The following is a 55,303-nucleotide window of genomic DNA, read 5'->3' as shown; positions in this document are numbered from 1 at the left end:
CGAGCGCCTGGACCTTCACCGAGGTGGAGCGCATCACGCCGTCGTAGATGCCGGGCACCGAGAGGCAGCCCTCTTCATTGAGCACCTTCTCGTCGCTGGCCCAGGTGATTTCCGGGTTGATGAGCACGATCGGCTCGTTGCGCTCTTCGGAGACGTCGATCACGACCACGCGCTCATGCACGTCGATCTGGGTCGCGGCCAGGCCGATGCCGCTCGCGTCGTACATGGTTTCCAGCATGTCGGCGACCAGCGTCTTGATGCGCGCGTCCACGCCCTGCACCGGTTTGGCCACCGTGTGCAGGCGCTTGTCGGGGTAACTCAGAATGATTCGTTTGGCCATGAAATCGGGGGGAAGTTGTGGCTATTTTCGCCAATTCCGCGACGCGTCGCGGCGCATTGGCGCGAAAACGTTGCCCTTGCAAGGGCTTCGGGCGCAGAATTCGTAGCAAATTGTGAGATTCGTATGCGCCACGATACTTCGTGCGCTCACCCATCCAGACATGACACAGCCCAGCTCCACCGAACACCAGCGCCCGACCCTCTTTGCCTTCTGGACGGCCGCCCTGGCGGTGGCCGGCAGTTGCGGCGCCACGGCGGCCTGGGCGCAGACGACCTACCCGGTCACGCCCCAGCAGCGCGCCACCGCCCAGCAGACCGCCCAGGCCGGCGTGCCGCTGAGCGAACTGTCGCCGAAGGCGCCCGACGAATACACGGTCAAGCCCGGTGACACGCTCTGGGCCATCTCGCGCCTGTACCTGCTGCGCCCCTGGCGCTGGCCGGAGCTGTGGGGCATGAACATCAACGAGATTCAGGACCCGCACCGCATCTACCCGGGCCAGGTGCTGTACCTGGACAAGAGCGGCGGCCGCGCGCGCCTGACCACCCGCCGCAGCGTGGGCGGCGTCGACGGCGGCACCATCAAGCTGTCGCCGCGCACCCGCTTCGACTCGCTCGCGGGCATGGCCCTGCCCACGCTCAACCCGAGCCTGATCGAGCCCTTCCTCAGCGAACCCATCGTGGTCGACGCCAACACGCTCGACGCCGCACCGCGCATCGTGGCCGGCAACGACAGCCGCGTGCTGCTGTCGCGCGGCGACCGCGCCTATGCGCGCGGCAATGCCGAATCGCCGCTGGTCGAGAAGCCAGGCCCGGTGCAGCACTACCGCATCTTCCGCAGCGCCACGCCGCTGAAAGACCCCGGCACCGGCGAAATCCTCGGCTACGAGGCGCAGTACCTGGGCAAGGCGCAGCTGCAGCGCGGCGAATCGACCACCATCGAGACGACCGGCGACAAGGACGTCATCACCGTCGTGCCGGCCAGCATCGACATCATTGCGTCGCGCGAGGAAATGCGCGCCGGCGACCGCCTGCTGCCCGAGCCGCCGCGCCAGCTGCTGAGCTACGCACCGCGCGCGCCCTCCACCCAGGTGGACGGCCGCATCGTGTCGGTCTACGGCAACGCCGTGCAGTACGCGGCGCAGAACCAGGTCGTGGCCATCAACAAGGGCACGCGCGACGGCATCGACAACGGCCACGTGCTGGCCATCCTGAAGAACGGCGAGACCATCCTCGACCGCACCGGCGCGCGCAAGGAAACCATCAAGCTGCCGAACGAACGCATCGGCCTGCTGATGGTGTTCCGCACCTTCGAGAAAGTCTCGTACGCATTGGTGCTCGAAATCAACGACACTCCCCGCGCCGGCGACTTCCTCGTCAATCCCTGACACGCGCCTGAGGCTTTTTTCTCGCACACTCGTTTGGAACGCGCAGAACTCGCAGGCTGGCTGCGACTTTCACTGACACCAGGCGTCGGCGACGGCGCCGCACGCCGTCTGCTCGCGGCCTTTGGGCTGCCTGACGCGATCTTCGCGCAGCCCGAGGCGACGCTGGGCGAAGTCGTCAGCACCGCCCAGGCCGCCGCGTTGAAGCAGCCGCCCTCCGGCCTGCAGGCGCAGGTCGACCAGACCTGGCAATGGCTGCACCCCGCGGACGACAACACCGGCGGCGCCATCACGCGCCGCGTCGTGACGCTCGGCGATGCCGGCTACCCGGCTTCTCTGCTCGAAATGGTCGACCCGCCGCTGATGCTCTACGTGCTCGGCGCCGCTGCCTTCGACCTCACGCAACTCGGCCGCAGCCTTGCCGTGGTCGGCAGCCGCAACCCGACGCCGCAGGGCGCCAGCCATGCGCGCGCCTTCGCACGGGCGCTGGGCGAAGCGGGCCTGCCCGTGGTCTCGGGTCTGGCGCTCGGCATCGACGGCGCGGCGCACCTGGGCGCGCTCGACGCGGCCGGCGACGCCCCCGTGCTCGCCACCGTGGCCGTGGTCGGCACCGGCCTGGACCGCGTGTACCCCGCACGGCACCGCGACCTGGCGCACCGCATCACGCTGCAAGGGCTGATCGTGAGCGAGCTGCCGCTGGGCACGCCGCCGCTCACGCAGAACTTTCCCAAGCGCAACCGCCTGATTGCGGGCCTGGCGCGCGGCACGCTGGTGGTCGAGGCGGCGCTGGCGTCGGGCTCGCTCATCACCGCGCGGCTCACGTCGGAACAGGGCAAGGAAGTGTTCGCGATCCCGGGCTCGATCCACTCGCCGCAATCGCGCGGCTGCCACGCGCTGATCCGCCAAGGCGCGAAGCTGGTCGAGTCGGTGAACGACATCCTCGAAGAGCTGCCGCCGCTCGCGCCGGCCGCTCGCACGCCGGCCAGCGACACGCCTTCGCCGGCCCCGGAACATCCGCTGCTCGATGCCCTCGGCTTCGACCCGGTGAGCCTCGATGCGTTGAGCGCGCGCACCGGCTGGAGCGCGGCCCAGCTGCAGGCGAAGATGCTTGAGCTTGAGCTCGACGGGCATGTCTCGCGTTTGCCCGGCGGCCTGTTTCAAAGAGCCGCCGTCGGCTGACACGCGAAGTGCACGAAAGCCTGGGGACACACGACAGATTCCTGGGCTATATTGGCCCTATGTTCGAAGTGCTCGTGTTTGTGTATGAAAACTACTGGCGCGGCGATGCCTGCCCCGAACCCGAACAGCTGGGCCGCAAGCTCAGTGCGCACGGTTTCGAGGCGGAAGAAATTCGCGACGCCCTGCAGTGGCTCGACGGACTGAGCCTGGCCACGCAAGGCCTGCAGTTTGAACACCAGGCCCGTGAAGGCGACGACGACAACGCCATCACCACCGCCCGCGTCACGCTGGGCGGCGCGCCCGATGCGGCGCTGCCCCAGTCGAGCCAGTCGATGCGCGTGTACTCGCCGTCGGAGCAGGAACACCTTGGCGCCGAATGCCTCGGCTTCATCCGTTTTCTCGAACTGTCGAACGTGCTGCCCTGTGGCCTGCGCGAGATCGTCGTCGAGCGCGCGATGGCCGCACCGGGCGACCCGGTGGCGCTGGACGAACTCAAGATCATCGTGCTGATGGTGCACTGGAGCACCGGCATCGAGCCCGATGCCCTCGTGCTCGACGAACTCTGCGAAAGCCGCGAAGGCCGTACGGCACACTGAGCTCGCCTCCGAGCTGCGCGCACTTCCCCACAGACGAGAACCGCCGCGCGGCTGACTAGTTCAGCAGCCGCTCAGGATTCGCATCGAGCTTCGCCAGCGCCTCGCGCGTCGCGCGCGCGGTGAGCGTCTCTTCCTCGGCCGGCACCAGCAGGCCGGCCTGCAGGTACATTGCCAGCCGTCCGGCCTGGATGAGGAAGCTGCGGCCGTCGGCCGAGGCGAACAGGTGCAGCCGCTTGCGGTCGCTGCGCCAGACGAACTGGACCTGGGTGACGCGGTCGTTGTGGTCCAGCATGAACCAGTTGCCGACCTGCAGCTCGTGGGTCCACGCGAGCATGTCTTCCGCGACCTTGACGCCGGCGGTGTCGGAAATGACCTCGATGGCGGTCGCGTCCACGCCGAGCAGCAGCTCGATGCTCTGCGCGTCCAGCGGCAGGCTGGAGGCGCTGCCGTCGTCGCTCACGAAGTCTTCCAGGTGCGCCAGCCGCTCGGCCATGGCCTCAATCTTGGCCTGGGGAATGGCCTCGGTCTTCGACATGAAGGCGTCGGTGAGCGTGGCGCCGATGGTCTTGATGTGGCCCTCTTGCGGCTCGCCGACGATGCCCAGCAGGTCCATGCCCTGACGCAGGCGCTGCAGCAGCTGCGGCAGGTCTTGAATGACGCGGGCGCGGTCGGCGCGGTTGGGCTTGGCGCTCGCGGCCCAGACCAGCTCGGAGGCCACGCGCTTGAGCATCACGGTGTGCTCGCCCTGCGCGCCGTAGCGCAGCGCGGCGATGGCCAGCACCTCGGCCCAGACCTTGAACAGGAACTCGCGGATCTCGTCACGCACCGGCATGTCGTTGAGCATCTTGCGCAACTCGATGGTGTACTGGATCGCCATCGTCTCCTTCTGCTCGACCTGCTGCGCCACGCTCATGACGCGCTGCGTGGCGTCGCTCTGCGTGAGGTAGCGGCTGAGGAAGGCGACGAATTCGTCGAACACGAGCTTGAACACGCGCTGGCCGGTCTCGGGGTACTGCTCGATCACCTGCACCACGCGCTTGATCTCGTTTTCGAGTGCGCTGCCGGTGATGGCGGCGGCATCGAAGCCCATCACGCAGGAGCCCATGCGGTCGATCAGCATGCGCGCGGGGTGCTGCAAGGTGCCGAAGAACTCGGGCTCGGCGATGGCCACGCGCAGCACGGGCATCTGCAGCCGCGCGAACCACACGCGCGCGGAGAACGGAATGCGCTCTTCCGCGAGGATGGCCTGGAACATCAGCGCCACGATCTCGACCGTGGCCTTGTCGGCCGTGGTGGGGGCGCGCTTCTTGAGTTCGGCGGTGCGGCGGCGCAGGTCGACAGCGGTCTGCTGGATCAACGTGGCCTGCTCGCCACCGCCGTCCATGTACTGCGTGGCCGCCATGCGGTAGGCGACCTCGGCATCGGCGATGGCGCCGGCAAAAGTTCTGGAAAACACGCGGGGCGCCGCCACGCCGCCGCCGGTGCCAGTCACCCCGCCCGGTTGCGAGGCACCGGCCTCGCCACCGATGCGCGCGGCGACAAAACGCTTGAGGCTCAGCAGCGCGGTCTGCGCGCGCTGCCGTGCGAAGGCGAGCGGCGAACTGCCCATCATCGAGCTGGAGGCCGAACCCGACGACGGCACCGACGCCTGGAAGCCGAAGCCCGGTCGCTGCGGCTGCGATGGCGGCTGGGCATGCGGCACCGCCGCACCGGCCGTGCCTTGCCCACCGTGGCCCATCGGCATGTTCGACGTCACCGGCATGCCCATGGACGAGGTGCCGCCGCCCGAATCGCCCGTGCGGCGCACGAAACTCTTGAGGTCGATCTCCTGCATCACGCCCTGCGCGATCAGGAAAGCGTTGGCGCTTTCGTAGGCCTTCACGATCACGTCGGCCAGCGCCTGCTGCACCGTGTTTTGCACGCGGCCCCAGGCCTCGCGGCTCAGGCCGGCGGCCAGCCACTGGTCCACCAGCAGCTGGGCCAGCGTCTCGGGTTTCAGCACGTCCCGGGCGTCGAGCTCGTGCGTGCCCTCGAGGTGCTGGATGCGCAGGCGCAGGTCGCTGAGTTCGAAGCTGGCCTTGTCGTGGATGGTCTGTGCCAGGCGCGAGGCGAGGATGTTGCTCTCGACCACCTCGTCGCCGATGAGTTCCAGCCGCAGCGCCGCGGGGGCCGACGAGGCGGCACCCGTCGGGCTCGCGCCCAGCGCCTTGCGCCAGCCGGTCTGCGCCAGCGACACCCACTGCGAGGCGTGGCCCTGGAACGCCACGAGGTCGTCGCGGCTTTCCTGCATGGTGCGCGCGCTGCCGACATCGGACGCCACCGCGGTCAGCCGGTCGCGGATGGCCTGGGCCAGCGGAGCGATCGCACCTTCCGTGGCCGCCACGAAACGCTCACGCGCCTCGCGTGCGAGCTGCAGGGAAGAAGCGGACCGCGCAGTGCTCATTGATGGATCGGAAAGGCCGGAGAGAACGGTTCATCGACGACAGCCCCGAGCTTGCATCGGGATGCGCCACCGCACAAGTGCGGGTGACGCGAAGCTGGCGCCGAAGTATCCCTCAGACCACGGCGCCAGCGTTCGGGTCGTCGCCGCCCGGATCGCCGTCGCGCTTGACCGGCGGGCCCTTGATCAGGTCTTCACGCTTCACGCCCAGCCACATCGCGATCGCGGCAGCCACGAAACACGACGAATAAATGCCGAAGCAGATGCCGATGGTCAGTGCCAGCGCGAAGTAGTGCAGCGTCGGGCCGCCGAAGAAGAACATCGACAGCACCACGAGCTGCGTGGAGCCGTGGGTGATGATCGTGCGGCTGATGGTCGAGGTGATCGCGTTGTCGATGACTTCGGTGGTGGTCATCTTGCGGTAACGCCGGAAGTTCTCGCGCACGCGGTCGAAGATCACGACCGACTCGTTCACCGAGTAGCCCAGCACCGCGAGCACCGCCGCCAGCACCGCCAGCGAGAACTCCCACTGGAAGAAGGCGAAGAAGCCCAGGATGATCACCACGTCGTGCAGGTTGGCCAGCACGGTGGACAGCGCGAACTTCCACTCGAAGCGGAACGCCAGGTAGATCATGATGCCGATCACCACCATGGCCAGCGCCTTGATGCCGTTGGTGGTCAGCTCCTCGCCGACCTGCGGCCCGACGACCTCGATGCCGCGCTGCGTGGCCGACGGGTCGACCGACTTCAGCGCCTGCATGACTTGCGCGCTCTGCTGGTCGGAGCTCATGCCCTTCTGGGTGGGCAGGCGGATCTGCACGTCGCGCGAGGTGCCGTAGTTCTGCACCTGCACTTCGGGATAGCCGAGCTTGGTGACGGCCTCGCGCACCTTGCCGATGTCGGCCGATTGCTCGTAGGCCACTTCCATCACCGTGCCGCCGGTGAACTCCACCGACAGATGCAGTCCGCGGTGGAACAGGAAGAACAGCGCCAGCGCAAAGGTGGCGAAGGAAATGATGTTCAGCACCAGGGCATGGCGCATGAACGGGATGGTCTTGTGGATGCGGAAGAATTCCATGGCGATGGTCCTCGGCCGTTACTTGGTGTCGACCACGGCGGTGCCGTCGGCGCTATCGGTTTTGGGCCGCCAGACGGTGCCGATCGACACAGACTTGAGCTTCTTCTTCTGGCCGTACCAGAAGTTCACGAGGCCGCGCGAGAAGAACACGGCGGAGAACATCGAGGTGACGATGCCGATGCAGTGCACCACCGCGAAGCCGCGCACCGGGCCCGAGCCGAAGGCCAGGAGCGCGATGCCCGCGATCAGCGTGGTCACGTTGGAGTCGAGAATCGTGCCCCAGGCGCGGTCGTAGCCCGCGTGGATGGCGGCCTGCGGCGAGGCGCCGTTGCGCAGCTCTTCGCGCACGCGCTCGTTGATCAGCACGTTGGAGTCGATGGCCACGCCGATGGCCAGCGCCATGGCCGCGATGCCGGGCAGCGTGAGCGTGGCCTGCAGCATCGACAGGATGGCGACCAGCAGCATCAGGTTCACGGCCAGCGCGATCGACGAGAACAGGCCGAACAGCGCGTAGTAGGCACACATGAAGACCATGATGGCCAGGAAGCCGTACATCACGCTCTTGAAGCCTTTTTCGATGTTGTCGGCGCCGAGCGTCGGGCCGATGGTGCGCTCCTGGATGATCTCCATGGGCGCAGCCAGCGAGCCGGCGCGCAGCAGCAGGGCCAGGTCGCTGGCCTCGGCCACCGTCATCGAGCCCGAGACCTGGAAGCGGTTGCCCAGCTCGCCGTTGATCGAGGGAGCCGTGAGCACTTCGCCCTTGCCCTTCTCGAAGATCAGCATGGCCATGCGCTTCTTGTAGTTCTCGCGGCTGACGTCGCGCATGATGCGACCGCCCTTGGCGTCCATGGTCAGGTCGACCTTGGGCTGGTTGCTCTGCTGGTCGAAGCCGGGCTGGGCGTCGGTGAGGTTCTCGCCGGTGACGAGCACCTGCTTCTTCACGATCACCGGACGGCCACCGCGGTCGAGGAATTTCTCGGAACCGAAGGGCACGGGCGCGCCGCTCAGTTCGGCCGCGCGGCCTTCGGAGCTTTCGTCGACCATGCGCATTTCGAGCGTGGCGGTGCGGCCCAGGATTTCCTTGGCCTTGGCCGTGTCCTGCACGCCGGGCAGCTGCACGACGATGCGGTCCAGGCCCTGCTGCTGGATCACCGGCTCGGCCACGCCGAGTTCGTTGATCCGGTTGTGCAGGGTCGTGATGTTCTGCTTGAGCGCGGCGTCCTGCAGGCGGCGGGCCGCCTCGGGCTTGATGGTGGCGGTCAGGCGCCAGTTGGTGCCGTCTTGCGTGTCGGTGGTGCTGAGGTCGGGGAACTGGTCCACGATCAGGCGCTTGGCGGTCTCGAGCGAGGCCGCGTCGCGGAAGGTCACCTCGACGGTCTGGCCGTTGCGGCTGACCTGGGTGCCGCGGATGTTCTTGTCGCGGAAGGTGGTGCGCAGGTCGCTCGCGAACGATTCGGCCTTCTTGTCGATGGCACCCTTCATGTCGACCTGCAGCAGGAAGTCGACGCCGCCGCGCAAGTCGAGGCCCAGGTACATCGGGTACGCATGCAGCGCCGTGAGCCACTTGGGCGAACGCGACAGCAGGTTCAGCGCCACCGTGTAGGGCGGGTCGCTGGCGTCGGGCACCAGGGCGCGCTGCACGACGTCGCGCGCCTTGAGCTGGTCGTCGGTGGTGGTGAAGCGGGCGCGCAGGGAGCCGGCGTCCAGCGTCACCAGGTCGGGCGTCAGGCCGGCGGTCTTCAGCGCCTCCTCGACCCGGGCCTGGGTGGCGGCATCGACCTTGACGGTCGTCTTGGCCGCGGACACCTGCACCGCGGGTGCCTCGCCGAAGAAATTGGGCAGGGCGTAGATGAGCCCCACGAGTAGCACGATCACGATGATCGTGTACTTCCAGACCGGGTAACGGTTCATGAGAAGGCGCTTTTCACAAGCGTTTCAGAAATGGAACACGGCGTGACTTGGGGCCCTGCGCCGTGAAGCGCAAGGTTCAGCTCACGCTTTTATTGCTTGACGGCGCCCTTGGGCAGCACCTGGACCACCGCGCTGCGCTGGATCTTGATCTCGATGCCGTTGGCGATCTCGAGACCGAGGTACTGGTCGCTGATGGACGTGATCTTGCCGAGCACGCCGCCGGCCGTGGCGACTTCGTCACCCTTGGCCAGGGCTTCGATCATGGCGCGGGCTTCTTTCTGGCGCTTCATTTGCGGGCGGATCATGACGAAATACAGCACCACGAACATCAGCACCAGCGGCAGCATGCTGCCCAGCGAAGACAACATGTCGCCACCACCGGCGGCTGCGGGCGCGGTTTGAGCGAAAGCAGAGGAAATGAACAAGAGAGTCTCCAGCAGAGGGAAGAGAGAAGAAAAAGACTTCAGATGCGCAGGCCGGGCCCGCGGTTCCGCGCCCACGAGGGATGCGGGCCGCAAGTCAGAGGCTCGGCGGGGGAGGCCGCGCGCAGTCGGGCATTGTATTCGGCGCGGATGGCCGTTTCGCGCCCTTATCCGGCGCACCCCCGAGGGCTTTCAGCTATCTTTTCAATAGCAAAGAGCGCCGCAAGGGCGCTCTTTGTCAGGGGAAACGGGCCTGGCGGATCAGGCCGCTGCGCGCTGCGCCTGGGGGTTGCGCCACTTGCCCATCAGCTCGGTCCAGCGGGTGCGGGCCGCCGCGAGGTTGCGCTCCTTCACGTGGCCGTAGCCGCGGATCTGCTCCGGCAGCGCCGCGATCTCCAGCGCCAGCGCGTGGTTGTCGGCACGCAGGCCCTTAAGCACTTCCTCGATGCTGGCGCGGTACTCGCCGATGAGGGCGCGCTCGGTCTTGCGCTCTTCGGTGCGGCCGAAGACATCGAGCGCCGTGCCGCGCAGGCCCTTGAGCTTCGCCAGCAAGCGGAAGCCCGTGAGCATCCAGGGGCCGAACTTCTGCTTTTGCAGCTGGCCCTTGGCGTTCTTCTTGGCCATGAGCGGCGGCGCCAGGTGGTAGTTGAGCTTGTAGTCGCCTTCGAACATGCCCTCGACGCGATCGAGGAAGGTGCGGTCGGTGTGCAGGCGGGCGACTTCGTACTCGTCCTTGTAGGCCATGAGCTTGAACAGGTAGCGCGCCACCGTTTCGGCCAGGCCCGTGCTCTTGCCGACGGCCGACTCGACCTGCTGCACGCGGCCGACGAAGGCCTTGTATTCCTCGGCATACGCGGCGTTCTGGTAGCCCGTCAGGAACTCGGCGCGGCGCGCCACCAGGGCCTCGACCGTCTCGCGCTTCTTGAACTCGATGACCTGACCCGGGCGCACGCGCTTTTGCAGCTCGTCCGGACGCACGGCGGCCTGGCGGCCCCACTCGAAGGCGGTCTTGTTGTTCTCGATGGCCACGGCGTTCAGCTCGATGGCGCGCATCAGCGACTCGTGCGCCAGCGGCACCCAGCCCTTTTGCCAGGCGTAGCCCAGGATCATCGGGTTGACGTAGATGGTGTCGCCCATCAGCGCGGTGGCGGCGGCATCGGCGTCGAAGGCGCCCAGGCCGTCGATGCCCACGGCGCGTGCAATTTCAGCGGCGCAGGCGTCTTCGGGGTTCTGCCAGTTGGCGTTGCGCACGAAGGCGGCGGTGGGCGCGCTGTGGCTGTTGAGCGCCACGTGCGTGCGCCCTTCGCGCATGCGCGCCATGGTCTCGGCGTTGATCGTCACCAGCGGGTCGCAGGCCAGGATCAGGTCGGCCGCCGCGGTGCCCACGCGGGTGGTGCGGATGTCGTCCTGCGTGTCGCCGATGAGCACGTGGCTCCAGGTGGCGCCGCCCTTTTGCGCCAGGCCCGCCGCGTCCTGCGTAACGATGCCCTTGGCCTCGATGTGCGCGGCCATGCCCAGCAGCTGGCCGATGGTGATCACGCCGGTGCCGCCGACGCCGGCCACCACCACGCCCCAGACCTTGCCGCCCACGAGCGACGGAATGGCGGGCTCGGTCAGCAGGCCGAACTCGGCCGGCGTGGCCGCCTTGTTCTTGCCCTTCTTCTTGAGCTGGCCGCCTTCGACGGTCACGAAGCTCGGGCAGAAACCCTTCAGGCAGCTCATGTCCTTGTTGCAGCTGCTCTGGTTGATGGTGCGCTTGCGGCCGAATTCGGTTTCCAGCGGCTCCACGGAGAGGCAGTTGCTCTGCACGCTGCAGTCGCCGCAGCCTTCGCAGACCAGCTCGTTGATGACCACGCGCTTGGCCGGATCGACGGCCGTGCCCCGCTTGCGGCGGCGGCGCTTCTCGGTGGCGCAAGTCTGGTCGTAGATGATGGCCGTGGTGCCGGACATGGCGCGGAACTCGCGCTGGATCTCGTCCAGCAGGTCGCGGTGCTTCACCTGCACGTGGTCGCCCGGAATGCTCACGCCTTCGTACTTCTCGGGCTCGTCGGTGACGATCACGACCTTCTTGGCGCCTTCGGCGTGCAGGCTCTCGGCGATCTGCAGCACCGAGTGGCCCTCGGGGCGCTCGCCGACCTGCTGGCCGCCGGTCATGGCGACCGCGTCGTTGTAGAGGATCTTGTAGGTGATGTTCACGCCCGCCGCGATGCTCTGGCGAATCGCCAGCAGGCCGCTGTGGAAGTACGTGCCGTCGCCCAGGTTCGCGAAGATGTGCTGGTCGGTCGTGAAGGGCTGCTGGCCGACCCATGGCACGCCCTCGCCGCCCATCTGCGTGAAGCCGATGGTGGAGCGGTCCATCCAGGTCGCCATGAAGTGGCAGCCGATGCCGCCCATCGCGCGCGAACCTTCGGGCACGACGGTGCTGGTGTTGTGCGGGCAGCCCGAGCAGAACCAGGGCTGGCGCGTGGCGTCGGCCACGCTGGTGGACGCCTGCTGCACCACCATCGCGCGCTCCTTGGCCTCGAGGATGGCCAGTTGCGCATCGATGCGCGCGGCCATGTCGGCGCCGGCGGCGGCCAGCAGGCCGGTCTTCTTCAGGCGCGCCGCGATGGCCTTGGCGATGAGGGCCGGGTTCAGGTCGGCGTTGGCGCGCAGCAGCGTGTGCGAGGTCGGGTTGGGCATCGACCATTCGCCGCCGGAGTAGCCGTCGGCCGTGGAGCTGGCGCCTTCGTCGAACTTGCCGACCACGTTGGGGCGCACGTCGGAGCGCCAGTTGTAGAGCTCTTCCTTGAGCTGGTATTCGATGACCTGGCGCTTCTCCTCGACCACCAGAATCTCTTGCAGGCCGGTGGCGAAGTCGCGCGTGAGCTGCGCTTCGAGCGGCCACACCACGCCCACCTTGTGCAGGCGGATGCCCAGCTGGCGGCAGGCCGCGTCGTCCAGGCCCAGGTCGATGAGCGCCTGGCGCGTGTCGTTGTAGGCCTTGCCGCTGGCCATGATGCCGAAGCGGTCGTTCGGGCCTTCGATCACGTTGTGGTTCAGGCGGTTGGCGCGGATGTAGGCCAGCGCGGCGTACCACTTGTAGTGCATGAGCCGGGCTTCCTGCTCCAGCGCATGGTCGGGCCAGCGGATGTGCAGGCCGCCGGGCGGCATCTCGAAGTCGGTGGGAATGACGATGTCGACGCGCTCGGGGTCGATCATGGCCGTGGCGCTCGACTCGACGATCTCCTGGATCGTCTTCATGCCCGACCACACGCCCGAGAAGCGGCTCAGCGCGAAGGCGTGGATGCCCAGGTCGAGAATTTCCTGCACGTTGGCCGGGAAGAACACCGGCGTGCCGCAGGCCTTGAAGATGTGGTCGCTCTGGTGTGCGGCGGTCGAGCTCTTGGAGATGTGGTCGTCGCCCGCCACCGCGATCACGCCGCCCCAGGCGGTGGTGCCGGCCATGTTGGCGTGCTTGAAGACGTCGGAGCAGCGGTCCACGCCCGGGCCCTTGCCGTACCAGATGCCGAAGACGCCGTCGAACTTGTTGGTGCCCTGGGGCGAGAAGCCCAGCTGCTGCGTGCCCCACAGCGCCGTGGCCGCGAGCTCTTCGTTCACGCCGGGCTGGAAGACGATGTTCTGTTCCTTGAGGAACTTGCTGGCCTTCCACAGCGCCTGGTCGTAGCCGCCGAGCGGGGAGCCGCGGTAGCCGCTGATGAAGCCGGCGGTGTTCTTGCCGACCTGCTTGTCGCGCAGGCGCTGCAGCATCGGCAGCTTGACCAGGGCCTGCACGCCGCTCATGAAGGCGCGCCCGTAATCCAGGCTGTATTTGTCGTCGAGCGTGACGGTTTCTAGCGCGCGGCGAATGTGCTCGGGCAGCGGGGCGTTCATGTTCTCTGTCTCCGTATTGGCAGGGCTTTGTGGGCCTGGCTGAGGGGTGTGGGTCTGTGCCCGGTAGGGCGCAAGCCCATGGTGACGCAAAGTGTATGCCGGGGTCTGCGACAGGTGTTTGCGTTTTTTGCCTCTGAAAAACGACTTTCAGAAAGAATCTTGCTTAACATCCACCCCTATGGAAAGCATTGACAAGTTCGACCTCGCTATCCTGCAAGAACTGCAGACCGATGGCCGCCTCACGAACGCCGAGTTGGCGCAGCGCGTGGGCCTGTCGGCGGCGCCCTGCTGGCGCCGCGTGCGCGCGCTGGAAGACGCCGGCTTCATCAAGGGCTACCGCGCCGAGATCGACCGCCACAAGATCGGGTTGGGCGTGCTGGCCTTCGTGCGCGTGGACACCGAGCGCGTCACCCACGAGGCCACGCGCAAGCTCGAGGACGCGATCCGCAAGATGCCCGAGGTCGTGGCCTGCCACTACATCAGCGGCACCGGCACCTTCGAGCTGCAGGTGGTGGCGCAGGACCTGAACGGTTTCTCGGCCTTCGCGCGGCAGAACCTCATGAACCTGCCGAACGTGAAGGACCTGCACACCAGCTTCTCGCTGGGCGAGGTGAAGGCCAACAGCGCGCTGCCGCTGGGGCATCTGGCGAAGTAGCCGCCCCCAAAAAAAGAAAAGGGCCGCCTCCCGCGAGGGAGCCGGCCCGACGGCGATGCGCCTTGGCAGACGGATTAGAAGGTGATGTCCTTCTCGACGTCCTGCAGCTTGCGGCGGGCCAGCGCCAGGTTCGACTTTGCCTTGTCGAGCACGAAGTAGATGAACACGCCTTCCTTCTGCGCCATCGGGCGCAGCAGGTGGTACTGCTTGCCCAGCGTGATCAGGATGTCTTCGATGGTGTCGCTCAGGCCCAGCGCGCGCATCGTCTTGAGCTTGGCGCGCATCACTTCGGTGTTGCCGGCGGCGGCCACTTCGAGGTCCACGCCGGAGCCGACAGCGCCCAGCATCATGCCGCTGGCGGAGTCGACCACGGCAGCGCACAGGGCGCCGTCGGCGGTCAGGAGGGTGTCGAGGCTGGTCTGGATCGAGGCCATGTCAGTAAATCCTGTGAGTGAAATTCATGCGAATGAAAAAAGAGGGTGGAGACGTCGCATGCCAATCCGTCTTCGCCCGTGAATTCGTAGCCAGAACCTAGGGCTGCGGCGCCTCGAGCGCCCGCACGCAGGCCGCCGTGCGGTACATCGCCTGCGCGAGCACCGCGTCGGCGTCGGCGATGACGTTCACCACCAGTGAGGTCTCGCCGCTGTGCACCGGGCTGACGAGCGCAAAGCCGTTGTCGGTCGCCACCGTGATGCAGGTGCAGCGGCCCAGGCCGGCTTCCTGCGACACCACCGCACCGATGGCGGCGATCGAACTGGCCATGGCGGCGATGCGCGCGGGCTCGACGTCGCGCCGGGCGACGCTGGCGATCTCGAAGCCGTCGGGCGTGGCCACCACCACCGAGGCGACGCCGCTCACTTCGTCGAGCACGCGGCGGGCCTCCACTGCGGCGCGCAGCTTCAGGGCGTGGGGAATCTTCATGGCGCGGCCTCCTCGTCGAGCACTTCGATCTGCATCAGCAGCGTCTCGATCAGCGCGACCACGTCGTCCTTGCGGCGCGGATCGACCGCCAGCAGCGGCAGCACCAGCCCGCGCGCCGCCAGCGCCTGCGCGTAGTCGTCGAGCGTGGGGGTGGGGTGCGACGGCAGGCGGCTCACGCCCACGGCACAGGGCATGCGCTCGAGCGCGCCGGCGAAACCGTCCAGGTACTGGGCCAGGTCGGCCATCGGGTCGGGGCGGCTGTTGTCCAGCAGGATCGCCAGGCCCAGCGCGTCGCGCACCAGGATCTTCCACATGAAGTCGAAGCGGCTCTGGCCCGGCGTGCCGTACAGGCGCAACCGGTCGCCGTTGTCCAGCGTCACCTGGCCGAAGTCGAGCCCCACCGTGGTGGTGGCCTTGGCGACCGAGGTGTCGGCGTTGGCGACCTCGGTGGCGATCGGCGCGGTCTCGCTGATGGCCGCGATGGCCGTGGTCTTGCCCACGCCCATCGGGCCCGTGAAGACGAGCTTGAAGTCCCTCATGCCGATGCCCTGCTCAGGCCAGCCCGAGGCGTCGGCGGATGCGCGAGAGCAGGCCGCGCTTGTGCTGCGCGGCCTCGCCGCCGGCGCTGGCCCCCGAGGGGCGCGGCCCGCGGGCTTCCTCCGACCAGGTCAGCGCGCCTTCTTCCTCCAGCAGGCCGAGGAAGGTGCTGCACTCCTGCACGTCGATGCGGCCCAGCACGCTGAGGCTTTCGGCCGATTGCGCGCTCTTGGACAGGGCCGCCGCCAGCCGCACGTAGATCGGATGGCGCTGCAGGGTCACCTGCGAGGGCCAGCGGATCAGCGAGGCGCGCGCGCGGATCGAGCGCACCATGGCGCGCGCCGCGTCGCCCGAGGCCCCGCTCGGCGCGACCTGGTTGAGCAGCGCGACCAGCTCTTCCGCGTAGATGGGACGCGCCAGCGTGCGGCGCGCGGGCGCGGCGGCCACGGCCTCGCCGCGCGCCACCATCGGCACCACGAAGCGCGCGGCCGGCGTCTGCCGCTCGGCGGCCGGCGCATCGCCGTCCACCAGCAACAGGTCGCAGGGCTGCGACTCGCTGACCGTCCACAACGACCGGAGATTGGAGCTGAGGCGAACGATGATCCTCAGGAGCTCGACCTCGACCTGAGGGAGCCCCATGACGCCCAAAACCAATGGCATACCTTCTTCCCTGAGCAATTGCTTTTAATAGTTCCTCATTGTTATATGTGTTAACTAATTGATGCGTTGTGTATCGAGTCGATGCCCAAATTTGGACGTGCACCGAGAAGTAACGCACACGATGGGAGCGTCGGGCCGGCGTCGCGGCCCTTCGCAAGACCTCTGGGACACTGGGCCCCATGAATCCCGAAGAAGCTGGCCCACGGGCCCTGTCGCACCTGCACACCCTGCGCCTGCTGACCGACGCGGAACACGCGCAGGCGCTCGCGCACCCCGACCTGCCGAACGCGCCGCTGCGCACCCCGAGCGAAGCGCTGGGCTGGGCAACCGCCAAGGGCATCGTCGCGCCGGAGGCGCTGCCCGGCCTGCGCGCCCGCGCCGCCCCCGGCGCGCAAGACGAGGCGCACCGCATCGTGGCGAATGCGGTGGCCATGGTCAGCGGCCAGGCGCCGGCCTGGGTGCTGCTCGAGATCAGCCTCATGGCGAACCGCCTGGAAGACGGCGTGACCGAGAGCGCGCTCGATCAGCTGCAGGCGCTGCAGCTGATCGATCCTGCGCAGCACGCACAGGCCCTCAGCCTGCTGCCCGCACAGGAACCCGAATGGGCGGCGCCCGCCTCGCCGGCCGCCACGCTCGCCTGGGCCGTGCGCACCGGCGTGCTGACGCCGGCGCAGCTGCAGATGCTCGCCACGCCGATGTCCGCGGTCTCGCCGGAGGGCCGGCAGGTCGTGGCCGATGCGATCACCCGCACGGAGCGCAACAGCGGCGGGCGCACGAAGACCGTGCGCACCCGCAGCGTGACGTGGCACGCCACAGGGGCGTCCGCCTCGCCCCGCGCGGGCAAGGTGATCGCGGTCGTGGCAGTGGTGGCCGTCGCGCTCTACTTCCTGTTCGCCCGATAGGCGGCAAGGGCTCCCGATAGCGACCGCCTAAAATGCTCGCCCACCGCTTCCCGCCGGGCGGCAAGACACAAGGACCCCGAATGAACTCTCTACGCCGCGCCCTGGCCCTCGGCCTCGCTGCCGCCACGCTCGCCTTCGGTGCCCAGGCCCAGGCCCAGAACCGCGAACTCACCGTGGCCTCCAGCGCCACCTACGCGCCCTTCGCCTTCGAGAACAAGGACAAGCAGATCGTCGGCTTCGACATCGACATCATCAACGCCATCGCCAAGCAGCAGGGCCTGAAGATCAAGATCGTCAACACGCCCTTCACCGGCATCTTCGGCGCGCTGAACAACGGCGACGTCGACCTCGTGATCTCGGGCGTCACCATCAACGAGAAGCGCAAGCAGAGCTACGACTTCACGCCGCCGTACTTCGCGGCGCGCCAGCTGATCGCGCTGCCGAAGAACAGCACCGTGGCCTCGCTGAAGGACCTCACGGGCAAGAAGATCGCCGTGGTCAGCGCCTCCACCGCCGACGACATCGCCTCGCGCGAGTTCGGCAAGACCAGCCCCAACATCCGCCGCTTCGAGAGCACGCCGCTCATCATTTCCGAGCTGGCCGGCGGTGGCGTCGATGCCGCCATGGGCGACAACGGCGTGATCGCCTACCGCGTGTCGCAGCACCCCGAGCTGAAGACGCTGGACGACAAGTCCTTCCCCGAAGAGGGCTTCGGCATCGTCGTGAAGAAGGGCGACAAGGCGCTGCTGGACAAGCTCAGCGCCGGCCTGGCGGCCATCCGCGCCGACGGCAGCTACGTGACGATCTACAAGAAGTGGTTCAACAAGGACCCGAACGTGCGCTGAGCCGCACGGCATTTTCCTGAACACGGCCGCCTCCCAGCGGCCGTTTCGTTTTCCGTTGGTTGATTGAGAAAGTTGGAGGAGCTAAGGATGGAACAACCGATCCTGCTTTTCGGATGGTTCCGCTGGGACATCCTCGTGGAATACAAGGACCTGTTCTGGCAGGGCGCCTGGATGACGCTGCGCATGACCGTGGTCTGCGTGCTGCTCGGGTCGAGCTGGGGCCTGTGCCTGGCGCTCGCGCGGCTGGCGCAGGCGCGCCATGCGCCGTGGACCTGGGTCACGCGCGTGCTGCTGCGCTGGCCCGCCACGGTGTACGTGAGCTTTTTCCGGGGCACACCGCTGTTCGTGCAGATCCTGCTCATCCACTTCGCGGTGATGCCGGTGTTCATCCACCCGACCTCGGGCATCCTGATCGACGGCGAGCTGGCGCGCACGCTCAAGCAGGAGCACGGCGCCCTCATCTCGGGCGTGGTCGCGCTCACGCTGAACTCGGCGGCCTACATCTCCGAAGTGTTCCGCGCCGGCATCCAGTCGATCTCGCGCGGGCAGTTCGACGCCGGCCGCTCGCTGGGCCTGAGCCCCGCGCAGGTGATGCGCTACGTGGTGCTGCCGCAGGCGTTTCGCCGCATGCTGCCGCCGCTGGGCAACAACGCGATCGCGCTGCTCAAGGACACCTCGCTGGTGTCGGCCATCGGCCTGGCCGAGCTGGCCTACGCCGCGCGCACCGTGGCCGGCGCCTATGCGCGCTACTGGGAGCCGTACCTGGCGATCTCGGTGGTGTACTGGGTGATGACGCTCGTCCTCACGACCTTGCTGCGCCGACTGGAACACCGTCTCGCGCGCAGCGACCGGGGCTAGGCGCGCCGCCTCGCGCCACAATAGCGCGACATGCCGCCCATATCCCCCGAAGAGACACCCCTCCCGCCGGCCCGGCCGCAGCCCTCGAACCTCGCGGCGCTCGAGCCCCTGAAGCTCCCCGTGTTCCGCATGCTGTGGAGCACCTGGCTCATCGCCAACATCTGCATGTGGATGAACGATGTGGCGGCGGCGTGGATGATGACCTCGCTGACCACCTCGCCGATCTGGGTCGCGCTGGTGCAGTCGGCCTCCACCCTGCCGGTGTTCCTGCTCGGCCTGCCCAGCGGCGCGCTGGCCGACATCCTCGATCGCCGGCGCTGGCTGGTGGCCACGCAGTTCTGGCTGGCCGGCACCGCCGTGGTGCTGTGCGCCGCCATCGCGCTCGACGTGATGACCGCGCCGCTGCTGCTGGCGCTCACCTTCGCCAACGGCATCGGGCTGGCGCTGCGCTGGCCGGTGTTCTCGGCCATCGTGCCCGAGCTGGTGCCGCGCCAACAACTGCCGGCGGCGCTGGGCCTGAACGGCATCGCCATGAACGCCTCGCGCATCGTCGGCCCGCTCACGGCCGGCATGCTGATCGCGAGCGCGGGCAGCGTGTGGGTGTTCGCGCTCAACGCGGTGCTGTCGGTGGCCTCGGGCTTCGTGGTGCTGCGCTGGCGCCGCGAGCACACGCCCAACCCGCTGGGGCGCGAGAAGCTCATCAGCGCGATGCGCGTGGGCGTGCAGTTCGTACGCCAGTCGCAGCGCATGCGGGCGGTGCTCACGCGCGTGTCGCTGTTCTTCTTCCATTCGACGGCGCTGCTGGCGCTGCTGCCGCTGCTGGCACGCAACCTCCAGGGCGGCGGTGCCGGCACCTTCACGCTGCTGCTGGCCGCCATGGGCACGGGCGCGATCATCGCGGTGCTGTTCTTGCCGCGGCTGCGCCAGGCCCTCGGGCGCGACCAGCTGGTGCTGCGCGGCGCCATGCTGCAGTCGGCGGCCACCGCCGTGATGGCCGTGGCGCCCAACGCCTGGGTCGCGGTGCCGGCCATGTTCTTCGGCGGCATGGCGTGGATCACGGTGGCCAATTCGCTGTCGGTGTCGGCCCAGCTCGCGCTGCCCGACTGGGTGCGCGCGCGCGGCATGTCGACCTACCAGATGGCGATCATGGGCGCGAGCGCGATCGGCGCGGCGCTGTGGGGCCAGGTGGCCACCGTCACGTCGCTGAAGCTGAGCCTGGCCATCGCCGCCGTGAGCGGCACGCTGCTGATGCTGGCGGCCATGCGCTGGGTGACCGACGTGAGCGGCGAAGACGACGTGCGCCCCGCCCAGGCCGGCTGGGCCACCGGCCCACCCGCCGAGGCGCCGCAGGAAGACGGCCGCGTGGTGATCACGGTCGAGTACCTGATCGACCCGTCGCGCGCCGCGGCCTTCCACCTCGTGATGCAGCAGACCCGGCGCGCGCGCCTGGGCCAGGGCGCCATCGGCTGGGAGCTGCTGCACGACATCGCGCAGCCCGAGCGCTACGTGGAGCAGATCGTGGACGAGTCGTGGACCGACCACCTGCGCCGCTTCAACCGCGCCACGGCCGCCGACATGGCGCTGCGCGAACGCCGGCTGGCGTTTCACCTCGGCGAAACAGCGCCCGTCATCACACGCTTCGTGGTGCGGCGCTGAGCCCGTCCGTCAGCGGAAGAACAAGAGCCGCGTGAGGAAGGTGTGGTCGGCCTCCGCGGCCATCAGCCCGACCAGCACCAGCAGGCACAGCGGCGGCAGCAGGATGGCGTAGACCAGCGCCAGCCGTTCCCACGCCATGTGCATGAAGACCGCGACGATGAGCCCGGCCTTGAGCAGCATGAAGGTGATGATCAGGCCCCAGCGCAGGTAGCCCTGCACGTGCAGGTAGTCGACCATGTACGACATCGCGCTGAGCACGAACAGGAGCCCCCAGATCTTCAGGTACAGGCCGATGGGGTGCTGCTGGCCGGTGGTGGTGGTGGTGTTCATGGCGGTCGTCCTCACCAGAGATAGAACAGCGCGAAGATGAAGACCCACACCAGGTCCACGAAGTGCCAGTACAGGCCGACGATCTCGACCACCTGGTAGTTGCCGGCCTTGTCGTAGTCGCCGCGCATCAGCTTGAAGGCCACGGTGAACAGCAGCACCACGCCGGCCGACACGTGCAGCCCGTGGAAGCCCGTGATCATGAAGAAGGCCGCGCCGAACTGCGCCGCGCCCATCGGGTTGCCCCAGGGCCGCACGCCCTCCTCGAGGATCAGCTTGGACCACTCGAAGGCCTGCATGCCCACGAAGAGTTCGCCGAAGGTGGCGGTCACGAGCATCAGCGTGGCGGCGTTCACGCGGTCGCCGCGGTAGGCGAAGTTGACCGCCATCGCCATCGTGCCGCTGCTGCTGATGAGCACGAAGGTCATGATCGCGATCAGCAGGAGCGGCACGTCGGCGCCGCCCACGTGCAATGCGAACACCTCGCTCGGGTTCGGCCACGCCGCCGTGGTCGAGACGCGCACCGTCATGTAGCCCGTGAGGAAGCAGCTGAAGATGAAGATGTCGCTCAGCAGGAAGATCCACATCATCGCCTTGCCCCACGAGACCTGGAAGGCCTGGCGGTCGGACGACCAGTCGGCCACCAGCCCGCGCCAGCCGCTCGCGGCGACGGCGGAGCCGGTGAGGGTTGCGGTGGTGGGGTTCATGCGAAGCCTCCTCACGCCGTGCCGCAGAGGACGCGCGCCACCTCCGGCGTCACCCACCCCAGCAGCGCGAACAGCGCCAGCCACACGGCCAGCATGAAGTGCCAGTAGCGTGCGCACAGCGCGATGCGCCATCCGGCCCGGGCGGGGTCAGCCCACGCGACGCGCGCCGCCATCGCCCACCCGACCAGCCCGCCCGCCAGGTGCAGCCCGTGCATGGCGGTCAGCAGGTAGAAGAAGCTGCCCGACGGGTTGCCCGCCGGCATGACCTGCGCGTGCACCATCGCGGCCCAGGCCCACAGCTGCACGCCGAGGAAGCCCACGGCGCACAGGCCGCCGGCCAGCAGCAGGCGGCGCATGCGCGCCGGGTCCACGCGGCGCGAGGCGGCTTCCAGCGCCACGCTGCCCGCCACCAGCAGCGCCGAGCTGAGCCACAGCTGCCACGGCAGCGCGAGTGCGACCGCGTCGCCGCTGCTCATGCGCATCACGTAGGCCACCGTGAAGAGGGAGAACAGCGCGGTGACCACGCCCATGAAGACCCACAGGCCGATGCCCGCAGCGCTGGCGTGCGCGTCGCGCAGCCGAACGTCACGCGGCAGGCCGCGCAGGCGCAGGGCGGCATCCGCGTTCATGCCGGGGCTCCCCGCGCACCGCTCACCGGCACGTCGTTCTCGTCGTCGCTGGCCTGCGGCGGCGCGTTCTGCGCGATGAAGTCTTCCGCCGCGCCCGGCACGCCGTAGGCGTAGGCCCAGCGGTACGCCACAGGCAGCCGCGGCCCCCAGTTGCCGTGGCCGGGCGGCGTTTCGGGTGTCTGCCATTCGAGCGAGGCGGCGCGCCAGGGGTTGGCGCCGGCCGGCCGGCCGCGCCAGGCGCTCCAGGCCAGGTTGGCGATGAAGAGCAGCTGCGCCGCGCCGACCACCAGCGCCGCCACGGTGATGAAGGTGTTGAGGCTGAAGGCCGACGGCGGAATGAACTTGTAGCCGTCGAAGTTGTAATACCGCCGCGGCATGCCCAGCACACCGAGGTAGTGCATCGGGAAATAGATCGCGTAGGTGCCCAGGAAGGTGATCCAGAAATGCAGCCGGCCGATCCGGTCGTCCAGCATGCGGCCGGTGATCTTGGGGAACCAGTGGTAGATGCCGCCGAACACCACCAGCAGCGGCGCCACGCCCATCACCATGTGGAAGTGCGCCACCACGAAGTAGGTGCCCGACAGCGGAATGTCCACGCTCACGTTGCCCAGGAACAGGCCCGTGAGCCCGCCGATGACGAAGGTGCACATGAAGGCCAGCGCGAACAGCATCGGCACCGACAGGTGGATGTCGCCACGCCACAGCGTGAGCAGCCAGTTGTAGACCTTGATCGCCGTGGGCACCGCGATGACCAGCGTGGTGGTCGCGAAGAAGAAGCCGAAGTACGGGTTCATGCCGCTCACGAACATGTGGTGCGCCCACACCACCACGCTGAGCCCGCCGATGGCCACGATGGCCCACACCATCGTGCGATAGCCGAAGATGCGCTTGCGCGCATGCACGCTGATCAGGTCCGACACGATGCCGAAGGCCGGCAGCGCCACGATGTAGACCTCGGGATGGCCGAAGAACCAGAACAGGTGCTGGAACAGCAGCGGGCTGCCGCCCTTGTAGCCCGTGACCTGCCCCATCGACACCAGCGCCGGCATGAAGAAGCTGGTGCCCATCGTGCGGTCCAGCAGCAGCATCACGCCGCTGACGAACAGCGCCGGGAAACCCAGCAGCGCCAGCACCGTGGCCACGAAGATGCCCCACACCGTGAGCGGCATGCGCAGCAGCGTCATGCCCCGGCAGCGCGCCTGCAGCACGGTGGTCGCGTAGTTCAGGCCGCCCATGGTGGTGGCCACGATGAAGATCAGCAGCGACACCAGCATCAGCACGATGCCGCCGCCGTGGCCCGGCGTGCCGGGCAGGATCGACTGCGGCGGGTACAGCGTCCAGCCCGCGCCCGTGGGACCGCCCGCCACGAAGAAGCTCGCCATCAGCACCACCACCGACAGCAGGTAGACCCAGAAGCTCAGCATGTTGAGGTAGGGAAACACCATGTCGCGCGCGCCAACCATGAGCGGGATCAGGTAGTTGCCGAAGCCGCCGAGGAACAGCGCCGTGAGCAGGTAGATCACCATGATCATTCCGTGCATGGTCACGAACTGGTAGTAGCGCTCGGCGTTGATGAACTCGAACTGGCCCGGAAAACCGAGCTGCAGCCGCATGAGGTTGGACAGCACCAGGCCGACCACGCCCACCGCGATCGCGGTGCAGGCGTACTGCACGGCGATCACCTTGTGGTCCTGGCTCCAGACATAGCGGCGCAGGAAGCTCTGCGGCGCCGGGTGGCCGGCGTCGTCGTGTTCGTCGTCTTGAGTGAGCGCAGAAGAAGTCATCGCGCAGCCTTCTGTTCGGTGGCAGCCTGCGCCGGCGGGCTGCCCAGACTCTGGATGTAGGCCACCAGCGCGGCCAGTTCCTCGTCGCTCAGGTCGATCTTCGGCATCACCGGCGGGAAGCCCTTCACATGGCGCGCCTGCGGGTCGCGGATGAAGCTGCGCAGATAGGCCTCATCGACCCGCGCCGTGCTACCGTCGGCCATCGACTCGTTCTTGCCGTACAGGCCCTTCCAGGTCGGCCCGACGCGCGCGCTGCCGTCGACGGTGTGGCAGGCCACGCAGCCCTTGGCGTCGGCCAGCGCGCGGCCCTGGTCGACGCGGGCGCCGCCACCGCCGGCCGGTGCCTGTGCAGCCTGCGTCGCCTTGGCCGCCTGCGCCAGCTGCATCGCGCCGAAGGTCGGCAGCGTCGCGCGCCAGGCGTCGTAGGCCGCCGCGTCCTCCACCACCACGAAGCCGCGCATGTTCGGGTGCCCCACGCCGCACAGCTGCGCGCACAGCGCCTCGTAGCGGCCCGCGACGGTGGGCGTGAACCAGAAGCGGCTCACCTGCCCCGGCACGATGTTCATGCGGGCGCGGATGGGGGGCACGAAGAAGTCGTGCAGCACGTCGTGGGAGCGCATCAGCACCAGCACCGGCTGGCCGATCGGCAGGTGCACCTCGTCGCCGGGGACCAGCAGGTCGTCCTGCCCTGCGGGGTCGGTCGGGTCGAGCCCGAAGGGGTTGGCGGCGCTGACGAAGCGCGCATCGGTCGCGCCCAGCTTGCCGTCCGCGCCCGGCAGGCGAAAGCGCCACTGCCACTGCTGGCCCAGCACCTCGAGCAGGAGCGCGTCGTGCGGCGTGCGCACGTAGTTCGCGTACACCACGAGGCCGGGCGCCAGCAGCGCCATGATGCCGACGGTGGTGGCGCCGATCAGCCAGCGCTCGAGCGTCTTGTTCTCAGGCGCATGCGGCGCCACGCGGCGCCCCTCGCGGTGGCGAAAGCGCACCACGGTGTAGGCGAGGAACACGTTGATGACGACGAAGAACAGGCCCGTGATGACCAGCGTGATGGTCAGCGTGTCGTCCATGCGCTGCCAGTTGGAGGCCAGCGGCGTCGTCCACCACGGGTTGACGAGGTGGAACGCCACCGAGGCCACCACGATGAACAACAGGACGACGGCGATGGTCATGTGCTGCGCTCCCTGGGGTGGCCATCGTGGGGTCCGGGAGTCGCATGCGCGGTGGCTTCAGCGGATCGCCGGAATCCGCGGCTCTTCGCCCTCGAAGCGGGCCTCGGGGTGCGTGGCCTCCAGCATCGCCTCGACCTCGCGCACGCGCGCGGGCGGCAGGTCGACCATCAACAGGACCTGGCCCTGCGCGATGGCGCTCTCGAAGCGCGCCAGCCGCGGGCTCGGGATCGACACGCCGACCATGGTGGCCGACCAGGCGCCCACCACACCGCCCAGCAGCGCCAGGCCCACGGCCACGGCCCACTCGGGCTCGTCGCCGAACACCGGGAACAGCAGCGCGGCCAGCAGCCCGGCGACGACACCGCAGGCGGTGCCGAGCACCCAGCCGGTCTTGGCGGCGTGAACGAGGTCGGAGGTCTGCCAGACGTTGGCCGCGTGGAGCCCGGCCATGTCCTGGCCTTCGCGTGCGGCGAAATGCAGGTGCGCGATGTCGACACGCGCCCGCAGCAGATCGTGCATCGCCTGCCTGGCACTCGCCAGGTCCGGCAACAGCCAATAGATGCGTCTTTTCACGGCGCCTCCTTTCCGTCTTGCGACGAGCAAGAGACCATGCCTGAGTTATAGGCTCCAGAGGGGCCGCATTCAAGTCGGCCGCGGGCGCCCGCGCCGGACGATGCGACACGGCGCCCGCAGGTGTTTTGACCACCTGCATCGTTTTGCTGGCACGCCCCTTGCAAGCAGCTATGCAAGGGTATCCACGCATGGTCTACCTTTTTTGACCACGTGGATAATTTAGACTCCCCCACCCGTTCTCATGAGGTTTGCCACGATGAATCCGCCCCCGTTGCGCAGCCGCTTCTGGTCCGACCTGACCAGTGAAGAGTTCTCCCGCCTCGACCGCGAACGGCTGATCGCCGTGCTGCCGGTGGGCGCGACCGAACAGCACGGCCCCCATTTGCCGATGTCGACCGACACCGCCACCATCGACGGCATGGTGCGCGCCAGCCTGCCCTACCTGCCCGACGACCTGCCGGTGCTGTTCCTGCCCACCGTGCCCTACGGCAAGAGCAACGAGCACTCGCGCTACCCGGGCACGCTCACGGTGTCGGCCAACACACTGATCTCGCTGTGGAAGGACGTCGGCGCCTGCGTCGCCAAGGCCGGCGTGCGCAAGCTGGTGCTCTACAACAGCCACGGCGGCCAGATGAGCGTCATGGACATCGTGGCGCGCGACCTGCGCGAAGAGCACGACATGATGGTCGTGGCCGCCAACTGGTACACGCTGGGCCTGCCCGAGGGCCTGTTCACCGCGCACGAAGGCAAGCACGGCATCCATGCCGGCGACCTCGAGAGCTCGGTGATGCTGCACCTCACGCCCGACTATGTGCGCAAGGATCAGTTCCAGAACTTCGGCTCCATGACCGAGCAGCTGGCGGCCGAAAACAAGTTCCTGTCGATCACGCCCAGCGGCAAACTCGGCTGGCAGATGCACGACATCAACCCGGCCGGCGCCGCCGGCGACGCCACCCGCGCCAGCGCCGAGAAGGGCGCGGCGGTGCTCGACCACGTGGGCCGGCGCTTCGTCGAACTGCTGCACGAGATCGACCGCTTCCCGCTCTCGCGCCTGGCCAACGTTCCGGCCTGGCGCTGACGCCAAGGAGTCCCATGGAAAGCCCCACGCCATCCACCGCCGCGCCGTCGGCCACCCCGCTGGTCCGCCTGCGCAACGTCGGCAAGCGTTTTGCCAACGGCACGCTCGCCCTGCAGGGCATGACGCTCGACATCGGCGAGCACGACTTCGTCAGCTTCCTGGGCCCCTCGGGCTGCGGCAAGAGCACCGCGCTGCGGCTGATCGCCGGGCTCACGCGCATCAGCTCGGGCGACATGCAATGGTCGGGCGCCAACACCGGCAGCGCCAAGGACAGCAAGAGCGACCGCGACCTGGGCTTCGTGTTCCAGGAGCCCACGCTCATGCCCTGGACCAAGGTGTTCGACAACGTCTGGCTGCCGCTCAAGCTCGCGGGCATGAGCCGCGACGAAGCCGCGCCGGTGGTGCAGCACGTGCTGGAACTGGTCGGCCTCTCGCGCTTTGCCGACGTGTACCCGCGCGAGCTCTCGGGCGGCATGAAGATGCGCGTGTCGATCGCGCGCGCGCTGGTCACGCACCCGCGCCTGCTGCTCATGGACGAGCCCTTTGCCGCGCTCGACGAAATGACGCGCATCAAGCTCAACAACGACCTGCTGGCCATCTGGCGCGAGCACCGCTTCTCGATCGTGTTCGTCACGCACAGCGTGTACGAGTCGGTCTACCTGTCGAACCGCATCGTCGTGATGGCGGCGCGCCCGGGCCGCGTGATCGACGAGATCGCCATCGACGAGCCCTACCCGCGCGGAGAAGCCTTCCGCACCTCCAGCCGCTACAACGCGCACTGCACGGCTGTTTCGCAATCTCTGCACGGAGCGCTCCATGGCCTCGACATCGACCATTGAAACCGTGATGCCCCTCGACACCAACGAAGCCACGCCGTCCGCCGAGACGCTGCGCGCGCACGAAGACAAGCTGCGCCGGCGCGAGGCGACGCTGCGCATCGTCGTGCCGGTCGTCATCGTCGCGGCGCTGCTGCTGGTGTGGGAGTGGATGGTGCGCGCCAACGACATCCCGCACTACATCCTGCCCGCGCCCTCGCTCATCCTGCGCACGCTGTTCGACAACTGGGGTTCGCTCTCGGGCGCGCTGTGGTTCACGGTGAAGCTCACGCTGCTGGCGCTGGGCGCCGCCATCGTCGGCGGCGTGCTGCTGGCGATTGCGTTTGCGCTGTTCAAGTGGGTGGAGATCGGCCTGTTCCCGATCGCCGTGATCCTGCAGGTGACGCCGATCATCGCGATCGCGCCGCTGATCCTGATCTACGTGTCGAGCACCACGGCGGCGCTGTTGCTGTGCGCGTGGATCGTGGCCTTCTTCCCCATCTTGTCGAACACCGTCATCGGCCTGAAGAGCGCCGACAGCAACCTGCGCGACCTGTTCCAGCTGTACAAGGCCTCGCCCTGGCAGACCTTCCGCTACCTGCTGGCGCCCAGCGCGCTGCCGTACTTCATGGCGGGCCTGAAGATCGCCGGCGGCCTGAGCCTGATCGGCGCGGTGGTGGCCGAGTTCACGGCCGGCACGGCGGGCAAGGAAACGGGGCTGGCCTCGCGCATCCTCGAGTCGAGCTTCCGCACCGAGATCCCGATGATGTTCGCGGCGCTGCTGCTCGTGTCTCTGCTGGGCATCGTGATCTTCATCGTGTTCGCCGCCCTGTCGCGGCTGGTGCTCGGCCACTGGCACGAGAGCGAGATGCGCCGTGAACGCTAGAACCCCGCTGTCCACCGTCGATTGGGACGCCGTGCGCGACGAGCTGCACGGCCTGAACGTGATCGCCACGCCCAGCCAGCGCAAGCAGCTGTCGAAGGACTTCTACTGGTACAGCCCCATCCTCACGGCGCAGCTCGCGGGCTGCGTGGCCGACCTCGTGGTCAAGGTCAGCACCGAGGACGACGTGCGCCAGGCCGCGGCCGTGGCCGCGAAGTGGAAGCTGCCGCTCACCGTGCGCGCCGGCGGCACCGGCAACTACGGCCAGTGCGTGCCGCTCGAAGGCGGGCTCGTGCTCGACGTGACGCAGATGTGCCGCGTGCTCGACCTGGCCGACGGCCGCATCCGCGTCGAGGCCGGTGCGCGCATGCACGACATCGACCTGGCCGCGCGCGAGACCGGGCAGGCGCTGCGCATGTGGCCCTCGACCTGGCATGTGGCCAGTATCGGCGGCTTCATCGCGGGCGGCTTCGGTGGCATCGGGTCGTTCCGCCACGGCATCCTGCGCGACCCCGGCAACCTGCTGCGCGCGCGCGTGATGACGGTGGAGCGCGAGCCGCGCGTCATCGAGCTGGTGGGCGACGAGATCCAGCAGGTGCACCATGCCTACGGCACCAATGGCGTGATCCTCGACGTGGAAGTGGCGCTGAGCCCGGCGGTCGACTGGGTGCATTGCACGGCGCTGTTCGACACCTACCGCGGCGCGCTCGACTTCGGCATTGCCGCGCAGGCGCCCTCGCTGGACATCTTCCTGCTGTCGACCGTGGAGGCGCGCTTCTCGCCCTACTACACGGCCATGGGCGATCGCTTTCCGCCCGACCGGCACGCGGTGTTCACCATGGTCTCGCCCGACTCGATGCCCGAGTTCCGCGCGCTCGCGGCGGCGCACGGCGGCACCCTGTCGGTGGCCGGCACCGAGGCCGAACTGCAGGCCGAGGGCCTGCCGCCCGCCTACGAGTGCGCCTTCAACCACACGACGCTGCAGGCGCTGAAGGCCGACCGCAGCTGGACCTACCTGCAGGTGGCCTACGCACAACCCTTCGATCCGGCCGTGGTCGAGCGCCACCTGCAAATCTTCGGCGACGACGTGCTGCAGCACCAGGACTTCGCACGCGCCAACGGCCAGTGCGGCACCTTCGGCATCCTGCTCGTGCGCTGGAAGGGCGAGGCCCACCAGTACGAGGTGATGCGCGAGATCGAGTCGCAGGGCGGCGCGCAGATCTTCAACCCGCACGTCTTCACCATCGAGGACGGCGGCATGAAGACCATCGACACGCAGCAGATCGAGTTCAAGAAGCGCAGCGACCCGATGGGCCTGATGAACCCCGGCAAGACGCGCGGCTGGACGCCCGACATGGCCGTCGAGCGCTGAAAAACATTTAGTCTTCGCATCCCGTCCCCATCCCAACCTCCACAGGAGTCCGTCCCCATGCGCATCCCCGCTTTCTCTCTTCGGCCGCTGGCCTTCGGCCTGGCCCTCGCAGGTGCTGCCTTCGCCGCACACGCCCAGGAAAAAGTGGTGTTCGCCACCAACTGGAAGGCGCAGGCCGGCCACGGCGGCTTCTACCAGGCGCTGGTGGACGGCACCTACAAGAAGTACGGCCTGGACGTGGAAATCATGCAGGGCGGCCCGATGGTCAACAACCGGCCCATGCTGCCGGCCGGCAAGATCGACTTCCTCATGACCGGCAACCTGCTGCAGTCCTTCGACAACGTGAAGAACGGCGTGCCCACCGTGGTGGTCGCGGCCATCTTCCAGAAAGACCCGCAGGCCATGTTCGCCCACCCGGGCCAGGGCTACGACACCTTCAAGGACATGACCAAGGCGCCCGTGGCCTTCATCGGCAAGGACGGCCAGTTCAGCTTCTGGCAGTGGATGAAGTCGGAGCACGGCTTCAAGGACTCGCAGCTCAAGCCCTACACCTTCAACGTGGGCCCGTTCCTCGCGGACAAGAAGTCGATCCAGCAGGGCTACGCCATCTCGGAGCCGCTGTCGATCAAGGCCCAGGCCGGCTTCGACCCCGTGGTGCACCTGTTGGCCGACCACGGCTTCTCGACCTACGCCACCACCATCGAGACCCGCGCCGACCTCATCAAGACCAAGCCCGAGACGGTGCGCAAGTTCATCGAGGCCTCGATCGTCGGCTGGAACAACTACCTCTATGGCGACAACAAGGCCGCCAACGAGCTCATGGCCAAGACCAACCCCGACGCCACGCCGGCCGCGCTGCAGGGCTCCATCGATCTCATCAAGAAGATGGGCATCGTGGACAGCGGCGACTCGCTCACCAAGGGCATCGGCGCCATGGACGAGGCACGCGTGAAGGACTTCTACGACAAGATGGTCAAGGCCGGCCTGTACAAGCCGGGCGAGATCGACCTGTCGAAGGTCGCGACCACGCAGTTCGTCAACAAGGGCGTGGGTGTCGACATCCGCAAGAAGCTCACCGGCAAGTAATTCGCTTCGTTTTTTCCCGTGGGTCGCGCGGGGCTTGCGCCGGGGTCAGATGCCGGCGCCTGGGTTGCCATAAGGCACTGCGCGGCCTTTGTTCCCTTGGGCTCTGACCCCGTCTCGCCGAACAGGCGAACCGGCCCGAACCATGAAAACGCTCGTCGTCCATTGCCATCCGAACCCTGACAGCTTCAACCACGCGCTGTACCGCACCGCCCTCGAGGCCCTCACGCCGCGACACCCCGTCAAGGCCATCGACCTGTACGCCGAGGGCTTCGACCCGACGCTGACACGCGAAGAGCGCATCGCCTACCTCGACAACCCCGAACTGATCCGCGAACGCGTGAAACCCCACGTCGAAGCGCTGCTGTGGGCCGAGCACCTGGTGTTCGTCTACCCCACCTGGTTCCATGGACCGCCGTCCATGCTCAAGGGCTGGCTCGAGCGCGTGTGGCTGCCGGGCGTGGCCTTCCTGCCCGCCGAGCGCAAGGGGCAGCTCGCCAAGTCGGGCATGCGGCACATCCGCCGGCTGACGGTGGTGACCACCGGCGGCTCGCCACGCTGGTTCGTGATGGCCATCGGCGACCCCGGGCGGCGGCTGTTCACGCGCGCGCTGCGGGCGCTGTTCGCGTGGCGCTGCAAGGTCACGTGGCTGCAGCTGCACGACATGAACGCCGTCACCGACAGCGACCGCACCCATTTCATCGCGCGCGTGGCGCGCACGCTGCACAACATCCAGTAGACAAGCAGGGAGACACACACCATGAGCCTCGAACGCACGCTGACCGTCCGTGTCGAACGCATCTCGCGCCAGACGCCGGAAATCCTGGCCTTCGAGCTGGCGCACCCGTGGGGCCGACCGCTGCCCGGCTACGAGGCCGGCGCGCACATCGACGTGCACATGCCCGGCGGCTTCTCGCGACAGTACTCGCTGGCGCGCGCGCCCTCGGGCACGGGCGGCTACGTGATCGGCGTGAAGCGCGAGCACGCCAGCCGCGGCGGCTCGGCCTCGATGCACGAGCGCGTGCGCGAGGGCGACCTGATCGCGATCAGCGCACCGCGCAACACCTTCCCGCTGCGCGCCGAGGCCCGGCGCCACCTGCTGCTGGCCGGCGGCATCGGCATGACGCCGCTGCTGGCCATGGCGCAGGCGCTGGCCGCGCGCGGCGCCGACTTCACGCTGTGCGTGTTCGCGCGCAGCGAGGAGCACCTGGCCTTCGCCGAGGCGCTGCACGCGCCCGCGCTGGCGCCGCACCTGAAGCTGCACCTGGACCAGGGCGATGCGACGCAACGCATCGACCTGCACGCCCTGCTGGCCGAGCGCGCGCCCGACACGCACCTGTACGTGTGCGGCCCCGGCGGCTTCATGCAGGCGGTGCGCGAGGCCGCCGCGCACTGGCCCGAAGATGCACTGCACACCGAGTACTTCGCCGCGCCCACCGGCACGGCCGCCGCCACCACGGGCCTGCCCTTCACGCTGAAGCTGGCGCGGCGCGGCATCGAGGTGCCGGTCGCGGCCGACCAGACCGCGGTCGATGCGCTGCATGAAGTGGGCATCGACATCCCCGTGTCGTGCCAGCAGGGCCTGTGCGGCACCTGCGTGGTCGAGGGCGACGGCAACGGCGCCGAGCACCGCGACTTCTGCCTCACGGGCACCGAGCGGCGCACCAAGGTGGCACTGTGCTGCTCGCGCGCCAAGGGCCCCGACCTGGTGCTGCAGCTGTGAGCGTGACGGACACCGACAGCGAAGCCCCCGCCACGCGCGGGCGTTCGCGCAAGTACACGCAAGTGCTGGGCCTCATCAACCAGGCCGCCATCGAGGTGTTCGCCAGCGAAGGGCTGGCCGGCGCCTCGACGCAGGCCATCGCCGACAAGGCGGGCCTGTCGAAGGCGCAGCTGCACTACTACATCGAGAGCAAGGAGGCGCTGTACCGCCAGGTGCTGCAGGACATCCTGACCGACTGGATCGTGGTGTTCGGCTTCAGCGACGAGGCCTTCGGCCCGCGCAAGGTGCTGGGCGACCTGATCCAGCGCAAGATGATGTTCTCGTTCGAGCACCCGCTGCGCTCGCGCATCTTCACCGCCGAGATGATGCGCGGCGCGCCCGTCATCAACAGCATGATGGACACGAGCAAGCAGCGCACCGACCAGGCCGCCGCCGTGATCCAGAACTGGATGAACCAGGGCCTGATGGACACCGCCGACCCGATGCTGGTGCTGTTCCACATCTGGGCCGTGACGCAGTTCTACGCCGACCACGCCACGCAGGCCGCCTACTACCGCAACACGGCGCAGCAGGGCGAGGACAAGGACCGCCGCTACCTGATCGAGCAGGTGACGGAGTTCCTGCTCAAGGGCGCGGGCGTCAAGTAGCCGCGCGCTGCGGCAGGTACATGGTGGCCTCGACTTCGACGAGCACCTCGTCGCCCGGCAGGAAGCGCGACACCTCGACCACCGTGCTCACCGGCGGCTCGCCCGGATAGAACAGGCCGCGCACGCGGTTGTAGAAGGCGTAGTGCGGCAGGTGGCGGAAGTACTGCACCAGCTTCACCACGTCTTCCATCGTGCCGCCGTGCTCGGCTGCGATCTGGCGGATGCGCTCCAGCACGAACCAGCTCTGCGCCACGATGGGCGCCTCGAAGACGTCGACCGACATCTGGCCCGTGGCATAGCCCACGCCCTGCAGCGCGGTGCGGGCGGCTTCGGGAATGGCGTCGTAGCCCGCCACCGCGCGGCGCGTGGCCGGGTCGACGGCGACCACGCCGCTCATGAAGACGAAATCGCCGACGCGCTTGGCGGCGGCATAGTTGGCCATCGGCTTGCCCATGCTCATGGTGTGTTCTCCAGTGCCCGGCCTGCGCGGTAGACGGTGCGTTGCCGTCCGCGCGGGCCGATGAGTTCGTGTTCGTCGGTGGCGGCCAGCACCACCAGGTCGGCCGGGCAGCCCGGCGCGATGCGGCCGTCCCACGCGAGGCCCAGCGCTTTCGCGGGGTTCACGGTGATGGTGTCGAGCCAGTCGGCGGCGGGCGCGAGGTGCGCCATCTGCACGCCCAGGCCGAAGGTCTCGAGCAGGTCGTAGCTGCCGTAGGGATAGAAGGCGTCCTGCACGTTGTCGGTGGCCAGGCTGGCGCGCAGGCCGTGCGCAGCCGCCTCGCGGATGCGCGTGATGCCGCGCGCCACGGGCGTGCGGTCCCACGCGCCCTGCAGGTAGAGGTTGGTGGTCGGCAGCGCGACGAGGTGCAGCCCGGCGCCGGCGCACAGCGTGAGCGTTTCTGCGGCCACGGCATCGTCCTGCACCGAGAGCGAGCAGGCGTGGCCGCAGACCACGCGGCCCTTGAAGTCGCGCGCGCGCACCAGCTGCGCGATGCTGCGCAGGCCGCTGGCGTCGGTGTCCAGGCCTTCGTCGACGTGGAAGTCGAGCCCCAGCCCGTGCTGTTGCGCGAGGTCGAACACGCGGCCCAGCTTGGCGAAGAGGCCGTCGTTGCGGTAGATGAAAGCGCCCAGCGAACCGCCCGCGCGCTTCACGTCGCGCGCGATGCGCTCGCCGGCGGCGAGGTCGGCGAACACGTCGAGCGGCACGAGCGCGACGAACTGCAGCTCGATGCGGCCGGCCCATTCCTCGCGCAGCGCCTCGAACACGGCCAGCGCGGCCGGCGGCTCGGGCTCGACCCAGTCGAGGTGCGTGCGCAGCGCGCGCGTGCCGGCGCGCCAGGCCTCGTTCAGTGCGCGCTCCATGCGCAGGCGCAGCGAGGCGCCGGTCCAGCTCGCGCGGTGGCGGCCCATGCGCTCGATGGCGGTGAACAGGTCGCCCTGCGCAGCGCCGACGTCCTGCACGGTGAAGTTCTTGTCGATGTGCGCATGCGCCTCGACGAGTGCGCTCAGCAGCGTGCCGCGCGCCTGCGTCTGCGAGGCGCTGGGCGCGATGGCCGCGACCTTGTCGCCCTCGATCGTGACGTCGAAGACCTGCGCATCGCCCGCTGCCGCGAAGCCCCGCAGCGGCGCCGGAATGCGCAGCGCTTCGAGCGTCGTGGTCGTCATGCGCGCTGGCGCCAGTCGCGCAGCCAGCCCAGGCCGGCCGAGGTGCCGCCGGGCTCCATGCCGCGGCGCGGGCGGTACTCGCAACCGACCCAGCCCTGCCAGCCGCACTGCGCCGAAACCTCGTCGATCACGCCGAAGAGGTAGTCGTAGTTCTGCTCGCCCACATCGGGCTCGTGGCGCTCGGGCACGCCCGCGATCTGCAGGTGGCCGACGCGGCCGGTCGGCAGGTACTGGCGCAGCTTCATCGCCACGTCGCCTTCGACGATCTGGCAGTGGTACAGGTCCATCTGCACCTTGAGGTTGGCGGCGCCCACGGTCTCGACGATCTGGTGCGCGTGGTCCTGCCGGTTGAGAAAGAAGCGCGGAATGTCGCGCGTGTTGATCGGCTCGATCAGCACGTCGCGCCCGGCCTTCGCGGCCTCGGCCGCGGCCCAGCGCAGGTTCCCGACATAGACGGCTTCTACGGCCTCGCGCGTGAGGTTGTCGGGCACGAGGCCGGCCATGACGTGGATGCGCGGGCAGTCGAGCGCCACGGCGTAGTCGATGGCCTTGGCAATGCCTTCGCGGAACTCGCCCTCGCGCCCCGGCAGGCAGGCCAGGCCGCGTTCGCCGCCGGCCCAGTCGCCGGGTGGGCCGTTGAACAGCACCTGCTGCAGGCCGTTGTGCTTCAGGCGGGCGACGATTTCCTCTTTCGAGAAGTCGTAGGGAAAGAGGTACTCGACGGCCTGGAAGCCGTCTTTCGCGGCGGCGTCGAAGCGGTCGAGAAATGCGAGCTCCGGGTAGAGCATCGAGAGGTTGGCGGCAAATTGGGGCATGGGGTGTTTGTACTACCAGCGCGCACCGAAAGTGCGGCGCAGTTCATCGATCTGGTCGGGGGTGAGCGGTGCGGGCCGGGTGGCCTGCGTGAGCAGCTGCAGGCGGGCGGTTTCTTCCAGCTCTTCGAGCACGGCCATGGCGGCGGCCGGCGTCTCGTGCCAGACGTTGGGGCCCAGGCGCGCGAGCATCGCCGCGCGGATCGGCGTGCCGGCCGCGCCGTAGCGCGCGATGGTCTGCGCCACCTGCTCGGCCGCCTCGGGCGCGCCGGGGCGGTGGTACGGAATGACCGGCACATGGCCGACCTTCATCACGAAGTAGGGCGTGAGCGCGGGCAGCAGTTCGGCCTGCGGGTTGCCCAGGGTCAGGGCCACGCAATGCGTGCTGTGCGTGTGGATCACGCACGCCGTGCCCGCATCGAAGTCGCGCGCGGCGGCGTAGATGCGCGTGTGCAGCGCGATGGTCTTGCTGGCGCGGTCGCCGCCGGTCTGCTGGCCCTGCGCATCGAGCCGCGCGAGCCGCGCGGGGTCGAGAAAGCCCAGGCAGGCGTCGGTCGGCGTGATGAGGAAGCCGTCGTCCAGCCGCACGCTGATGTTGCCGGCCGTGGCGTGCACATAGCCGCGCTCGAACAGGCTGCGGCCGACGCGGCAGATTTCGTCGCGAGCTTCGTTCTCGGTCATGCGAGCACTGTAAAAGCTTTGGTGAAGAAATCGTCGCTGCCGAAGTTGCCCGACTTCAGCGTGATGTGCAGCCCCGCTTCGGGCGCCGCATCGCAGCGCGCATGGCACCACGGCACGCCGGGGTCGATCTGCGGACCGATCTGCATCTGCGCGATGCCCAGCGCCTGCACGCAGGCGCCCGAGGTCTCGCCGCCGGCCACCACCAGCTGGTGCACGCCGCGCTCGACCAGGCCGCGCGCAATGGCGGCGATGGTGCGTTCGACCATCGCGCCGGCTTCTTCCACGCCGAGCCGCCCCTGCACCGACTTCACGGCGCCGGCTTCGGCGGTCGAGTAGACGAGCACGGGGCCTTTGTCGATCAGCGGTGCGGCCCAGGCCAGCACTTCGGCGGTCACGTCCACGCCCGCCGCGATGCGCAGCGGGTCGATGGCCATGGCCGCGCCGCCGCGCTGGATGAAGTCGAGCACCTGCCGGTTGGTGGCCAGCGAGCAGCTGCCCGACACCACCGCGGTCTTGCCGCCGGCCTTCGGCAGCGCGCTGGCCTGCGACGACGGCGCGAGGCCGAAGTTGGCCGGCAGGCCGATGGCCACGCCCGAGCCCGCCGTGAGCAGCGGCAGCTTGGCGAGCGCCGGGCCCATGCGCAGCAGGTCGTCGTTCGACACGGCATCGACGATGGCGATCGAAACGCCCTCGGCCTTCAGCTGCGCGATGCGTTCTTCGATGGCCGCTGCGCCGCGTGCGACCACCGCGTGGTCGATCAGGCCGACCTTGCGCGTGCACTGCGCCTGCAGCACGCGCACGAGGTTCGGGTCGGTCATCGGCGTGAGCGGATGGTTCTGCATGCCGCTCTCGTTGAGCAGCACGTCGCCCGCGAACAGGTAGCCCTTGAACACGGTGCGCTTGTTGTCGGGGAAGGCGGGCGTGGCGATGGTGAAGTCGCAGCCCAGCGCGTCCATCAGCGCCTCGGTCACGGGGCCGATGTTGCCCCTGACCTCGCCGGTGAAGGTGCTGTCGAAGGTGGAGCAGTACTTGAAGTAGATCTGCTGCGCGCCCTGCGCCTGCAGCCAGCGCAGCGCGTCGAGCGACTGCGCGATGGCCTCGGCCGGTGCGATGGTGCGCGACTTGAGCGCGACCACGACCGCGTCCACGTCGGCATCGAGCGGCCCGGCGGGCACGCCGATGGTCTGCACCACGCGCATGCCGGCGCGCACGAGGTTGTTGGCCAGGTCGGTGGCGCCGGTGAAGTCGTCGGCGATGCAGCCGAGCACGAGCTTCGCCATCGCTCAGCCCTTCAGCGCGAGCGTGACCGCCTGCGCGTTCTCGCGCACGTAGTCGCGCAGGATGGCGTCGAAGCTGGCGTCGGCCTTCAGGCCCAGCGCCTCGGCACGCGCGGCGTGGATGCGGCTGGGCCAGCTGGTGACGATCTTCGCGATGGCGGCGTCGGGCTCCCAGTCGATGAGGGCGGTGGCCTCGGTGCCGGCGATGCGCTCGAGCGCCTGCGCCATCTCGCGCACGGTGGTGGTCAGCGCGGGCAGGTTGACCGCGGTGCGCGCGCCCCATTCGGCGGCGCCGGCGGTGGCCGCGCGCACGATGCCGGCGACGGTGTTGCCGGGCGAGGCCAGCGCGACCGGCGTCTCGGGCGCCACGGGGCAGCGCGCGCGCACGCCGGCCAGCGGCTCGCGCAGCATGCCGCTCAGGAAGCTGGAGGCCGCGCCGTTCGGGCGGCCCGGGCGCACCGACACCGTCATGAGCCGCACGTTGCGGCCCTGCACGAAGCCCTTGCGCGTGTAGTCGGCCACCAGCTGCTCGCCGATGAACTTCTGGATGCCGTAGCTGTTCTGCGGCGTGGGCAGCGTGGTGTCCTCGATCACCGCGGGCAGGCGCTGCTCGGGCGAATCGCCGAACACGGCGACGGAGCTGGAGAACACGAACACGGGCGCGTGGCCCGCGCTGCGGCAGGCGTCGAGCAGGGCGCGCGTGGTGTCCAGGTTGCTGCGCATGCCGAGGTCGAAGTCGGCCTCGCACTCGCCGCTCACGGCGGCGGCGAGGTGGAACACGGCGTCGGTGTCGGCCAGCGGCAATGCACCGTTGGCCGCCTGTTCGTAGAGGTCGCCCTGCACGAACTGGATGCGCGCGTCAGCCGCGAGGTCGGCGGGCGGCGGCACGCGGTCGGCGAGCGTGATGCGTGCGATGTCCTGGGGCTGGCCGCCGGCCAGTGCGAGCGGGCCGCCCGCGAGCAGGGTGCGGGCGAGGCGGGCGCCGAGGAAGCCGCAGCCGCCGGTGATGAGAACGTTCATGGTGTGTGTCTTTCCTGGGTCGGTGGAGCGCTGTCGCTCGATGCTATTTTTTCCCGGCAGGCAGTTCGATGCCCGGGAAGATCTTGATGACCGCGCTGTCGTCCTCGCGCGCGAAGCCGGCCGTGGAGGCCTGCATGAACATCTGGTGCGCGGTGGACGACAGCGGCAGCGGAAACTTGCTGGCGCGCGCCACGTCGAGCACCAGGCCCAGGTCCTTCACGAAGATGTCGACGGCCGACAGCGGCGTGTAGTCGCCCGCCAGCACGTGGGCCATGCGGTTCTCGAACATCCAGCTGTTGCCGGCGCTGTGGGTGATGACTTCGTACAGCGCGTCGGGGTTCACGCCCTCGCGCAGGCCCAGCGCCATGGCCTCGGCCGCGGCGGCGATGTGCACGCCGGCCAGCAGCTGGTTGATGACCTTCACCTTGCTGCCCGCGCCGGCCGAATCGCCCAGGCGGTAGACCTTGGCGGCCATCGCGTCGAGCATCGCGCCGGCCTTCTCATACGCCGCGGGCGTGCCGGCGGTCATCATCGTCATCTGGCCGCTCGCGGCCTTGGCGGCGCCGCCGGAAATGGGCGCGTCCAGGTACAGGATGCCCTGCTGCGCGAGGCGCGCTTCGAGCGCCACCGACCAGTTCGGGTCGACGGTGGAGCACATCACGAACAGGCTGCCGGGCTTCATCGATGCCGCGCAGCCGGGCGTGGTGCCGTCGCCGAACAGCACCGACTCGGTCTGCGCCGCGTTGACGACCACGCTGACCACGATGTCGCACTGCGCGCCGAGCGCAGCCAGCGTGTCGCAGGCGGTGCCGCCTTCGCGCGCGAAGGCCTCGGCGACGCCGGGGCGCACGTCGAACACATGCGGCGCATGGCCCGCGCGGCGCAGCGATTGCGCCATGCCGCTGCCCATGGCGCCCAGGCCCACGAGGCCGACGACGGGGGTGTTGCTGGAAGAAGAAGTCATGTCGTGCGTCCTTCGATCACCGGTTGACCAGTTGCTTCGGGGTGAGCCACACGCCGATGGCGCCGAGCACCAGCGCGCCGGCCAGCACGTACATGCCGATCTGGGTGCTGCCCGTGAGGTCCTTCAGGTAGCCGATGAGGTACGGGCTCACGAAGCCCGCGAGGTTGCCCACCGAGTTGATGACCGCGATGCCCGCTGCCGCCGCCGTGCCCGAGAGGAAGGCGGTGGGCAGCGACCAGAAGAGCGGCGCGCAGGTGAGCACGCCGGCTGCGGCGAGCGACAGGAAGGTCAGCGACACGACCGTGTTCTGCGTGTACGAGGCCGCGACCGTGAAGCCCACGGCGCCCATCATCGCGGGGATGATCAGGTGCCAGCGGCGCTCGCGGCGCGCGTCGGCGCTGCGGCCGAACAGGTTCATCGCGACGATCGCGCACAGGAACGGAATGGCGCTGAGCAGGCCGATGTTGAAGTTGCCCTGCACGCCCGTGGCCTTGACCAGCGTGGGCAGCCAGAAGGTCAGCGCGTACTGGCCCATGACGAAGGCGAAGTAGATGAGCGCCATCCACCACACGCGCGCATCGCGGAACATCGCGCCCACCGAGTGCGGGCCCTTGGCGCCGTGCGCCTGGTCGCGGTCGACCTCGCGCTGCAGCAGCTGCTTTTCTTCGGGCGAGAGCCAGCGTGCGTGCTGGATGCCGTTGTCCAGGTAGAACAGCACCATCACGCCCACCAGCACGGCGGGAATGGCTTCGATGATGAACATCCACTGCCAGCCGTGCATGGCCGACACGCCGTGGAAGGCGTCCATGATCCAGCCCGACAGCGGGTTGCCGAAGATGCCCGCCACGGGAATCGCCGACATGAACACCGCGATGATCCGCGCGCGCCGGTGCGACGGGTACCAGTGCGTCAGGTACAGGATCACGCCGGGGTAGAAGCCCGCCTCGGCCACGCCGAGCAGGAAGCGCAGGATGTAGAAGCTGGTCGGCGTTTCCACGAACACGAAGCAGGCCGACAGCAGGCCCCAGGTGATCATGATCCGCGCGATCCACACGCGCGCGCCCACGCGGTTGAGCAGCAGGTTGCTGGGCACCTCGAACAGGAAGTAGCCCAGGAAGAAGATGCCGGCACCGAGGCCGAACACGGTTTCGCTGAAGCCGAGGTCCGCGCCCATCTGCAGCTTGGCGAAGCCGACGTTCACGCGGTCGAGGTACGCGACCACGTAGCACAGCATCAGGAAAGGCACGAGGCGCCAGAACACCTTGGCGTAGGCGCGTTTTTCGAGCGCGGCGTCGGGCGCGTCAGCCGCGAGGGGCGCGCCGGCCTTGAGGGTGGAAGTCATGGGGAGGGAGTCCGCTGGATGAAAAAACGGGGCCGTCCCGTCACCCTGTGGCGCGGTCGCCCCTTACTTGTCAGGTCATCATACAAATTTAAGACAAGCTCTCAGATACGGGATAACCCGCACATTCTGCCCCTACCGAAAATTTGTGAGCGTGGGCTTACTTGCCCGCAGGCCAGCCTTCGACCAGGGGTCGGGCGAGCTGGGCGCCTTCCTGCTGCCAGAAGGCCGGGTCGGCCTGCTCGATGCGGCGGATGGCGTTGTCCATGTGGGCCTTGGCGGCTTCGCGCGCGGCCAGCGGGTCGCCGGCGTCGATGGCCTCCACGATGCGCGCGTGCTCCTGTGCCACTTCGCGCACGAAGTCGGCGCGGCGCGCCTCGTTGGCGCGCGTGACGCGGGTGGCGCCATGCAGGAACTGCCGCAGGTACTGCAGCGTGCCGATCAGGAAGGGGTTGCGCGCGGCCTCGGCGATGGCGCGGTGAAAGCGCACGTCCTCGTCGGCCCCGTTGCCGCCCATCGACACCGCCGCATGCAGCGCATCGATGGCGTCGCGGATGCGCAGCATGTCCTCGGGCGTGCGGCGCTCGGCCGCGAGCGCGGCCACCTCGGCCTCGAGCGCGCGGCGCAGCTCGACCATCTGCACCACCGCTTCGCGCGAGGCCACATGCGGCATCTCGAAGCGCAGCGGCTCCACCCCGGCAGCGCGCACGTACACGCCGCTGCCCTGGCGCGAATCGACCAGCCCGAGCGACTTGAGCCGCGACACCGCCTCGCGCACCACCGTGCGGCTCACGCCGAACTGGGTGGCCAACGCGGTCTCGGTGGGCAGCCGGTCGCCTTCCGACAGGCGCCCGCTGCGCACCTCGGCCACGAGCGCTTCCGCCACCTGGTCGGCCAGGCGGACGGCGGGAGCGAGGGACTGGAAACGGGGGGTCATGGGCGCGGGAAGGCGGTGGGGCCTGCGACTCTAACGCAGGCACCGCACCGTCACGCCGCATGGCCGCGCCGGCGTCAGGCGCCGAGCGCGTGCCGCGCGGCCCGCGCGATGCTCGCCGCGTCCACGCCGAAGAAACCGCGCAGCGCGGCGCGCGTGTCGCTGCGGCCGAAGCCGTCGGTGCCCAGCGTGAGGTAGCGGCGGCCTTCGGGCAGGAAGGCGCGCACGCTCTCGGGCAGGGCGCGCACGTAGTCGGTGGCGGCGACGATCGGGGCCTTGCCGCCCTTGCCCAGCTGCTGCGCGACGAAGGGCGTGCCGGCGTCTTTCTCGCCGGCCAGCGCGCGCTGCTCGCAGGCCTGGCCGTCGCGCGCGAGTTCGCTCCAGCTCGTGACGCTGAACACCTCGGCCGCGATGCCTTCGTCGGCCAGCTGCTGTGCGGCCTTGATGACCTCGGTGAGGATCGCGCCCGAGCCCAGCAGCGTGACGCTCTGCTTCGCCTTGCCCGATGCCGGCGCATACGTGCCGAAGCGGTAGCAGCCGCGCAGGATGTCGGTCTCCGCGCCGGCCGGCAGGTCGGGCTGCGCGTAGTTCTCGTTCATGAGCGTGACGTAATAGAACACGTCCTGCTGCTCGACCATCATCTCGCGGATGCCCGCGTCGACGATGACGGCCATCTCGCCCGCGAAGGCCGGGTCGTAGGCCTTGCAGTTGGGAATCGTCGCGGCCACGAGGTGGCTGCTGCCGTCCTGGTGCTGCAGGCCTTCGCCGCCGAGCGTGGTGCGCCCCGAGGTGGCGCCCAGCAGAAAGCCGCGCGCGCGCTGGTCGGCCGCCGCCCAGATGGCGTCGCCCACGCGCTGGAAGCCGAACATCGAGTAGTAGATGTAGAACGGCAGCATCGCCAGGCCGTGCACGCTGTAGCTGGTGGCCGCGGCCGTCCAGCTGGCGATGGCGCCGGCCTCGCTGATGCCTTCTTCAAGAATCTGCCCGTCGGTGGCTTCGCGGTAGCTCAGCACCGAGCCGATGTCTTCCGGCGCATAGCGCTGGCCCACGCTCGAGTAGATGCCGACCTGCTTGAACAGGTTGGCCATGCCGAAGGTGCGCGCCTCGTCGGCCACGATGGGCACGATGCGCGGGCCCAACGCCTTGTCCTTCATGAGGTTGCCCAGCATGCGCACGAAGGCCATGGTGGTGCTCATCTCCTTGCCCGCGGCGGCCGTGGCGAACTGCGCGTAGGCCGCGATGTCGGGCTTGGGCACCACGTCGCAGGCGGTCTCGCGGCGCGGCATGGCGCCGCCGAGCGCTTCGCGGTGCTGGCGCAGGTAGCGCATCTCGGCGCTGTCTTCGGCCGGGCGGTAGAAGTCCATCGCGGTGGCCTGTGCGTCGGTGAGCGGCAGGTTGAAGCGGTCGCGGAATTCGAGCAGGTCGACGTCGCCCATCTTCTTGTGCGAGTGCGTGGTCATCTTGCCCTGCGCGGCGCTGCCCATGCCGTAGCCCTTCTTGGTGTGGGCGAGGATCACGGTGGGCTGGCCCTTGTGGGCGGCGGCCGCGGCGTAGGCGGCGTGGATCTTCACGAGGTCGTGGCCGCCGCGCTTCAGGCGGTCGATCTGCTCGTCGGTCATGCCTTCGGCCAGGCGCGCGAGCTCGGGGTTCTGGCCGAAGAAGTTGTCGCGGTTGAAGCGGCCGTCCTTCGCGGCGAAGGTCTGCATCTGGCCGTCGACGGTGTTGGCGAACACGCGGGCCAGGGCACCACTCACGTCCTGCGCGAACAGGCCGTCCCAGTCGCTGCCCCACACGAGCTTGACGACGTTCCATCCGGCCCCGGCGAAGAGCTTTTCGAGTTCGTCGATGATGCGGCCGTTGCCGCGCACCGGGCCATCGAGGCGCTGCAGGTTGCAGTTGACGACCCACACGAGGTTGTCGAGCTTTTCGCGCGCGGCGAGCGTCAGCGCGCTCATCGATTCGGGCTCGTCCATCTCGCCGTCGCCGAACACGCCCCACACCTTGCGGCCTTCGCAGTTCAGCAGGTTGCGGTGCGTGAGGTAGCGCATGAAGCGCGCGTGGTAGATCGAGCTGATCGGGCCGATGCCCATCGAGCCGGTGGGGAACTGCCAGAAGTCCGGCATCAGGTACGGGTGCGGGTAGCTGCACAGGCCGCGCGCGCCGCTGCCGTCGGTGAAGGCCGGTGCGGTGAGTTCCTGTCGGTAGTGGTTCAGGTCTTCTTCGCTCAGGCGGCCTTCGAGGTAGGCCCGCGCATACACGCCGGGCGCGCTGTGCGGCTGGAAGAACACGAGGTCGCCGCGGTGCGCCGGACTGCGCGCATGGAAGAAGTGGTTGAAGCCGGTCTCGAACAGGTCGGCCGCGCTCGCATAACTGGCGATGTGGCCGCCGAGTTCGCCGTACGCCTGGTTGGCCTTGGCCACCATGGCGAGCGCGTTCCAGCGCATGAGCGAGGCGAGCTTTTCTTCCACCGCGAGGTCACCCGGGAACGGCGGCTGGTCGGCCGCGGCGATGGTGTTGACGTACGGCGTGGCCAGCTCGGGCTGCCAGCCGATGCGCTGCTGCCGCGCCAGGCGCGCCAGCTCGGCCAGCATCTGGCGTGCGCGCTGCGGACCTTGCGTCTGCGCCAGCGCCAGGAAGGCGTCGCGCCATTCGGCGGTCTCTTCGGGGTCGGGGTCGTGCGACGGCGGCGTGTCGAGCAACAGGGCGCGCATCTGGTCGGCGGAGATCGGGGCGTTCATGCCAGCACTTTAAGCCGCCTCGGGGAAAATTAGCTACCGGCACCTCTGATTTCATGGCTATTCAGAAGCATAAAATGCCGCCATTCAACAGCTTTGCGGAATTTCATGGAACTCGACGCCATCGACCTGCGCATTCTCGACGAGCTGCAACGCGACGGCGCCCTGTCGAACGTCGAACTGGCGCGCCGCGTGCACCTGTCGCCCTCGCCCTGCCTGGCGCGCGTGAAGGTGCTGGAGACCAGCGGCGTGATCGATCGGTATGTGGCGCTGGCGAACGCCAAGGCGCTGGGCCTGGGGCTCAACGTGTTCATCTCGATCAGCCTGACCACGCAGAGCAAGCAGTCGCTGGCCGACTTCGAGCAGCGCATCGCCGAGCACGACGAGGTGATGGAGTGCTACCTGATGACGGGCGACAGCGACTACCTGATCCGCATTGCCGTGGCCGACATGGCGGCGCTGGAGCGCTTCATCATGGAGCAGCTCACGCCGATCCCGGGGATCGAGAAGATCCGCTCGAGCTTTGCGCTCAAGCAGGTCAGATACAAAACGGCGCTGCCGTTGCCGACAGCGCCGTCTTGAGGGCCAAGCCTCGAAGGCTTACTTCGCCAGCTTGATCTGGATCGGGTCGGCCGTGAGGTAGCCGACGGCGGCGCTGTAGCGGTCGTTGTAGTTGTCGCGCACCAGCTTGTCGAGCTTGCCCTTCACGACCTTGTCATGGATCGTGCCCCAGTCACCCGCATGCTGGAAGTTGCTCATGATGTAGGTCCAGCCGTTGATCTCGTCCACGGCATGCAGGCCGGTCGATTCGCCGCCCGCGGGGATCGACATGAGGCGCGAGAGCTTCTTGGTGTCGATGTTGTAGGCCCACAGGAAGTTGTTGACGTGGCTGCTGCTGTCTTCGCCGATGAACAGCGTGCGCAGCTTTTCCGAGAACTTGAGGTTGTCGGGGTTGCCGATCTTGTCGGGGTTCGAGGTGTTGCCCAGCGCATCGGAAGCGATGTCCTCGCCGACGATCAGCGCGCGGGTCTGCGTGGGCACCCAGTCGCTGTTGATGGACTTGCCGTCGGTGTCCTTCTGGCCGCCGGCCAGGTTGTGCGCCATCACGCCGCCGGCGCTGAGCTTGCCGGGCAGTGCGATGTTGCTGGCCGCCGACCAGCCCTTGGCGCCCTTGACCATCGAGTCCTGGATGTTCTGCAGCGCGGAGTAGGCCACCTTGTCCTTGATGTTGACGGTGGTGCCTTCCATCTTGGTGAAGGCCATGCTGGCACCCTTCACGTTGGCGTAGCGGTGGGTTTCCAGGAAAGCCGCGGCCTTTTCCATGCCGGGCTTCACGCGGCCCCAGCTTTCCTTGCCGTCCAGGAACATGTTGGTGTACGTGGGGTCGGCGGGGTTGGCGGTGGTCACGTCCATGATGTCGGTGGCCTTGAGCGTATTGGCCAGTGCCTCGATCTCGGCGCTGGTGGCATGGCCCAGGTTGATCCACGTCATCTTGGTGGCGGCTGCGGCGGGGTCGATCGAGTAGCCGGCCTCGTAGCGGGCCACGTAGAGCGTGCCGGCCGACAGGTCTTTTTCCTTGTCGGCGACGAACATGAAGAAGCCGCCGTTGGTGTAGTCGTCGCCCATGATGGCGGTGCGGTTGTCGGGCATGACCTGGATCAGCTCGTGCGAGATGCGGCCCATGCAGTAGTGCTTCTTCACGCTGCCGGTGCCGTCGGGGTTCACGGTGACCTCGGGCAGGTGGCCGTAGTGGTACGGGTTGGCCTTGGTCTCGTCGCCGAACACGTTCTTGCTGTAGGCCTTGAACATGTCGGTGCCGGCGGCGGTGGTCGCGTCGGGCTCGTACTCTTCGCTGGACAGGTGGGTGTTCCACGGCGACAGGCTGGCGCCGCAGGTGATCCACAGGCCGTGGGCGCTCGACATGTCGACGTTGTGGTACTTGACCAGGCTCAGCTTGCCGGTGGTCTGGTCCTGGTCGAGCGTGAGCACCGCGATGGGCGACGGCAGCGTGCCGTAGGTGCCTTCACCCTTCAGGTTGCGCGTGGTGTATTCGAACTGGACCACGGCGAACACGGCCTTGCCCTTGACGCCGGGCACGTTGGCGTTGGGCAGCGAGATCAGCGAGGTGCCGTCCGGGCTGTCCGAGAAGAACTGGCGCTCCTTGCCGGCCACCGAGGCGTCGATGATCGGCTGGTTCTTGATGTCGACGTAGCCGCCCGCGAGGATCTTGCCGCCCTTGCCGTCCGGCACCATGTCGCCGGTCAGGAAGAAGGGCTGGTAGGCCAGGCGGTATTCGGTGGAGCTGCCGTTGTCGAACGACACCTTGAGCGTGGAGCCGACGGTGTTCGTGGCCATGGCGGCCGGGTCGGCCAGCGTGGGTGCAGCCATGCCGTTGAATTCGGCCGACACGAACTGCGCAGCCGGTGCGGGTGCCGGCGCGGGGGCCGGCGGCGGCACCACGAAGGGCGGGAAGGCCTGGCCACCGCCGCCACCACCGCCGCAGGCGGTGAGAAAGGCGACACCGCCCAGCGGGAGCATCGGGGCGGCGCCCAGCAGTTTCAGGGCGTGACGGCGGGAGGCGGCGGGCGCCTTGACGTGATCAGTCATTTTGTTTTCCAGGGATCGTGGGGTGGGTCGGCATGAGGCCTAAAGTCAGCCTCTGTCAGGCCGCAGACCTTAAAAGGCGCCCATGACGAAGGCGTGCATCGCGCATGACAGAACGATGACGACCGCCACGATCACACCCCGCCCACGCCCCCGTCGGCGGCATGCAAAACGGCGCGGGATCACCGCGCCGTTGTGTCGTTCAAGCCGCCGAGGGCTTCAAGGTGCCGGCAACTGCCTCGGCCACAGCGCCCACAGCCGCAGCGGCTGGTTCACGCTCGCGGCCAGCCGGCCGGCTTCCGCGCCGGTGCCGGCGAAGTAGTCGGCGCGCACGGCGCCCAGGATGGCGCTGCCCGTGTCCTGCGCCACCACCAGCTTCTGCAGCTGCGCGGTCGGGCCGTTCGATGCGAGCCACACCGGCGTGCCGTAGGGAATGCTCTCGCGGTCGACCGCGATGGAGCGCCCCGCCGTCAGCGGCACGCCCTGCGCGCCGCGCGGGCCGAAGGCGGCGTCGAGCTCGCTCATCGTCTCTTCGCGGAAGAACACGTAGCGCGGGTTGCTCCACAGCAGCTGCGACACGCGCTGCGGGTTCTGCGCCACCCAGGCCTTGGTGTCGTCGGGCCACTTGCCGACCTTGGCCACACCCTGGCCCATGAGCCATTGCTGCACGCTGCGGTAGGGCTGCTCGTTGGTGGCCGCGTAGGCCACGCGCACGGTGTGCTGGTAGCCGTTGGCCTCGGTGATGCGCAACCGCCCCGAGCCCTGGATGTGCAACATCAGCGCGTCGATGGGGTCGGCCATCCAGGCGATCTCGCGACCGCGCAGCGCGGCCTGGGCCTCGGGCAGGGTCTCGATCTCCTGGCGCGTGAACCAGGGGCGCTTGGGCACGAGGCCGTCGGGCGCCTGGTACAGCGGCACGCTGAAGCCGGCCGAGGGCACGCGCGAGGCTTCGTACACAGGCTCGTAGTAGCTGGTGAGCTTGCCTTCGCTCTGGCCCGCGAGCGATTCGACGCGGTAGGGCTGCAGCCGGTCGGTCATCCAGCGGCGCTGCTCCTCGGGCGTGGCGATGGCGAGCTGGCGCACCTCGCGGCACAGCGGTGCGAAGGCGGCGTTGGGGCGTGCGCAGTTGGCCAGCAATGCAATCCACGCTTCGTGCAGCGGGTCTTCGCTGAAGCCCGGCAGCTCGGCCCAGCCCACGGGCACCCAGCGGCTTTTCGGATGCGCGAGCGATCCGGTCAGCGGACCGAGGTCGCGCGGCGGGGTGACGGTGGGTCGGGTGGGGGTGTCGGGGGCGCGGGGGCCGAGGGAACAGCCGGCAAGCGTTGCTACGATCGCAAGCCCCACCAGCCACTGGAGTCCATTTCTCATGGGTTTGATTCTGCTTGAAGCCCTCGCCGCGGGACTCGTCCTGATCTTGATCATCTGGTGGACCATGTTTTCCGGGCGCAACAAGGGTGAACTGCATGACGAGCCCGACGCCGATGCCGAGAGCTCGGACCGCGATCCCCCGCCCAAAGTGTGAATTGCTCGTGTAGCCGCACGGCGCGCCCCGCTGTCGGACAAGCACCCTATTGCTACAACTTTAGTAGCAATCATCGCAGCATTCACGGGCGATGGCGAAAGTTTTCTTATTTTCCGTAGGGCTTTGAGCACGTACCATCGCGTACCCGTCGAGGGCTAAGCTGTGGCCCGTTTGATTCAACCTGGAAAGGCATCGCCATGAAAAAGTTCGTTCTTGCAACCACCGCAGCTGCCCTCGTCCTGTCCGGCTGTGCCGGCGGAATGACCGACACCCAGCGCAACACCGGCATCGGTGCCGGCATCGGCGCGCTCGGCGGCGCAGCCATCGGCTCGGCCACCGGCGGCAACCGCGGTGCCATCGGCACGGGCGCGGTGGTCGGCGCGGCAGCCGGCGCACTCGGCGGCTACCTGTGGTCGCAGCGCATGGAAAACCAGAAGCGCCAGATGGAAGCCGCCACGCAGGGCACCGGCGTGGCCGTGACGCAGACGGCCAACAACGAGCTGAAGCTCGCCATTCCGAGCGACGTGTCGTTCGACGTGGGCCGCTCCAACATCAAGTCGAACTTCGCGCCCGTGCTCGACCAGTTCGCCAACGGCCTGCGCAACAACCCGAACGCCGAGGTGCGCATCATCGGCCACACCGACAGCACCGGCTCCGACGCCATCAACAACCCGCTGTCGGTGGACCGCGCCGCCAGCACGCGCGACTACCTGGTGGCACGCGGCGTGAGCGCTGCGGCCTTCCGCATCGAAGGCCGTGGCTCGCATGAGCCGGTGGCCGACAACAACAGCGACGCCGGCCGGGCACAGAACCGCCGCGTCGAGATCTACGTGGGCGAGCGCGCACAGCGCGGCTGATCGCAGCCCCACCGGGAAACCGGCCGCCCTATCGAACGGCCGGTTCCCGCTTCAGTTTTCATTGGTCCAAGCAGAGGGAAAATTCATGAGGAAGTTTGTTGTGTCTAGCGCGGCCCTGGCCGCTGTGTTGTTCATCGCGGGGTGCGCATCGTCGACCCCGCCGGCCGAAGCACCGGCCGCACAGCAGGCCGCACCGGCCAACAGCTGGACCGCCCGCCTGGACGCGCTCAAGGCCGAGCTCGAAAGCTCCACCAAGGGCACCGGCGTGGTGATCGAGCAGACCGCCGACAACCAGCTTCACGTCGTGATCCCGAATGAACTCTCGTTCGACACGGGCCGCGCCAACGTCAAGCGCAACCTCGCGCAGGTGCTGGACAAGGTCGCCGAAGGCCTGAAGAGCGCCACCACCGCCAGCCTGCGCGTGGTCGGCCACACCGACAGCACGGGCAGCGAGGAAGGCAACGAGCGCCTCTCGGTGAGCCGCGCCGACAGCGTGCGCAACCACCTGGTGGGCCGCGGCGTGTCGACCACCGTGATCACCACCGACGGCCGCGGCTCGCGCGAGCCGCTGGCGGACAACGGCACGGCCGCCGGCCGCGCGCAGAACCGCCGCGTCGAAATCTTCGTCGCCGAGAAGATCTGAGCGCAGGTGCTGCGCGCACCCCGCGCGGCACCGTGAGGAAATCCCGCATGAGGGCACGGCACCGCCGGCCCTAACATCGCGCGGCCTGCACGCGGCGCGCGCACCGCGCGCCGGGCGGACACGAGAGGAAACTCCGATGAACGCCATCGCGCCGGCCCCATCGAGCGTCGCATCCCACTTTGCCCCGGACATCATCGCCGCGGGCACCGGTGCGCAACCCCAGTACCTCGTGACCGGCGGCGACCAGCTGTTCGCCGCCCGCTGGCAACAGGACGCGTGCTGGCTGCCCTTCCACGGCGCGGCGCATCACGTGCTGGTGCTGCACGAGAACGGCAGCACCGCGGTGCGCAAGTACGAGCGCGGCAAGCTCGTCGCCTCGCGCTCGCGGCTGGGCAGCGTGAGCTTCATCCCCTGCGACGGCACTGAATGGGAAATCGGCGGGCGCTGCGGCGTGGTGCACCTGTACATCGGACAGGCGCTGATCGCGCGCGTCGCGGCCGAGGAAGACCTCGGGCCGGCGGTGGAGATCGACCCCTTCTTCGCGATCCGCGACCCCTGGCTGCAAGGCTTCTTCCAGATGCTGGTGAGCGAGGTGGAGCTGTACGGCGCCGTGCCCCTGAGCCCCGATTCGCTGCTGCTCTCGCAGAGCCAGCACCTGCTGGCGCATCACCTCGTGCGGCGCCACTCCGCGTCGGGCCGCGGTGCGCTGCTGCACACGGAGAGCACGCGCCGGCAGCCGGCCCTGACCCCACAGCAGTTGCGCCGGGTGACCGAGCACATCGACGCGCACCTGGCCACGCCACTGAGCCTGGCCGACCTGGCCGCGCTGGTGCACCTGTCGCAGGACCACTTCATCCGCAGCTTCAAGGCGGCCAGCGGCATGGCGCCCTACCAGTACCTGCTGCGCCGCCGCCTGGAAGGCGCCGCCGAACTGCTGCGCACCAGCGACCTGCCCATCGAGGCCGTGGCCCAACGCATGGGCTTTGGCAGCCCCGCGTACTTCTCGACGCGCTTCCGTGCGTTCCTCGGCGTGACACCAAGTACCTACCGCCGCATGCGCTGAACGGCGCTGCAACTTGCGCAAAAGCGCGCCGCTTTCGACATCCCGTGCTTCGTTCGGGCCGACAGGCCATGGCGTGAGAAGCCGCTCCTAGACTGGCTTGGCAGGCCGATCCCGGCCGCATCACCCACGGAGACACCATGACCCTGACCGCCCTGAAAGCCACCCCGCCGGCCAGCGCCGCCCACGCGCGCATCACGCTGCCCTATCCGAATTTCCAGAAGCTCGAAAGCTATCCATGGAAGCCGTGGGTCATGCCCGGCGTGGCCTACAAGCTGCTGAGCATCAACCGGCGCAGCGGCGGTTTCACCTGCCTGCTGAAGGTCGATCCCGGCACCGAGGCGCCGGTGCACCACCACCTGGGCGCCATCGAGGTGATCGTGCTCGAGGGCGACATCTACTACGAGCGCAACGACATCGGCCGCCCGGGCGACTACATGCACGAGCCCGCCGGCGACATCCACCAGCCGCGCTCCGACGGCGGCTGCGTGCTGTTCTGCGTGTTCGAGGGCGCCATTGCCGGGCTGGGCGAGGACGGCAACGTCGTCGGCATCGTCGACGGCCGCAGCATGCTGGAGATGGCCACGCGCGACGGCGCGGCGCAACACGTGCACAGCTGAGGCCCTAGAGATCCCGCAGGCGGTTGGCCAGCTCCACCGCCGACTTCACTTCCATCTTCTCGAACACGCGCGCCCGGTGGACCTCCACCGTGCGCACGCTGATCGCGAGCTGGTCGGCGATGAGCTTGTTCGGCAGGCCCTCGACCACGAGGCGCATCACGTCGCGCTCGCGGTCGGTCAGCTCGGCGATGCGGTCGGCCAGGCCGCGGCGCACGCGCTGCACTTCGAGGGCGCGCTGCGACATGCCCAGCGCCTGCTCGATGCGGTCGACCAGCGCGTTGTCCGAGAACGGCTTCTCGCAGAAGTCGAAGGCCCCGCGCTTGACCGCCTCGACGGCGGTGGGCACGTCGGCATGGCCGGTCAGGAAGATCACCGGCATCTCGGCCAGCAGGCCGCGTTCGGCCAAGCGGTCGAACAGCACCAGCCCGCTCATGCCGGGCATGCGCACGTCCAGCAGCAGGCAACGCGGCTGGTCGGGCAACGTGGCCTCGTCCAGGTACTGCTCGAAGGCCTCGGCGCTGCCGAAGTGCTCGCTGGCCAGGCGGCGCGAACGCAGCAGCCAGGCCAGCGCCTCGCGCACGCTGGCGTCGTCGTCCACGATAAAGATCAAGCCATCGATCAGCGGTTGCATGCCATGAGGTCCAGCGGAACAGAGAAAACGAAGAAGAAAAAGGCGGCTATCCCGCAGCCGGGAGCGTAAACCTGAAGACGGTGCCCCGGGGGCGGTTGGGCTCGAACATCAGCGCGCCGCCATGTTGCTCCACCACGGTGCGGCACAGGCTCAGGCCCAGGCCCATGCCGTCGGGGCGCGTGGTGAAGAAGGGCGTGAACAGGCGCGCCGCCACCTCGTCGCTGATGCCGCAGCCCAGGTCGGCCACGGAGAACTCGAGCCAGCGGCGGCCGTCGGCCGGCGCGGTGGCGCCCACGGGCAGGGCACGCGCCACGCGCAGCCGCAGCAGGCGGCTGCCGGTGTTGTCGGGGCTGTCCATGGCCTGCATGGCGTTGCGCGCCAGGTTCAGCAGCACCTGCTCGACCAGCGTGCGGTCGCACACCACGGCGGGCAGGCGCTCTTCGCAGACGATCTCGATCGTCACGTCGAGCTTGCGCGCCTGCAGCCGCACCAGCGGCAGCACGGCGTCGATGAGCGCCCGCGGCGCCACGGCCTCGCGCATGCGGTCGCGCCGGCGCACGAAGTCGTGCACGCTGCGGATCACCTGGCCGGCGCGGTCCGCCTGCTCGGCGATGCGCTTCACGGCCATGGCCACCTCGGCCTGTTCGCCCTGCACCTCGGGCCCGAGCAGGTTGAGCGAGCCGGTGGCGTAGCTGGCAATGGCGGCCAGCGGCTGCGTGAGCTCGTGGCTCAGCAGCGAGGCCATCTCGCCCACGGTGGCCAGGCGCGCGCTGGCCTGCAGGCGCTCCTGGCTGGCGCGCGAGAGTTCTTCGACGCGGCGCTGCTCGCTCACGTCGATGAAGGCGCTCATCCAGCCGGTCTGCACCCTGTGCGCGTTGATCAGCGGCGCCTCGAAGATGAGCACCGGAAAGCGCGTGCCGTCCTTGCGCATGAAGACCGACTCGAAGCCCTCGCGCGGCGGCAGGCCGCCCGCGAAGCGGCGCGTCTGGCGCAGGTGGTATTCGTGCGCCAGCTCGGTGGGCCAGTACGGCGCCTCGACGCTGTCGGCCATGAGCTCTTCGGGCGTGAAGCCGACCATCTCGCAGAAGGCCGGGTTGACGTAGGTGATGCGCCCCTGCAGGTCGCGCGCGCGCAGGCCGGTGATGACCGAGTCTTCCATCGCCTTGCGAAAGGCCAGCGCGTCGGCCAGGTCGCGCTCGGCGCGCAGGCGCCGGCGGGTGTCGCGCGCCAGCAGGATCAGCACCGACACGAGCGCGATCGAGATCGCCGTGACCAGCGCCGTGAGCATGTTCGGGAACAGGTCGGGCGCGGCGCGCCAGCCGTCCACGCGCAGCATCAGCGAGGCGCCCGGCAGGTCGATGCGCTGCTGCGAGGTGAACACGCGCGTGCCGATGCGCCGCGAAGTGCCCAGCGCCACCAGCCGCGTGCCGTCGGCCTCGGTGAAGGCGACCTCCTGGCCGCGCGTGAGCGTGGGGCCGACCAGCTCGACCAGCGTGTCGCGCAGCGAGTAGCTGGCCACCAGGTAGTCGCCGGCGTCCATCGGCAGGCACAGCTCCATCACCTCGACACCGCCGCCGCCGGCCACGGGCACGTAGTGGCTGGGCGAGTAGGCGGGCGCGCCGGCCTTGCGCGCGGTGGTGCAGGCCAGCGTGACGTCGGACTGCGCGGGGCCGCGGTTGCTCTCCTCGAGGATGCGCGTGCGGTAGGGCGTGTTCACGGCCTCGATGGGTTGCAGCTGCGCATCGCGCCATTCGAGCCGCAGCCATTCGCGGTGCTCGCGCAGCTGCGCCGCCGCGCGGTCGGCCCAGTGCGTGCGCTCCATGCCCGGCGCCAGCGTGGCGCGCAGACTCTGGGCATTGCGCTGCAGGCCGCTGCGCAGGTCGACGACGGCGTCGGCCGTGTCGCGCTCCAGCGCCGCCTGCACCTGCTCGACCTCGTGCCGACCGGCCAGCCACACGACGGTGACCAGCAGCGCCAGCACCAGCACCGCCAGCAGCAGCCAGAGAAACCAGCGCTGCCACAGCGAGCGCAGGCGCGCGAAGGCGATCCACACCCGGCGCTGCCGCGATGGCTCGGGCGGCTGCGGCGGCGGTGCGGGAACGTCGAGCGCCTCGTCGGCCATCGTCAGGCGAGCACGCGGTGCGACAGCGCGGGCAGCTGGGCGCGCGTGCGCTCGACCTGCCGGGCATCGAGGTCGAACAGCACCACGCCCTCTTCGGCGGCCTGCTGCGCCACCACCGTGCCCCAGGGGTCGATGACCAGCGACTGGCCCCAGGTCTGGCGGCCGTTCTCGTGCGTGCCGCCCTGCGCCGGCGCGACCACCCAGGCCAGGTTCTCGATGGCACGGGCGCGCAGCAGCACCTCCCAGTGGGCGGCGCCGGTGGTGCGCGTGAAGGCGCTGGGCACCAGCAGCAGGTCGGCGCCCTGCCCCGCCAGCGCGCGGTACAGCTCGGGAAAGCGCAGGTCGTAGCACACGCTCATGCCCACGCGCCAGGCGTGGCCGTCGCGCGAGGGCAGCTCGAACACCACGGGCTGCGCGCCGGGCGCGATGACGCGGCGCTCGTCGTAGCGCTCGGTGCCGTTGTCGAAGAAGAACAGGTGGATCTTGTCGTAGCGCGCCACGCACTTGCCTTCGGGCGAGAAGGCCAGCGAGCTGTTGAAGACGTGGTCGGCGTCGTCGCTCTCGATGGGCAGCGTGCCGCCGACGATCCACAGGCCGAACTCGCGCGCCGCGTCGGCCAGGAAGCCCTGCACCGTGCCGGCGCCGGCGGTTTCGCGCAGGCCGAGCTTGTCGGTGTCGCGCGCGCCCATCATGCAGAAATACTCGGGCAGCACCGCGAGCTCGGCGCCGTCGCGCGCCGCCTGCCCGAGCAGGGCGTGGGCCCGCACGAGGTT

The 55,303-nt window shown here is 68.8% G+C and carries 53 protein-coding genes (2 of these 53 cut by a window edge); 22 read left to right on the top strand and 31 right to left on the bottom strand.

Translation table 11 applies throughout. From position 1 onward, the window contains the following. Positions 1-340: the 5' portion of a peptide deformylase gene (gene def, locus AC07Q9_RS18740; RefSeq protein WP_495311229.1), read on the bottom strand. Its footprint begins 182 nt before the window's first position; 340 of the gene's 522 nt are visible here — the first part of the coding sequence; it begins with the start codon at positions 338-340; its stop codon lies beyond the left edge, outside the window. 160 nt (positions 341-500) lie between these two features. On the opposite strand from def, the gene AC07Q9_RS18735 reads away from it, so the two are divergent. From AC07Q9_RS18735 to AC07Q9_RS18725, 3 genes are read left to right on the top strand one after another with little or no spacing between them, the layout of a single operon-like run. Next, positions 501-1,724 carry a LysM peptidoglycan-binding domain-containing protein gene (locus AC07Q9_RS18735; protein WP_495311225.1) on the top strand — a complete coding sequence of 408 codons (1,224 nt, stop codon included), beginning with the start codon at positions 501-503 and terminating at the stop codon, positions 1,722-1,724. A 33-nt stretch (positions 1,725-1,757) separates the two neighbouring features. Continuing rightward, complete coding sequence (dprA, locus tag AC07Q9_RS18730; protein WP_495311224.1) at positions 1,758-2,900, top strand: DNA-processing protein DprA; 1,143 nt, start codon at positions 1,758-1,760, stop codon at positions 2,898-2,900. 59 nt (positions 2,901-2,959) lie between these two features. Then, entirely contained in the window at positions 2,960-3,496 is a 537-nt protein-coding gene (locus tag AC07Q9_RS18725) for a Smg family protein (RefSeq protein WP_489060728.1), read from the top strand. 55 nt (positions 3,497-3,551) lie between these two features. Here the strand turns inward: AC07Q9_RS18725 and AC07Q9_RS18720 are convergent, their stop codons facing one another. The 5 genes from AC07Q9_RS18720 to AC07Q9_RS18700 all read right to left on the bottom strand — a co-directional run bounded on the left by AC07Q9_RS18720 (position 3,552) and on the right by AC07Q9_RS18700 (position 13,220). Further along, positions 3,552-5,939 carry a DUF1631 family protein gene (locus AC07Q9_RS18720; protein WP_495311223.1) on the bottom strand — a complete coding sequence of 796 codons (2,388 nt, stop codon included), beginning with the start codon at positions 5,937-5,939 and terminating at the stop codon, positions 3,552-3,554. A gap of 112 nt (positions 5,940-6,051) precedes the next feature. Further along, positions 6,052-7,014, bottom strand: coding sequence for a protein translocase subunit SecF (secF, locus tag AC07Q9_RS18715; RefSeq protein WP_489060724.1), 963 nt, complete (start codon positions 7,012-7,014; stop codon positions 6,052-6,054). 18 nt (positions 7,015-7,032) lie between these two features. Beyond that, positions 7,033-8,925: a protein translocase subunit SecD gene (secD, locus tag AC07Q9_RS18710; protein WP_495311221.1), complete on the bottom strand. Its 1,893-nt coding sequence runs from the start codon at positions 8,923-8,925 to the stop codon at positions 7,033-7,035. Positions 8,926-9,014: 89 nt separating this feature from the next. Next, positions 9,015-9,350, bottom strand: a complete 336-nt coding sequence (yajC, locus tag AC07Q9_RS18705) for a preprotein translocase subunit YajC (RefSeq protein ID WP_099793994.1) — start codon at positions 9,348-9,350, stop codon at positions 9,015-9,017. Between the two features lie 258 nt (positions 9,351-9,608). Continuing rightward, a complete protein-coding gene (locus AC07Q9_RS18700; RefSeq protein WP_495311219.1) occupies positions 9,609-13,220 on the bottom strand; it encodes an indolepyruvate ferredoxin oxidoreductase family protein in 3,612 nt (1,203 codons plus the stop codon). Positions 13,221-13,398: 178 nt separating this feature from the next. On the opposite strand from AC07Q9_RS18700, the gene AC07Q9_RS18695 reads away from it, so the two are divergent. Then, on the top strand, positions 13,399-13,875 hold the full coding sequence (locus AC07Q9_RS18695; RefSeq protein ID WP_062478228.1) for an Lrp/AsnC family transcriptional regulator: 477 nt from the start codon (positions 13,399-13,401) through the stop codon (positions 13,873-13,875). Between the two features lie 74 nt (positions 13,876-13,949). Here the strand turns inward: AC07Q9_RS18695 and AC07Q9_RS18690 are convergent, their stop codons facing one another. From AC07Q9_RS18690 to AC07Q9_RS18675, 4 genes are all read right to left on the bottom strand, one after another. Then, positions 13,950-14,309 carry a hypothetical protein gene (locus tag AC07Q9_RS18690; protein ID WP_489060717.1) on the bottom strand — a complete coding sequence of 120 codons (360 nt, stop codon included), beginning with the start codon at positions 14,307-14,309 and terminating at the stop codon, positions 13,950-13,952. Between the two features lie 97 nt (positions 14,310-14,406). Next, positions 14,407-14,796, bottom strand: a complete 390-nt coding sequence (locus tag AC07Q9_RS18685; protein ID WP_489060715.1) for a roadblock/LC7 domain-containing protein — start codon at positions 14,794-14,796, stop codon at positions 14,407-14,409. Next, positions 14,793-15,335, bottom strand: coding sequence for a GTP-binding protein (locus AC07Q9_RS18680; protein ID WP_070063237.1), 543 nt, complete (start codon positions 15,333-15,335; stop codon positions 14,793-14,795). Before AC07Q9_RS18680 ends, AC07Q9_RS18685 begins: the two co-directional genes overlap by 4 nt. Before the next feature lie 13 nt (positions 15,336-15,348). Then, positions 15,349-15,993 carry a hypothetical protein gene (locus AC07Q9_RS18675; RefSeq protein ID WP_489060713.1) on the bottom strand — a complete coding sequence of 215 codons (645 nt, stop codon included), beginning with the start codon at positions 15,991-15,993 and terminating at the stop codon, positions 15,349-15,351. A gap of 179 nt (positions 15,994-16,172) precedes the next feature. Here AC07Q9_RS18675 and AC07Q9_RS18670 point away from each other — a divergent pair, with 179 nt between their 5' ends. The 4 genes from AC07Q9_RS18670 (at position 16,173) to AC07Q9_RS18655 (ending at position 20,254) form a co-directional block, all read left to right on the top strand. Beyond that, positions 16,173-16,895 carry a hypothetical protein gene (locus tag AC07Q9_RS18670; protein WP_495311214.1) on the top strand — a complete coding sequence of 241 codons (723 nt, stop codon included), beginning with the start codon at positions 16,173-16,175 and terminating at the stop codon, positions 16,893-16,895. Positions 16,896-16,975: 80 nt separating this feature from the next. Continuing rightward, positions 16,976-17,740 carry a basic amino acid ABC transporter substrate-binding protein gene (locus tag AC07Q9_RS18665; protein WP_489060709.1) on the top strand — a complete coding sequence of 255 codons (765 nt, stop codon included), beginning with the start codon at positions 16,976-16,978 and terminating at the stop codon, positions 17,738-17,740. Positions 17,741-17,827: 87 nt separating this feature from the next. Continuing rightward, positions 17,828-18,598 (top strand): amino acid ABC transporter permease, encoded by a 771-nt coding sequence (locus AC07Q9_RS18660; protein ID WP_495311213.1) that lies wholly within the window; start codon positions 17,828-17,830, stop codon positions 18,596-18,598. 30 nt (positions 18,599-18,628) lie between these two features. Continuing rightward, the gene (locus AC07Q9_RS18655; protein ID WP_159274117.1) at positions 18,629-20,254 is read left to right on the top strand and encodes an MFS transporter; all 1,626 of its coding nucleotides are present in this window, start codon (positions 18,629-18,631) and stop codon (positions 20,252-20,254) included. A 9-nt stretch (positions 20,255-20,263) separates the two neighbouring features. On the opposite strand, the gene AC07Q9_RS18650 is transcribed toward AC07Q9_RS18655, so the two are convergent. From AC07Q9_RS18650 to AC07Q9_RS18625, 6 genes are read right to left on the bottom strand one after another with little or no spacing between them, the layout of a single operon-like run. Next, complete coding sequence (locus AC07Q9_RS18650; RefSeq protein ID WP_495302614.1) at positions 20,264-20,584, bottom strand: cytochrome C oxidase subunit IV family protein; 321 nt, start codon at positions 20,582-20,584, stop codon at positions 20,264-20,266. Positions 20,585-20,595: 11 nt separating this feature from the next. Further along, a complete protein-coding gene (locus AC07Q9_RS18645) occupies positions 20,596-21,288 on the bottom strand; it encodes a heme-copper oxidase subunit III family protein (protein ID WP_139700774.1) in 693 nt (230 codons plus the stop codon). Positions 21,289-21,299: 11 nt separating this feature from the next. Beyond that, a complete protein-coding gene (locus AC07Q9_RS18640; RefSeq protein WP_489060700.1) occupies positions 21,300-21,917 on the bottom strand; it encodes a cytochrome c oxidase subunit 3 family protein in 618 nt (205 codons plus the stop codon). After that, positions 21,914-23,701: a cytochrome c oxidase subunit I gene (locus AC07Q9_RS18635; RefSeq protein ID WP_495311212.1), complete on the bottom strand. Its 1,788-nt coding sequence runs from the start codon at positions 23,699-23,701 to the stop codon at positions 21,914-21,916. The genes AC07Q9_RS18640 and AC07Q9_RS18635 overlap by 4 nt, the downstream gene beginning before the upstream one ends. Then, complete coding sequence (locus AC07Q9_RS18630) at positions 23,698-24,870, bottom strand: c-type cytochrome (protein ID WP_495311211.1); 1,173 nt, start codon at positions 24,868-24,870, stop codon at positions 23,698-23,700. Before AC07Q9_RS18630 ends, AC07Q9_RS18635 begins: the two co-directional genes overlap by 4 nt. A 57-nt stretch (positions 24,871-24,927) precedes the next feature. After that, the gene (locus AC07Q9_RS18625; RefSeq protein ID WP_492682209.1) at positions 24,928-25,443 is read right to left on the bottom strand and encodes a DUF1269 domain-containing protein; all 516 of its coding nucleotides are present in this window, start codon (positions 25,441-25,443) and stop codon (positions 24,928-24,930) included. A gap of 256 nt (positions 25,444-25,699) precedes the next feature. Here AC07Q9_RS18625 and AC07Q9_RS18620 point away from each other — a divergent pair, with 256 nt between their 5' ends. From AC07Q9_RS18620 to AC07Q9_RS18585, 8 genes are all read left to right on the top strand, one after another. Further along, entirely contained in the window at positions 25,700-26,521 is an 822-nt protein-coding gene (locus tag AC07Q9_RS18620; RefSeq protein WP_495311210.1) for a creatininase family protein, read from the top strand. A 14-nt stretch (positions 26,522-26,535) separates the two neighbouring features. Next, positions 26,536-27,360 (top strand): ABC transporter ATP-binding protein, encoded by an 825-nt coding sequence (locus AC07Q9_RS18615; RefSeq protein ID WP_495311208.1) that lies wholly within the window; start codon positions 26,536-26,538, stop codon positions 27,358-27,360. Further along, a complete protein-coding gene (locus AC07Q9_RS18610; RefSeq protein ID WP_216360118.1) occupies positions 27,338-28,222 on the top strand; it encodes an ABC transporter permease in 885 nt (294 codons plus the stop codon). Before AC07Q9_RS18615 ends, AC07Q9_RS18610 begins: the two co-directional genes overlap by 23 nt. Further along, entirely contained in the window at positions 28,212-29,591 is a 1,380-nt protein-coding gene (locus AC07Q9_RS18605; protein ID WP_495311206.1) for an FAD-binding oxidoreductase, read from the top strand. Before AC07Q9_RS18610 ends, AC07Q9_RS18605 begins: the two co-directional genes overlap by 11 nt. A gap of 57 nt (positions 29,592-29,648) precedes the next feature. Next, positions 29,649-30,677 (top strand): ABC transporter substrate-binding protein, encoded by a 1,029-nt coding sequence (locus AC07Q9_RS18600; RefSeq protein ID WP_159279191.1) that lies wholly within the window; start codon positions 29,649-29,651, stop codon positions 30,675-30,677. Between the two features lie 142 nt (positions 30,678-30,819). Beyond that, the gene (locus AC07Q9_RS18595) at positions 30,820-31,413 is read left to right on the top strand and encodes an NAD(P)H-dependent oxidoreductase (RefSeq protein WP_139700783.1); all 594 of its coding nucleotides are present in this window, start codon (positions 30,820-30,822) and stop codon (positions 31,411-31,413) included. A gap of 21 nt (positions 31,414-31,434) precedes the next feature. Next, on the top strand, positions 31,435-32,397 hold the full coding sequence (locus AC07Q9_RS18590) for a PDR/VanB family oxidoreductase (protein ID WP_495311203.1): 963 nt from the start codon (positions 31,435-31,437) through the stop codon (positions 32,395-32,397). Beyond that, positions 32,394-33,044, top strand: coding sequence for a TetR family transcriptional regulator C-terminal domain-containing protein (locus AC07Q9_RS18585; RefSeq protein WP_489060683.1), 651 nt, complete (start codon positions 32,394-32,396; stop codon positions 33,042-33,044). The genes AC07Q9_RS18590 and AC07Q9_RS18585 overlap by 4 nt, the downstream gene beginning before the upstream one ends. Here the strand turns inward: AC07Q9_RS18585 and AC07Q9_RS18580 are convergent. From AC07Q9_RS18580 to mdeB, 10 genes are all read right to left on the bottom strand, one after another. After that, positions 33,037-33,504: a RidA family protein gene (locus AC07Q9_RS18580; protein ID WP_093242688.1), complete on the bottom strand. Its 468-nt coding sequence runs from the start codon at positions 33,502-33,504 to the stop codon at positions 33,037-33,039. The genes AC07Q9_RS18585 and AC07Q9_RS18580 overlap by 8 nt on opposite strands. After that, positions 33,501-34,709: an amidohydrolase family protein gene (locus AC07Q9_RS18575; RefSeq protein ID WP_495311200.1), complete on the bottom strand. Its 1,209-nt coding sequence runs from the start codon at positions 34,707-34,709 to the stop codon at positions 33,501-33,503. Before AC07Q9_RS18575 ends, AC07Q9_RS18580 begins: the two co-directional genes overlap by 4 nt. Further along, a complete protein-coding gene (otnI, locus tag AC07Q9_RS18570) occupies positions 34,706-35,524 on the bottom strand; it encodes a 2-oxo-tetronate isomerase (RefSeq protein ID WP_495311198.1) in 819 nt (272 codons plus the stop codon). The genes AC07Q9_RS18575 and otnI overlap by 4 nt, the downstream gene beginning before the upstream one ends. A gap of 12 nt (positions 35,525-35,536) precedes the next feature. Next, positions 35,537-36,202, bottom strand: a complete 666-nt coding sequence (locus AC07Q9_RS18565) for a class II aldolase/adducin family protein (protein ID WP_495311196.1) — start codon at positions 36,200-36,202, stop codon at positions 35,537-35,539. Beyond that, positions 36,199-37,482 carry a 3-oxo-tetronate kinase gene (otnK, locus tag AC07Q9_RS18560; RefSeq protein ID WP_495311195.1) on the bottom strand — a complete coding sequence of 428 codons (1,284 nt, stop codon included), beginning with the start codon at positions 37,480-37,482 and terminating at the stop codon, positions 36,199-36,201. The genes AC07Q9_RS18565 and otnK overlap by 4 nt, the downstream gene beginning before the upstream one ends. Positions 37,483-37,485: 3 nt before the next feature. Then, the gene (gene denD, locus AC07Q9_RS18555) at positions 37,486-38,499 is read right to left on the bottom strand and encodes a D-erythronate dehydrogenase (RefSeq protein ID WP_070063257.1); all 1,014 of its coding nucleotides are present in this window, start codon (positions 38,497-38,499) and stop codon (positions 37,486-37,488) included. Between the two features lie 43 nt (positions 38,500-38,542). After that, positions 38,543-39,463 (bottom strand): L-threonate dehydrogenase, encoded by a 921-nt coding sequence (gene ltnD / locus AC07Q9_RS18550; protein ID WP_495311193.1) that lies wholly within the window; start codon positions 39,461-39,463, stop codon positions 38,543-38,545. Between the two features lie 16 nt (positions 39,464-39,479). Then, positions 39,480-40,805 (bottom strand): MFS transporter, encoded by a 1,326-nt coding sequence (locus AC07Q9_RS18545; RefSeq protein WP_495311192.1) that lies wholly within the window; start codon positions 40,803-40,805, stop codon positions 39,480-39,482. Positions 40,806-40,962: 157 nt separating this feature from the next. Beyond that, entirely contained in the window at positions 40,963-41,739 is a 777-nt protein-coding gene (locus AC07Q9_RS18540) for a FadR/GntR family transcriptional regulator (protein WP_062480778.1), read from the bottom strand. Positions 41,740-41,813: 74 nt separating this feature from the next. Next, on the bottom strand, positions 41,814-44,474 hold the full coding sequence (gene mdeB, locus AC07Q9_RS18535) for an alpha-ketoglutarate dehydrogenase (protein ID WP_495311189.1): 2,661 nt from the start codon (positions 44,472-44,474) through the stop codon (positions 41,814-41,816). 105 nt (positions 44,475-44,579) lie between these two features. Here mdeB and AC07Q9_RS18530 point away from each other — a divergent pair, with 105 nt between their 5' ends. After that, complete coding sequence (locus tag AC07Q9_RS18530; protein WP_099794063.1) at positions 44,580-45,053, top strand: Lrp/AsnC family transcriptional regulator; 474 nt, start codon at positions 44,580-44,582, stop codon at positions 45,051-45,053. Positions 45,054-45,071: 18 nt separating this feature from the next. Here the strand turns inward: AC07Q9_RS18530 and AC07Q9_RS18525 are convergent, their stop codons facing one another. Both AC07Q9_RS18525 and mltA read right to left on the bottom strand, forming a co-directional pair. Continuing rightward, entirely contained in the window at positions 45,072-47,078 is a 2,007-nt protein-coding gene (locus tag AC07Q9_RS18525; RefSeq protein ID WP_495311187.1) for a PhoX family protein, read from the bottom strand. 216 nt (positions 47,079-47,294) lie between these two features. After that, a complete protein-coding gene (mltA, locus tag AC07Q9_RS18520) occupies positions 47,295-48,443 on the bottom strand; it encodes a murein transglycosylase A (protein ID WP_495311186.1) in 1,149 nt (382 codons plus the stop codon). Between mltA and AC07Q9_RS18515 the strand changes: the two genes are divergently transcribed. The 5 genes from AC07Q9_RS18515 to AC07Q9_RS18495 all read left to right on the top strand — a co-directional run bounded on the left by AC07Q9_RS18515 (position 48,442) and on the right by AC07Q9_RS18495 (position 51,777). Beyond that, positions 48,442-48,597 carry a hypothetical protein gene (locus tag AC07Q9_RS18515; RefSeq protein ID WP_180288602.1) on the top strand — a complete coding sequence of 52 codons (156 nt, stop codon included), beginning with the start codon at positions 48,442-48,444 and terminating at the stop codon, positions 48,595-48,597. The two genes, mltA and AC07Q9_RS18515, sit on opposite strands and share 2 nt — an antisense overlap. Before the next feature lie 197 nt (positions 48,598-48,794). Beyond that, positions 48,795-49,454, top strand: a complete 660-nt coding sequence (locus AC07Q9_RS18510) for a YiaD family glycine zipper/OmpA-like lipoprotein (protein WP_062480790.1) — start codon at positions 48,795-48,797, stop codon at positions 49,452-49,454. Positions 49,455-49,539: 85 nt separating this feature from the next. Further along, positions 49,540-50,097: an OmpA family protein gene (locus AC07Q9_RS18505; RefSeq protein ID WP_489060665.1), complete on the top strand. Its 558-nt coding sequence runs from the start codon at positions 49,540-49,542 to the stop codon at positions 50,095-50,097. Positions 50,098-50,233: 136 nt separating this feature from the next. After that, entirely contained in the window at positions 50,234-51,160 is a 927-nt protein-coding gene (locus tag AC07Q9_RS18500; RefSeq protein WP_495311185.1) for a helix-turn-helix domain-containing protein, read from the top strand. Between the two features lie 137 nt (positions 51,161-51,297). Continuing rightward, complete coding sequence (locus AC07Q9_RS18495) at positions 51,298-51,777, top strand: 2,4'-dihydroxyacetophenone dioxygenase family protein (protein ID WP_492682183.1); 480 nt, start codon at positions 51,298-51,300, stop codon at positions 51,775-51,777. 4 nt (positions 51,778-51,781) lie between these two features. Here AC07Q9_RS18495 and AC07Q9_RS18490 read toward each other — a convergent pair whose 3' ends face one another. The 3 genes in view from AC07Q9_RS18490 to AC07Q9_RS18480 are tightly spaced (at most 46 nt apart) and all read right to left on the bottom strand, a layout consistent with a single transcriptional unit that may run on beyond the window. Continuing rightward, entirely contained in the window at positions 51,782-52,408 is a 627-nt protein-coding gene (locus AC07Q9_RS18490; RefSeq protein ID WP_492682181.1) for a response regulator transcription factor, read from the bottom strand. A 46-nt stretch (positions 52,409-52,454) separates the two neighbouring features. Next, complete coding sequence (locus AC07Q9_RS18485) at positions 52,455-54,530, bottom strand: sensor histidine kinase (protein WP_495311184.1); 2,076 nt, start codon at positions 54,528-54,530, stop codon at positions 52,455-52,457. 2 nt (positions 54,531-54,532) lie between these two features. Further along, positions 54,533-55,303 carry the 3' portion of a carbon-nitrogen hydrolase family protein gene (locus AC07Q9_RS18480; protein WP_095747289.1) on the bottom strand. The gene runs 48 nt beyond the window's last position, so 771 of the gene's 819 nt are visible here — the last part of the coding sequence; its start codon lies beyond the right edge, outside the window; it ends in the stop codon at positions 54,533-54,535.

This window comes from Variovorax sp. GW821-FHT09A10 (genome assembly GCF_059418385.1).
This window is presented reverse-complemented; position numbering and strand designations above follow the sequence as displayed.

Excerpts from the sequence above, each read along its gene's own strand:
- AC07Q9_RS18490 (WP_492682181.1), bottom strand. The coding sequence starts at position 52,408 with ATGCAACCGCTGATCGATGGCTTGATCTTTATCGTGGACGACGACGCC.
- AC07Q9_RS18640 (WP_489060700.1), bottom strand. The coding sequence starts at position 21,917 with ATGAACGCGGATGCCGCCCTGCGCCTGCGCGGCCTGCCGCGTGACGTT.
- AC07Q9_RS18685 (WP_489060715.1), bottom strand. The coding sequence starts at position 14,796 with ATGAAGATTCCCCACGCCCTGAAGCTGCGCGCCGCAGTGGAGGCCCGC.
- AC07Q9_RS18500 (WP_495311185.1), top strand. The coding sequence starts at position 50,234 with ATGAACGCCATCGCGCCGGCCCCATCGAGCGTCGCATCCCACTTTGCC.
- otnK (WP_495311195.1), bottom strand. The coding sequence starts at position 37,482 with ATGGCGAAGCTCGTGCTCGGCTGCATCGCCGACGACTTCACCGGCGCC.
- AC07Q9_RS18670 (WP_495311214.1), top strand. The coding sequence starts at position 16,173 with ATGAATCCCGAAGAAGCTGGCCCACGGGCCCTGTCGCACCTGCACACC.
- AC07Q9_RS18510 (WP_062480790.1), top strand. The coding sequence starts at position 48,795 with ATGAAAAAGTTCGTTCTTGCAACCACCGCAGCTGCCCTCGTCCTGTCC.
- denD (WP_070063257.1), bottom strand. The coding sequence starts at position 38,499 with ATGAACGTTCTCATCACCGGCGGCTGCGGCTTCCTCGGCGCCCGCCTC.
- AC07Q9_RS18545 (WP_495311192.1), bottom strand. The coding sequence starts at position 40,805 with ATGACTTCCACCCTCAAGGCCGGCGCGCCCCTCGCGGCTGACGCGCCC.
- AC07Q9_RS18615 (WP_495311208.1), top strand. The coding sequence starts at position 26,536 with ATGGAAAGCCCCACGCCATCCACCGCCGCGCCGTCGGCCACCCCGCTG.
- AC07Q9_RS18650 (WP_495302614.1), bottom strand. The coding sequence starts at position 20,584 with ATGAACACCACCACCACCACCGGCCAGCAGCACCCCATCGGCCTGTAC.
- AC07Q9_RS18630 (WP_495311211.1), bottom strand. The coding sequence starts at position 24,870 with ATGACCATCGCCGTCGTCCTGTTGTTCATCGTGGTGGCCTCGGTGGCG.
- AC07Q9_RS18700 (WP_495311219.1), bottom strand. The coding sequence starts at position 13,220 with ATGAACGCCCCGCTGCCCGAGCACATTCGCCGCGCGCTAGAAACCGTC.
- secF (WP_489060724.1), bottom strand. The coding sequence starts at position 7,014 with ATGGAATTCTTCCGCATCCACAAGACCATCCCGTTCATGCGCCATGCC.
- AC07Q9_RS18665 (WP_489060709.1), top strand. The coding sequence starts at position 16,976 with ATGAACTCTCTACGCCGCGCCCTGGCCCTCGGCCTCGCTGCCGCCACG.
- AC07Q9_RS18505 (WP_489060665.1), top strand. The coding sequence starts at position 49,540 with ATGAGGAAGTTTGTTGTGTCTAGCGCGGCCCTGGCCGCTGTGTTGTTC.
- AC07Q9_RS18695 (WP_062478228.1), top strand. The coding sequence starts at position 13,399 with ATGGAAAGCATTGACAAGTTCGACCTCGCTATCCTGCAAGAACTGCAG.
- AC07Q9_RS18580 (WP_093242688.1), bottom strand. The coding sequence starts at position 33,504 with ATGAGCATGGGCAAGCCGATGGCCAACTATGCCGCCGCCAAGCGCGTC.
- AC07Q9_RS18595 (WP_139700783.1), top strand. The coding sequence starts at position 30,820 with ATGAAAACGCTCGTCGTCCATTGCCATCCGAACCCTGACAGCTTCAAC.
- AC07Q9_RS18495 (WP_492682183.1), top strand. The coding sequence starts at position 51,298 with ATGACCCTGACCGCCCTGAAAGCCACCCCGCCGGCCAGCGCCGCCCAC.
- AC07Q9_RS18610 (WP_216360118.1), top strand. The coding sequence starts at position 27,338 with ATGGCCTCGACATCGACCATTGAAACCGTGATGCCCCTCGACACCAAC.
- AC07Q9_RS18660 (WP_495311213.1), top strand. The coding sequence starts at position 17,828 with ATGGAACAACCGATCCTGCTTTTCGGATGGTTCCGCTGGGACATCCTC.
- AC07Q9_RS18485 (WP_495311184.1), bottom strand. The coding sequence starts at position 54,530 with ATGGCCGACGAGGCGCTCGACGTTCCCGCACCGCCGCCGCAGCCGCCC.
- AC07Q9_RS18645 (WP_139700774.1), bottom strand. The coding sequence starts at position 21,288 with ATGAACCCCACCACCGCAACCCTCACCGGCTCCGCCGTCGCCGCGAGC.
- mdeB (WP_495311189.1), bottom strand. The coding sequence starts at position 44,474 with ATGAACGCCCCGATCTCCGCCGACCAGATGCGCGCCCTGTTGCTCGAC.
- AC07Q9_RS18565 (WP_495311196.1), bottom strand. The coding sequence starts at position 36,202 with ATGACCGAGAACGAAGCTCGCGACGAAATCTGCCGCGTCGGCCGCAGC.
- AC07Q9_RS18720 (WP_495311223.1), bottom strand. The coding sequence starts at position 5,939 with ATGAGCACTGCGCGGTCCGCTTCTTCCCTGCAGCTCGCACGCGAGGCG.
- AC07Q9_RS18515 (WP_180288602.1), top strand. The coding sequence starts at position 48,442 with ATGGGTTTGATTCTGCTTGAAGCCCTCGCCGCGGGACTCGTCCTGATC.
- AC07Q9_RS18525 (WP_495311187.1), bottom strand. The coding sequence starts at position 47,078 with ATGACTGATCACGTCAAGGCGCCCGCCGCCTCCCGCCGTCACGCCCTG.
- AC07Q9_RS18635 (WP_495311212.1), bottom strand. The coding sequence starts at position 23,701 with ATGACTTCTTCTGCGCTCACTCAAGACGACGAACACGACGACGCCGGC.
- ltnD (WP_495311193.1), bottom strand. The coding sequence starts at position 39,463 with ATGACTTCTTCTTCCAGCAACACCCCCGTCGTCGGCCTCGTGGGCCTG.
- AC07Q9_RS18675 (WP_489060713.1), bottom strand. The coding sequence starts at position 15,993 with ATGCCATTGGTTTTGGGCGTCATGGGGCTCCCTCAGGTCGAGGTCGAG.
- mltA (WP_495311186.1), bottom strand. The coding sequence starts at position 48,443 with ATGAGAAATGGACTCCAGTGGCTGGTGGGGCTTGCGATCGTAGCAACG.
- AC07Q9_RS18690 (WP_489060717.1), bottom strand. The coding sequence starts at position 14,309 with ATGGCCTCGATCCAGACCAGCCTCGACACCCTCCTGACCGCCGACGGC.
- AC07Q9_RS18590 (WP_495311203.1), top strand. The coding sequence starts at position 31,435 with ATGAGCCTCGAACGCACGCTGACCGTCCGTGTCGAACGCATCTCGCGC.
- otnI (WP_495311198.1), bottom strand. The coding sequence starts at position 35,524 with ATGCCCCAATTTGCCGCCAACCTCTCGATGCTCTACCCGGAGCTCGCA.
- AC07Q9_RS18655 (WP_159274117.1), top strand. The coding sequence starts at position 18,629 with ATGCCGCCCATATCCCCCGAAGAGACACCCCTCCCGCCGGCCCGGCCG.
- AC07Q9_RS18530 (WP_099794063.1), top strand. The coding sequence starts at position 44,580 with ATGGAACTCGACGCCATCGACCTGCGCATTCTCGACGAGCTGCAACGC.
- AC07Q9_RS18575 (WP_495311200.1), bottom strand. The coding sequence starts at position 34,709 with ATGACGACCACGACGCTCGAAGCGCTGCGCATTCCGGCGCCGCTGCGG.
- AC07Q9_RS18725 (WP_489060728.1), top strand. The coding sequence starts at position 2,960 with ATGTTCGAAGTGCTCGTGTTTGTGTATGAAAACTACTGGCGCGGCGAT.
- AC07Q9_RS18600 (WP_159279191.1), top strand. The coding sequence starts at position 29,649 with ATGCGCATCCCCGCTTTCTCTCTTCGGCCGCTGGCCTTCGGCCTGGCC.
- secD (WP_495311221.1), bottom strand. The coding sequence starts at position 8,925 with ATGAACCGTTACCCGGTCTGGAAGTACACGATCATCGTGATCGTGCTA.
- AC07Q9_RS18735 (WP_495311225.1), top strand. The coding sequence starts at position 501 with ATGACACAGCCCAGCTCCACCGAACACCAGCGCCCGACCCTCTTTGCC.
- AC07Q9_RS18620 (WP_495311210.1), top strand. The coding sequence starts at position 25,700 with ATGAATCCGCCCCCGTTGCGCAGCCGCTTCTGGTCCGACCTGACCAGT.
- AC07Q9_RS18680 (WP_070063237.1), bottom strand. The coding sequence starts at position 15,335 with ATGAGGGACTTCAAGCTCGTCTTCACGGGCCCGATGGGCGTGGGCAAG.
- AC07Q9_RS18540 (WP_062480778.1), bottom strand. The coding sequence starts at position 41,739 with ATGACCCCCCGTTTCCAGTCCCTCGCTCCCGCCGTCCGCCTGGCCGAC.